The organism is Caproicibacterium argilliputei, assembly GCF_029211325.2.
Lineage (GTDB): Bacteria > Bacillota > Clostridia > Oscillospirales > Acutalibacteraceae > Caproicibacterium > Caproicibacterium argilliputei.
This window is the reverse complement of the sequence record NZ_CP135996.1, coordinates 2,756,634-2,813,222: the sequence shown is the minus strand read 5'-3', so window position 1 is coordinate 2,813,222 and position 56,589 is coordinate 2,756,634. Positions and strand designations below refer to the sequence as shown.

The 56,589-nt window shown below is 56.0% G+C and carries 60 protein-coding genes (2 of these 60 running past the window's edge); 41 read left to right on the top strand and 19 right to left on the bottom strand.

The genetic code is table 11. The features are described from left to right. Positions 1-59, bottom strand: the 5' end (the start) of a protein-coding gene (locus PXC00_RS13580; protein ID WP_275844259.1) for an NINE protein. 745 nt of this gene lie to the left of the window's left edge; the window shows 59 of its 804 coding nt (coding positions 1-59); its start codon is at positions 57-59; the stop codon falls past the left edge of the window. 105 nt (positions 60-164) lie between these two features. After that, complete coding sequence (locus PXC00_RS13575) at positions 165-890, bottom strand: HAD family hydrolase (RefSeq protein WP_275844258.1); 726 nt, start codon at positions 888-890, stop codon at positions 165-167. 116 nt (positions 891-1,006) lie between these two features. On the opposite strand from PXC00_RS13575, the gene PXC00_RS13570 reads away from it, so the two are divergent. Further along, positions 1,007-1,387 (top strand): thioesterase family protein, encoded by a 381-nt coding sequence (locus tag PXC00_RS13570; RefSeq protein WP_275844257.1) that lies wholly within the window; start codon positions 1,007-1,009, stop codon positions 1,385-1,387. 62 nt (positions 1,388-1,449) lie between these two features. Here the strand turns inward: PXC00_RS13570 and PXC00_RS13565 are convergent, their stop codons facing one another. From PXC00_RS13565 to PXC00_RS13535, 7 genes are all read right to left on the bottom strand, one after another. After that, positions 1,450-2,136, bottom strand: a complete 687-nt coding sequence (locus tag PXC00_RS13565; protein ID WP_275844256.1) for a DUF4230 domain-containing protein — start codon at positions 2,134-2,136, stop codon at positions 1,450-1,452. Positions 2,137-2,280: 144 nt separating this feature from the next. Next, positions 2,281-3,471: a glycosyltransferase gene (locus tag PXC00_RS13560; RefSeq protein WP_275844255.1), complete on the bottom strand. Its 1,191-nt coding sequence runs from the start codon at positions 3,469-3,471 to the stop codon at positions 2,281-2,283. A 45-nt stretch (positions 3,472-3,516) separates the two neighbouring features. Continuing rightward, the gene (locus PXC00_RS13555) at positions 3,517-4,545 is read right to left on the bottom strand and encodes a DUF975 family protein (protein ID WP_275844254.1); all 1,029 of its coding nucleotides are present in this window, start codon (positions 4,543-4,545) and stop codon (positions 3,517-3,519) included. Between the two features lie 149 nt (positions 4,546-4,694). Continuing rightward, a complete protein-coding gene (gene ilvC / locus PXC00_RS13550; RefSeq protein WP_275844253.1) occupies positions 4,695-5,702 on the bottom strand; it encodes a ketol-acid reductoisomerase in 1,008 nt (335 codons plus the stop codon). 214 nt (positions 5,703-5,916) lie between these two features. Further along, on the bottom strand, positions 5,917-6,441 hold the full coding sequence (ilvN, locus tag PXC00_RS13545; RefSeq protein WP_275844252.1) for an acetolactate synthase small subunit: 525 nt from the start codon (positions 6,439-6,441) through the stop codon (positions 5,917-5,919). A gap of 15 nt (positions 6,442-6,456) precedes the next feature. Continuing rightward, on the bottom strand, positions 6,457-8,079 hold the full coding sequence (gene ilvB, locus PXC00_RS13540) for a biosynthetic-type acetolactate synthase large subunit (protein WP_407654274.1): 1,623 nt from the start codon (positions 8,077-8,079) through the stop codon (positions 6,457-6,459). Between the two features lie 156 nt (positions 8,080-8,235). Further along, positions 8,236-9,513, bottom strand: coding sequence for a DUF1015 domain-containing protein (locus PXC00_RS13535; protein ID WP_275844251.1), 1,278 nt, complete (start codon positions 9,511-9,513; stop codon positions 8,236-8,238). A gap of 345 nt (positions 9,514-9,858) precedes the next feature. Here PXC00_RS13535 and PXC00_RS13530 point away from each other — a divergent pair, with 345 nt between their 5' ends. From PXC00_RS13530 to PXC00_RS13515, 4 genes are read left to right on the top strand one after another with little or no spacing between them, the layout of a single operon-like run. Then, positions 9,859-10,980, top strand: a complete 1,122-nt coding sequence (locus PXC00_RS13530; RefSeq protein ID WP_275844250.1) for an ATP-binding cassette domain-containing protein — start codon at positions 9,859-9,861, stop codon at positions 10,978-10,980. A 2-nt stretch (positions 10,981-10,982) separates the two neighbouring features. Next, positions 10,983-11,687: an ABC transporter permease subunit gene (locus PXC00_RS13525; RefSeq protein ID WP_275844249.1), complete on the top strand. Its 705-nt coding sequence runs from the start codon at positions 10,983-10,985 to the stop codon at positions 11,685-11,687. 13 nt (positions 11,688-11,700) lie between these two features. Continuing rightward, positions 11,701-13,314: a Gldg family protein gene (locus PXC00_RS13520; protein ID WP_275844248.1), complete on the top strand. Its 1,614-nt coding sequence runs from the start codon at positions 11,701-11,703 to the stop codon at positions 13,312-13,314. Then, positions 13,314-14,861, top strand: a complete 1,548-nt coding sequence (locus PXC00_RS13515; protein WP_275844247.1) for a DUF4340 domain-containing protein — start codon at positions 13,314-13,316, stop codon at positions 14,859-14,861. Before PXC00_RS13520 ends, PXC00_RS13515 begins: the two co-directional genes overlap by 1 nt. 71 nt (positions 14,862-14,932) lie before the next feature. Here PXC00_RS13515 and PXC00_RS13510 read toward each other — a convergent pair whose 3' ends face one another. Next, a complete protein-coding gene (locus PXC00_RS13510; protein WP_275844246.1) occupies positions 14,933-16,903 on the bottom strand; it encodes a PTS fructose transporter subunit IIABC in 1,971 nt (656 codons plus the stop codon). A 219-nt stretch (positions 16,904-17,122) separates the two neighbouring features. Here PXC00_RS13510 and argH point away from each other — a divergent pair, with 219 nt between their 5' ends. After that, entirely contained in the window at positions 17,123-18,493 is a 1,371-nt protein-coding gene (argH, locus tag PXC00_RS13505; protein WP_275844245.1) for an argininosuccinate lyase, read from the top strand. 64 nt (positions 18,494-18,557) lie between these two features. Here the strand turns inward: argH and PXC00_RS13500 are convergent, their stop codons facing one another. After that, a complete protein-coding gene (locus PXC00_RS13500; protein ID WP_275844244.1) occupies positions 18,558-19,898 on the bottom strand; it encodes an MATE family efflux transporter in 1,341 nt (446 codons plus the stop codon). A 226-nt stretch (positions 19,899-20,124) separates the two neighbouring features. Between PXC00_RS13500 and nagA the strand changes: the two genes are divergently transcribed. Both nagA and spoVAE read left to right on the top strand, forming a co-directional pair. Next, positions 20,125-21,255: an N-acetylglucosamine-6-phosphate deacetylase gene (nagA, locus tag PXC00_RS13495; protein WP_275844243.1), complete on the top strand. Its 1,131-nt coding sequence runs from the start codon at positions 20,125-20,127 to the stop codon at positions 21,253-21,255. A 168-nt stretch (positions 21,256-21,423) separates the two neighbouring features. Beyond that, positions 21,424-21,780: a stage V sporulation protein AE gene (gene spoVAE / locus PXC00_RS13490; RefSeq protein WP_275844242.1), complete on the top strand. Its 357-nt coding sequence runs from the start codon at positions 21,424-21,426 to the stop codon at positions 21,778-21,780. 70 nt (positions 21,781-21,850) lie between these two features. Here spoVAE and PXC00_RS13485 read toward each other — a convergent pair whose 3' ends face one another. Both PXC00_RS13485 and rpsT read right to left on the bottom strand, forming a co-directional pair. Then, entirely contained in the window at positions 21,851-22,003 is a 153-nt protein-coding gene (locus PXC00_RS13485; protein WP_275844299.1) for a hypothetical protein, read from the bottom strand. 137 nt (positions 22,004-22,140) lie between these two features. Further along, a complete protein-coding gene (rpsT, locus tag PXC00_RS13480) occupies positions 22,141-22,401 on the bottom strand; it encodes a 30S ribosomal protein S20 (protein ID WP_275844241.1) in 261 nt (86 codons plus the stop codon). A 160-nt stretch (positions 22,402-22,561) separates the two neighbouring features. Here rpsT and gpr point away from each other — a divergent pair, with 160 nt between their 5' ends. After that, positions 22,562-23,359, top strand: coding sequence for a GPR endopeptidase (gene gpr / locus PXC00_RS13475; RefSeq protein WP_275844240.1), 798 nt, complete (start codon positions 22,562-22,564; stop codon positions 23,357-23,359). 4 nt (positions 23,360-23,363) lie between these two features. Here gpr and spoIIP read toward each other — a convergent pair whose 3' ends face one another. Beyond that, the gene (spoIIP, locus tag PXC00_RS13470) at positions 23,364-24,464 is read right to left on the bottom strand and encodes a stage II sporulation protein P (protein ID WP_275844239.1); all 1,101 of its coding nucleotides are present in this window, start codon (positions 24,462-24,464) and stop codon (positions 23,364-23,366) included. Between the two features lie 119 nt (positions 24,465-24,583). On the opposite strand from spoIIP, the gene PXC00_RS13465 reads away from it, so the two are divergent. After that, positions 24,584-24,829 carry a hypothetical protein gene (locus PXC00_RS13465; protein ID WP_275844238.1) on the top strand — a complete coding sequence of 82 codons (246 nt, stop codon included), beginning with the start codon at positions 24,584-24,586 and terminating at the stop codon, positions 24,827-24,829. Positions 24,830-24,977: 148 nt separating this feature from the next. Here PXC00_RS13465 and PXC00_RS13460 read toward each other — a convergent pair whose 3' ends face one another. Beyond that, positions 24,978-25,241: a hypothetical protein gene (locus PXC00_RS13460; RefSeq protein WP_316935011.1), complete on the bottom strand. Its 264-nt coding sequence runs from the start codon at positions 25,239-25,241 to the stop codon at positions 24,978-24,980. Between the two features lie 40 nt (positions 25,242-25,281). Between PXC00_RS13460 and PXC00_RS13455 the strand changes: the two genes are divergently transcribed. Continuing rightward, entirely contained in the window at positions 25,282-25,557 is a 276-nt protein-coding gene (locus PXC00_RS13455) for a hypothetical protein (protein WP_275844236.1), read from the top strand. A 49-nt stretch (positions 25,558-25,606) separates the two neighbouring features. On the opposite strand, the gene lepA is transcribed toward PXC00_RS13455, so the two are convergent. Further along, the gene (gene lepA, locus PXC00_RS13450; protein ID WP_275844235.1) at positions 25,607-27,415 is read right to left on the bottom strand and encodes a translation elongation factor 4; all 1,809 of its coding nucleotides are present in this window, start codon (positions 27,413-27,415) and stop codon (positions 25,607-25,609) included. Positions 27,416-27,564: 149 nt separating this feature from the next. Between lepA and hemW the strand changes: the two genes are divergently transcribed. From hemW to PXC00_RS13410, 8 genes are all read left to right on the top strand, one after another. Next, on the top strand, positions 27,565-28,707 hold the full coding sequence (hemW, locus tag PXC00_RS13445; protein WP_275844234.1) for a radical SAM family heme chaperone HemW: 1,143 nt from the start codon (positions 27,565-27,567) through the stop codon (positions 28,705-28,707). A gap of 137 nt (positions 28,708-28,844) precedes the next feature. Then, the gene (gene hrcA, locus PXC00_RS13440; RefSeq protein WP_275844233.1) at positions 28,845-29,870 is read left to right on the top strand and encodes a heat-inducible transcriptional repressor HrcA; all 1,026 of its coding nucleotides are present in this window, start codon (positions 28,845-28,847) and stop codon (positions 29,868-29,870) included. 69 nt (positions 29,871-29,939) lie between these two features. Further along, positions 29,940-30,548, top strand: coding sequence for a nucleotide exchange factor GrpE (grpE, locus tag PXC00_RS13435; protein ID WP_316935010.1), 609 nt, complete (start codon positions 29,940-29,942; stop codon positions 30,546-30,548). Between the two features lie 95 nt (positions 30,549-30,643). Next, positions 30,644-32,509: a molecular chaperone DnaK gene (gene dnaK, locus PXC00_RS13430; RefSeq protein ID WP_275844231.1), complete on the top strand. Its 1,866-nt coding sequence runs from the start codon at positions 30,644-30,646 to the stop codon at positions 32,507-32,509. A gap of 221 nt (positions 32,510-32,730) precedes the next feature. Further along, positions 32,731-33,873: a molecular chaperone DnaJ gene (gene dnaJ / locus PXC00_RS13425; protein WP_275844230.1), complete on the top strand. Its 1,143-nt coding sequence runs from the start codon at positions 32,731-32,733 to the stop codon at positions 33,871-33,873. A 175-nt stretch (positions 33,874-34,048) separates the two neighbouring features. Then, positions 34,049-34,516 (top strand): transcription elongation factor GreA, encoded by a 468-nt coding sequence (gene greA, locus PXC00_RS13420; RefSeq protein WP_275844229.1) that lies wholly within the window; start codon positions 34,049-34,051, stop codon positions 34,514-34,516. A 142-nt stretch (positions 34,517-34,658) separates the two neighbouring features. After that, positions 34,659-36,158: a lysine--tRNA ligase gene (gene lysS, locus PXC00_RS13415; protein ID WP_275844228.1), complete on the top strand. Its 1,500-nt coding sequence runs from the start codon at positions 34,659-34,661 to the stop codon at positions 36,156-36,158. A gap of 4 nt (positions 36,159-36,162) precedes the next feature. Beyond that, positions 36,163-36,819 (top strand): hypothetical protein, encoded by a 657-nt coding sequence (locus tag PXC00_RS13410; RefSeq protein ID WP_275844227.1) that lies wholly within the window; start codon positions 36,163-36,165, stop codon positions 36,817-36,819. A gap of 47 nt (positions 36,820-36,866) precedes the next feature. Here the strand turns inward: PXC00_RS13410 and PXC00_RS13405 are convergent, their stop codons facing one another. Further along, complete coding sequence (locus tag PXC00_RS13405; RefSeq protein WP_275844226.1) at positions 36,867-37,502, bottom strand: Crp/Fnr family transcriptional regulator; 636 nt, start codon at positions 37,500-37,502, stop codon at positions 36,867-36,869. Between the two features lie 129 nt (positions 37,503-37,631). On the opposite strand from PXC00_RS13405, the gene leuC reads away from it, so the two are divergent. The 6 genes from leuC (at position 37,632) to PXC00_RS13375 (ending at position 43,966) form a co-directional block, all read left to right on the top strand. Beyond that, on the top strand, positions 37,632-38,891 hold the full coding sequence (leuC, locus tag PXC00_RS13400; RefSeq protein ID WP_275844225.1) for a 3-isopropylmalate dehydratase large subunit: 1,260 nt from the start codon (positions 37,632-37,634) through the stop codon (positions 38,889-38,891). Positions 38,892-38,904: 13 nt separating this feature from the next. After that, a complete protein-coding gene (leuD, locus tag PXC00_RS13395; RefSeq protein ID WP_275844224.1) occupies positions 38,905-39,387 on the top strand; it encodes a 3-isopropylmalate dehydratase small subunit in 483 nt (160 codons plus the stop codon). A 244-nt stretch (positions 39,388-39,631) separates the two neighbouring features. Then, the gene (locus tag PXC00_RS13390) at positions 39,632-40,111 is read left to right on the top strand and encodes a GNAT family N-acetyltransferase (RefSeq protein WP_275844223.1); all 480 of its coding nucleotides are present in this window, start codon (positions 39,632-39,634) and stop codon (positions 40,109-40,111) included. Between the two features lie 130 nt (positions 40,112-40,241). After that, positions 40,242-40,931, top strand: a complete 690-nt coding sequence (locus tag PXC00_RS13385) for a response regulator transcription factor (protein ID WP_275844222.1) — start codon at positions 40,242-40,244, stop codon at positions 40,929-40,931. 8 nt (positions 40,932-40,939) lie between these two features. Next, entirely contained in the window at positions 40,940-42,532 is a 1,593-nt protein-coding gene (locus PXC00_RS13380; protein WP_275844221.1) for a sensor histidine kinase, read from the top strand. A gap of 30 nt (positions 42,533-42,562) precedes the next feature. After that, positions 42,563-43,966 carry a S1C family serine protease gene (locus PXC00_RS13375; protein WP_275844220.1) on the top strand — a complete coding sequence of 468 codons (1,404 nt, stop codon included), beginning with the start codon at positions 42,563-42,565 and terminating at the stop codon, positions 43,964-43,966. 39 nt (positions 43,967-44,005) lie between these two features. Here the strand turns inward: PXC00_RS13375 and PXC00_RS13370 are convergent, their stop codons facing one another. Together PXC00_RS13370 and PXC00_RS13365 are read right to left on the bottom strand one after the other, a co-directional pair. Further along, positions 44,006-44,800, bottom strand: coding sequence for an aminoglycoside adenylyltransferase domain-containing protein (locus PXC00_RS13370; RefSeq protein ID WP_275844219.1), 795 nt, complete (start codon positions 44,798-44,800; stop codon positions 44,006-44,008). A gap of 79 nt (positions 44,801-44,879) precedes the next feature. Continuing rightward, positions 44,880-45,752 carry a DegV family protein gene (locus PXC00_RS13365; protein ID WP_275844218.1) on the bottom strand — a complete coding sequence of 291 codons (873 nt, stop codon included), beginning with the start codon at positions 45,750-45,752 and terminating at the stop codon, positions 44,880-44,882. Positions 45,753-45,979: 227 nt separating this feature from the next. On the opposite strand from PXC00_RS13365, the gene PXC00_RS13360 reads away from it, so the two are divergent. The 16 genes from PXC00_RS13360 to hflX all read left to right on the top strand — a co-directional run. Continuing rightward, the gene (locus PXC00_RS13360; protein WP_275844217.1) at positions 45,980-46,285 is read left to right on the top strand and encodes a terminase small subunit; all 306 of its coding nucleotides are present in this window, start codon (positions 45,980-45,982) and stop codon (positions 46,283-46,285) included. Beyond that, on the top strand, positions 46,275-47,504 hold the full coding sequence (locus PXC00_RS13355; RefSeq protein WP_275844216.1) for a PBSX family phage terminase large subunit: 1,230 nt from the start codon (positions 46,275-46,277) through the stop codon (positions 47,502-47,504). Before PXC00_RS13360 ends, PXC00_RS13355 begins: the two co-directional genes overlap by 11 nt. A gap of 15 nt (positions 47,505-47,519) precedes the next feature. After that, entirely contained in the window at positions 47,520-48,656 is a 1,137-nt protein-coding gene (locus PXC00_RS13350) for a phage portal protein (RefSeq protein WP_275844215.1), read from the top strand. A 13-nt stretch (positions 48,657-48,669) separates the two neighbouring features. Then, positions 48,670-49,542 (top strand): hypothetical protein, encoded by an 873-nt coding sequence (locus PXC00_RS13345; protein ID WP_275844214.1) that lies wholly within the window; start codon positions 48,670-48,672, stop codon positions 49,540-49,542. Positions 49,543-49,872: 330 nt separating this feature from the next. Continuing rightward, positions 49,873-50,211 (top strand): hypothetical protein, encoded by a 339-nt coding sequence (locus PXC00_RS13340; protein ID WP_275844213.1) that lies wholly within the window; start codon positions 49,873-49,875, stop codon positions 50,209-50,211. A 14-nt stretch (positions 50,212-50,225) separates the two neighbouring features. Next, positions 50,226-51,233, top strand: a complete 1,008-nt coding sequence (locus tag PXC00_RS13335) for a phage major capsid protein (protein ID WP_275844212.1) — start codon at positions 50,226-50,228, stop codon at positions 51,231-51,233. Between the two features lie 61 nt (positions 51,234-51,294). Continuing rightward, positions 51,295-51,630 carry a hypothetical protein gene (locus PXC00_RS13330; protein WP_275844211.1) on the top strand — a complete coding sequence of 112 codons (336 nt, stop codon included), beginning with the start codon at positions 51,295-51,297 and terminating at the stop codon, positions 51,628-51,630. Beyond that, positions 51,627-51,911, top strand: a complete 285-nt coding sequence (locus PXC00_RS13325) for a hypothetical protein (protein ID WP_275844210.1) — start codon at positions 51,627-51,629, stop codon at positions 51,909-51,911. Before PXC00_RS13330 ends, PXC00_RS13325 begins: the two co-directional genes overlap by 4 nt. A 94-nt stretch (positions 51,912-52,005) precedes the next feature. Further along, on the top strand, positions 52,006-52,518 hold the full coding sequence (locus PXC00_RS13320; RefSeq protein ID WP_275844209.1) for a LysM peptidoglycan-binding domain-containing protein: 513 nt from the start codon (positions 52,006-52,008) through the stop codon (positions 52,516-52,518). Then, positions 52,515-53,423 (top strand): hypothetical protein, encoded by a 909-nt coding sequence (locus PXC00_RS13315; RefSeq protein ID WP_275844208.1) that lies wholly within the window; start codon positions 52,515-52,517, stop codon positions 53,421-53,423. Before PXC00_RS13320 ends, PXC00_RS13315 begins: the two co-directional genes overlap by 4 nt. Beyond that, positions 53,417-53,770: a hypothetical protein gene (locus tag PXC00_RS13310; RefSeq protein WP_275844207.1), complete on the top strand. Its 354-nt coding sequence runs from the start codon at positions 53,417-53,419 to the stop codon at positions 53,768-53,770. Before PXC00_RS13315 ends, PXC00_RS13310 begins: the two co-directional genes overlap by 7 nt. Continuing rightward, positions 53,754-54,104: a hypothetical protein gene (locus PXC00_RS13305; RefSeq protein WP_275844206.1), complete on the top strand. Its 351-nt coding sequence runs from the start codon at positions 53,754-53,756 to the stop codon at positions 54,102-54,104. The genes PXC00_RS13310 and PXC00_RS13305 overlap by 17 nt, the downstream gene beginning before the upstream one ends. Next, positions 54,101-55,159, top strand: coding sequence for a baseplate J/gp47 family protein (locus PXC00_RS13300; RefSeq protein ID WP_275844205.1), 1,059 nt, complete (start codon positions 54,101-54,103; stop codon positions 55,157-55,159). The genes PXC00_RS13305 and PXC00_RS13300 overlap by 4 nt, the downstream gene beginning before the upstream one ends. Continuing rightward, positions 55,156-55,722, top strand: coding sequence for a hypothetical protein (locus PXC00_RS13295; RefSeq protein WP_275844204.1), 567 nt, complete (start codon positions 55,156-55,158; stop codon positions 55,720-55,722). Before PXC00_RS13300 ends, PXC00_RS13295 begins: the two co-directional genes overlap by 4 nt. A gap of 112 nt (positions 55,723-55,834) precedes the next feature. Then, positions 55,835-56,284 carry a hypothetical protein gene (locus PXC00_RS13290; protein ID WP_275844203.1) on the top strand — a complete coding sequence of 150 codons (450 nt, stop codon included), beginning with the start codon at positions 55,835-55,837 and terminating at the stop codon, positions 56,282-56,284. A gap of 74 nt (positions 56,285-56,358) precedes the next feature. After that, positions 56,359-56,589: the start of a GTPase HflX gene (gene hflX / locus PXC00_RS13285; protein ID WP_275844294.1), read on the top strand. The gene runs 1,035 nt beyond the window's last position; the window shows 231 of its 1,266 coding nt (coding positions 1-231); its start codon is at positions 56,359-56,361; the stop codon falls past the right edge of the window.

The following is a 56,589-nucleotide window of genomic DNA, read 5'->3' as shown; positions in this document are numbered from 1 at the left end:
TAAGCGGCGTCGGCGGGATTGGAAGCGCCGCAGCTGGGGCAGGTTTTTCGTTTTTCCATGTTTGTAAAGGCTCCTTTCAACCGAAATAGCATGATGGATACTGTCATTTTACCATATTATTTTGAAAAAGGAATGGACAAAGCACTGTATTTTTGCATAAATTTTCAGTGGCTCTGCGCAAGCAGGTCTAAAAAGCCGCGCCAGTCAGACAGCTTGGTGCAGGGAGCCTCCGGCTGCCGGCACTGCGCAAAGTCATTTTGGCAGCGGTACCAGAGCGGATGCATCCCTGCAGCAGCAGCCCCCTCAATGTCACAGACAGGATTGTCGCCGCAGAACCACGTGTCTGCAGGGGCTATGCCCATTTTATGCAGGGCGAGAGCGAAAAAGCGGGTATTCGGCTTGCGGAAGCAGTATTCGCTGCTGGCAAGGATGAACCGAAAGGGGTCATCCGGAAAGCAGGCGTGCAGGCGGCGCTCCAGGGTTGCGCCGGTAAAGCAGAGGTTGCTGACCACGCCGAAAGGAATGTGCTGCGCCTGCAGCGCGGTGAGCACATCCTTTATGTAGGGAGCAGGCGTGGCGGGGGAGCAGGCGTCCCAGTAAATCTGCTCTGCCCGCAGGGTGCTGACGCGCAGGGTGATGTCGAACTGTTCAAGCAGATAGTGCAGAAACGAAAGGTAATAGGTTTCCAGAACTTCGTTTTGCTCGGGCCCGAACCAACCGAGGTCGCGCTTTGCCTGCTCTGCGGTTTCGGTCAGCTGTGCGGCGGTAACGTGGTGTGGGTTGTAGGCTGCGTTTTGCAGAAGTGCGGCATAGCCTTTTTCAATGTCGGCGGGCGGTTCGGTGCATAATGTCATGCCATAATCGAATAAAACGGCTTTTGGGTACTGCATCAGGAAGACTCCTTCATAAGGCGGCACAGTGCCGCCTTGGCTTTCACATGAAATTTTGGTACAATAAAAGCAAATTGCTTTTACAAATAGCATAGCATTTTATGGGGGAATCGCAAATGGCAGAGACAGTGGTTCTGACACAGGAAGTAACAGAGGAAATGCTGGCGGTAAACGTCGGCAGCGGAAGCTTGCGGGTGCTTGCCACGCCGGTGGTGTGCGCATGGTTTGAAAAGGCGGCCGCGCAGCTGGCACAGCGGCTTTTGCCGGAGGGGCAGACCACGGTTGGCTGTGCCATCAGTGTGGAGCACACCGCCCCTACGCCGCTGGGGATGGATGTGACCGTAACCGCACAGCTGACAGCGCATGAGGGGCGCGGTTTTACATTTACACTGCGAGCTGAGGATGAGGCTGGCGTGTGCGCAACCGGCACGCATAGGCGTGTTGCGGTGGGCAGTGAGCGCTTTCAGCAGAAAGCGGACGCAAAAAAAGCAAAATAGACCGGGAAGCGGCCGCCTGCGTTTTGAAAACGCGGCGGCTGCCTTTTTTGCCTTTTTGAGGCTCAAGAGCCGCTGCTGTCTGCCTGCGCGGAAGATTCCCCTGCGGAGGAAGTGCCTGCCGCAGAGGATACTGCCTGCTCGCGGAGAACCACCTTCCGACTGCCCACCACAGAAGTCAACAGTTCGGAAAGGTTTGTTTCTGCTTTCTCGGCAGCCTCTTTGAGCAGCCCGTGGCTGATCGCTTTCTGCTCCATTTTTGTTTTTTCTTTGGCGGCGAAGTCGGTGTAGTCCTTGACACTGATGGGGTTAAAGATATTTTTGGTTTCATCGTAGACCTGGATAGAGCTTTCGTCAATCTCGTGTGAAAGCACCTTTGCGGGCGGCAGGGTCAGTGTGACGGTGCTGTCGGTGACAGAAACGTCGGCATTCTGCAGATCCACGCCGGCCTTGATGGTACCGTCATAGGTAATCAAAAAACTTTTGGTGGTAAACGGAATCTCGTAGCCGTAAAAATCATTGGACTGCGAAAATTTTCCGACATTGGTGTACATATATTTGACCGTGGAAAGCTCATTGATGTGCAGGATGCGTTCCTTGACAATGGTGCTGGTGACCTGCGCCTCTCCGCCGGTGCGTTTGGCGCGGCCGACCGTCATAAAAATGACAGACACAGCCACCGCCGTTGCCGCGACTGTAAGCAGCAGCAGTTCTGCGGTGCGTCCCAGCCGCAGGGGTCTGTTTCTTCTCATAGCGAACCTCCGAGTCCCGGTGCCGGCTTTTTGCGGCGCCGTGTGTCATTCTGTGTTCTATTATAGCGGATTTGGACGCAGAAAGCCAGAAAAAAGACGACTGCCTGTGCGGCGGTCGTCTTTTGTGTCTATTTTCAGGAGGATTTAAACCTGACTGGAAAGCGGCGGAAATTCAAACCCCGAAAATTCCAGGAAGCGGTGCAGAATGGCGACCCAGTCGTAGGTTTCCTCTGCGAAATTCCGTTCCTCGATGACGGTGCGCGGATCATCACGGCAGGCCTGCACGAACCGCGCAAGCTGCTCCATGCTGACCGGCGTGTTATCATTGGGCACACGGAGCGCCCAGGCGGCGTCGCCGGGCAGAGAGTCGTCGTCATATGCGTACAGGAAAGGCAGACCAACTGCGGCGTACTCACGCGCTTTCAGCGAGGAACAGCGCGTAATGCCGCGGCGGTAACAGCCGAGTGTGGAAATGCCGACATCTGCGCGGTCATAGGAAGCTTGCAGCGCTTTTCCGGTTTGGAAGCCGGGGGTTTCCACGCGGTCGGACAGCCCGAGGGTTTTGACGGTTTGGTGAAACTCCGGCATTTCTTTGGCATCTCCACCCACCAGCGTAAAGCGGAAGTCAAATACCGGTTGGGCGTTTTGTGCGTAGTAGTTGTGCATTCCCTGCAGAACGCGGTCGTAAGCCTGCCACCACAGCGTACCGGCAACACCGATCATCCGGATGGTGCGGTCGCTTTTTGGCCACGGAACCGCCGACAGGGCATCGCAGTCAATCCCGTTGGTGGCGTTCATCGCTTTGACACCGTAAAAGGTTTCGGCACTGTCCCCAAACAGAATGACGGCGTCGCACAGGGATTTCAGCTGCGGACCGGCAAGCTGGTCTTGCAGTGCGCCGAGGTTGACCTTTACCGCCGAAACCGCCCGCTGTATTTTATTCTCTACAAAACGGTAGGAGTTTCGGTAGGTGTCTAGATACGGGTAGTTGGGGATTTCCAGAATGATTTTCTGCACGCCAACGGCCCGTGCGGTGCGCAGCAGCTTGAGAACGCCGAAGTCAATCCGATCCAGCCGAACATAGAGAATATGGTAGGGATTTTGCAGCAGGTGCTCTGCGGCAATCTCATAAAAGCGAGCCATCAGCCCGTGCTCGGCGCTGATGGGAATCGTTTTTTCTGCATGACCGTAAAAGCGGAAGTTGTTTTTCTGCCACAAAGAGTAAGTGACGCTGAAGCCGAGCTTGGAAAACGCGGCAGCCTGCCCCTTGATTTTTTTAACAACACCGGCGTATAAAACGTCGTCTTCCTGAAAAGTCAGATACAGCAGTTTCAAGTTTCTGCCTCCTAGATTGCGTTCATCCTGGTCTTTAGCCGCTTTTCAGCAGACAGGCGGCTGCTGCGGCGGTGCCTGCGGCGCGGGCACCGGCAGGTTCAACTCGGCGGGGTTCAGCAGCCCCGCGTTCAGTGCGCGGTCGCGCACAAAGATATAAAGCTCCGCGCGGGCACTCTGCACATAAGGCAAAATCAGGCTGAACAGCACCCACTCCAAAAGCACGCAGAACAGCAGCGCCGGAAGCACACTTGCTAAGGAGGAAAGAATCTGCAGATAAGGCATATAGGAAGTGTAAGGGTCCATCATCCCCGACAGACTGCCATACAGCGCGTGCATTATTGTGCAGGTAAGAATGATTACGCTTGCGAGAGCCGCCAGAAGGTACCAGCCGATGAAGGAGAGGTAAAACAGGAACACGCGGCCTTTTTCTCCCTGTGTCAGCAGATTGCTGATTGTGCGGGCGCGGCCGTTGCCGAGATTCGGGTTATCTGCCAAGAGAAAATCAACATAGGAATAGCGGATTTCAAAGTAAATGGTTGCCACAAGACCCGCAATCGCAATGATGGAGGCGACGATATCAAGCGCAGGCACCTGCTGCCTTTGCAGGCTGCGGGAAATGGCGTTGCCAAGCACTTCCCAGATGCCGGCAATCAAGCCGGTTACAAAGAGCACGCCGACGGTGTGTACCCAGCGCTGCTGAAAGCCGGTAAAGAGCGTCGAAACGTGGGTGTCGCCGAAGCGCTTGTGCAGGAAAAACCGGGCAGAGCCAACCGTAACGGCGCTTTTTAAGAAAAGCGTGCAGACTGCCGCGGCGACTGTCAGCAGAAGCAGGCGGCTGAGCGGGACAAGCAGGGATTGCGTCAGAAGCGTGCTGCGGTCTTGTGCGGCGTAAAACAAGGCCTGCAGGCATTCATTCAGAGCGGACGGTGCAAGCAGCATCAGAATCAGCAGAAGCAGAAACGATGCCGCGCCGGAAATGAGGGAGCGCAGGATGCTGACGCCGAAACTGACGCCGTACTGCCCCCGCAGGGAAACTTTTGCATTGCTTTTTAAAATGGAACGCTGCCAAACCATAAAATCTCTCCTTCGTTGTGCGGACAAACCTGTCTATTCTCTTTATTTTATATGAAGTTAGAAAAAGTTTCAAGAAAAAAATAGGCCGCCATGCGAATTACCAAAAAAAGACCTGCGCGCAAAGCGGCAGGTCTTTTTTGTTGAAAAGCTTAGTCAGCGTATTTATCTTCGTTCCAGGCGTACATTTTGCGCAGCTCCGCACCGACTTTTTCAAGCTGATGCTCTGCGTTCATGCGGCGGCAGGCATTGAAGTGGCTGCGACCGTTTTTGTTTTCGGCGATCCACTTGGAGGCAAAGGTGCCATCCTGGATTTCGTCCAGAATTTTTTTCATTTCCGCCTTGGTTTCGGGGGTTACCAGACGCTTGCCGGTTTCGTAGTCGCCGTACTCTGCGGTGTCGGAAATGGAGTACCGCATGAAGCTGAAGCCGCCGGTGTAAATCAGGTCAACAATCAGTTTCATTTCATGAATGCACTCAAAGTAAGCATTCTCCGGCGGATAGCCCGCCTCTACCAGCGTTTCAAAGCCGGCCTTCATCAGGGCGGTAACACCGCCGCAAAGGACAGCCTGCTCGCCAAACAGGTCGGTTTCGGTTTCAATCTGGAAGGTTGTCTCCATCAAAGCTGCACGGGCGGCGCCGAGGCCTGCGCCGTAAGCAAGGGCAATCTCCAGGCAGTGGCCGGAAGCATCCTGCTGCACGGCAACCAGTGCCGGTGTGCCTTTGCCTTCGACAAATTCGCTGCGGACGGTGTGACCCGGCGCTTTCGGGGCAATCATGAACACATCAACGTCTTTCGGGGGCTTAATCTGACCGAAGTGGATGTTGAAGCCGTGTGCAAAAGCAAGTGCTTTGCCGGCGGAAAGGTTTGGCTCAATATCGTTTTTGTAGATATCCGCCTGCTTTTCGTCAGGGGTCAGGACCATGATGATATCTGCTGCCTTGGTGGCCTCCGCAGTTGTCATGACCTTAAAGCCCATATCTTTTTCGACATGCTCCCAGCGCTTGCTGCCCTTATAAAGACCAACAATGACGTTGACACCGCTGTCGCGCAGGTTCAGCGCGTGGGCATGGCCCTGGCTGCCGAAGCCAATGACGGCTACGGTCTTTCCTTTCAGTACATTGATGTCACAGTCTGCATCGTAATAGATTTTTGGCATGGTTCTGTTCCTCCTTGTCTTACTTTCCAGCAAGAGAATAGTTAATCTATAACGGAACTCTTGGAGCAATCCAACCAAGACTCGCCCCCCGCCGGTGCCGGGCGCTCCTCTTCGTAAAAGAAGCTCTGGAAAAGAGTTAGGTTGATTAAGGCTTATTATAAGAGCAATTTCAAAAAGAAACTGTAAAGCAGTTTACAGTTTCAAATTTAATTCTTTAATCTGCTGCAGACTTGCTTTTTGTACGTTTGGAAAGGGCGGTGGTGCGCACACCCCGCTCGATGGCAATGGTGCCGGCGCGCACGATTTCCTTAAAGCCAAACGGCCGCAGCAGGTCAATCAGCGTCTGGGTGCGCTCGTCTGTGTCGCAGAATTCCAGTGTCAGGCTGACCGTGGTCACATCGACAATGCGCGCCTGCATCAGCTCAGCAATTTTCATCACATCGCCGCGCTCCTGCGTGCGGCAGTTGACCTTGATAAGCGACAGCTCGCGGGAGATGAAAGCGTCAGGTTCCAGCACCTTGACTTTAATGACCTGAATCAGCTTGTTGAGCTGTTTTTCCACCTGCTCGACCATGTGCTCGTCGCCGTTGACCACAATGGTAATGCGCGAAACGGAGGCGTCGTCTGTGACACCGACAGCGAGAGAGTCAATATTGAACCCGCGGCGGGAAAAAAGCCCCGCAACTTTGGAAAGAATACCGGGCTGGTTTTCAACCAGAACGGAAAGCGTATATTTCATAAACGGCCGCCTCCCTTAAATGGTGGGTGTGCTGGGGTCTACCCTGCACACGAGAATATAAGGGCCGTCATACGAAAGCATTTCCTTTGCCTGCCGCTTTGCCTGTGCGTTGCTGCAGGCAAAGGAGGCGCGAATGCCGTAGCTGCCGGCCAACTTGACAAAGTCAGGGGCGCCGCCTTGCAGCGAGGTGCCAATATAGCGCCCACCGTAAAGCCTGTCCTGAAACTCTTTGACCATGCCGAGCGTTTGGTTTTGCATGATGATGATTTTCACATCGGCTTGGTTTTGAATCAGTGTGCCAAGTTCGCACATGGACATTTGAAACGAGCCGTCGCCGCAGACTGCCACTACCTGGCGCTTTGGCTTTGCCAGCTTGGCGCCGATGGCGGCGGGAACTGCGTACCCCATGGTACCCAGTCCGCCGCTGGTCAGGAAGCGGCCCTCCTTGACGTTGAAGTTGCGTGCCGCCCAAATCTGGTTCTGTCCCACGTCAGCGGCAAGAATCGCTTTTTCTTCCATCATGGTGGACAGGTCGCGCATGAAGACACGCGGCTCTACAAAGTCCTCGCGGGGTTCACCGCGCGGCGGAAATTGATTTTTGTAGTCCAACACTTTCTGTTTCCACGCCTCCGGGACGGTGTCGGTCACCTGCTCGGTCAGGCTGCGCAGCACCTGCCGGATGTCGCCGACAATGGGGATGTCGACCGGCATATTTTTGCCGATTTCCGCGGGGTCAATGTCGATGTGGATGATTTTTGCCTTTTCCGCAATCTGCTGCGGCGCGGAAACCGCGCGGTCACCCACGCGCGCGCCGCAGAGAATGACAAGGTCTGCCTGCTGCATGGTCAGATTCGCGCTGGAGCGACCGTGCATACCGATCATGCCCATATAATAATCGCTGTCCATCGGCATGACGCCGATGCCCATCATTGTTGCGCAGACCGGAATGCCGCTTTTCTTTGCGAAAGCAATCATTTCCTCACGGGCATTAGACAGCACCACGCCGCCGCCACAGCAGAGGATGGGGCGCTCTGCCTCGCTGATGGCTTTGAGTGCCTTTTTCACCTGCAGCGCATGCCCCTGCGTGCGGGGCTTGTAGCCGCGGATGGAGGCGGACTCCGGGTACTTCCAAGTCTTTACTTCCTGGTTCTGCACATCGGTGGGCACATCAATCAGCACAGGGCCGGGTCTGCCGGTGGAGGCAATGTGAAACGCCTCCTTAAAAATACGCGGCAGGTCGGCAGCATCCTTAACCAGATAGCTGTGCTTGGTAAAGCTTTCACACGCGCCGGTGATGTCGGCCTCCTGAAACACATCGCGTCCCAGCAGCCAGGAGTTGACCTGGCCGGAGATAATCACCAGCGGAATTGAGTCCATATATGCCGTGGCAATGCCGGTGATCAGGTTGGTTGCGCCGGGACCGGAGGTCACCACGCACACACCCACCTTGCCGCAGGAACGGGCATAGCCACTGGCCATATGGGCCGCGTTTTGCTCCTCACGCACCAAAACGTGCCGGACGGAGGAGGGAAGAAGACAGTCGTAAAACGGACAGATGGCAGCGCCCGGATACCCAAAAATGAGGTGTACATCCTCGTTTTCCAGACACTTGACCATGATTTCAGCGCCGCTTGCCAAAATGGACGCCCCCTCTTTTCAAAAATATCGCAGCACAAATATGCGGAACGGCTGCTTTCCGGCAGAAAATCCGCGAAAAGAAGCCCTGCCTTCATTATAGGCAAAAAGGCGGCAAGCGTCAATCTGCGTATGCTTCCCGCCTTTATGTTTTTGTGTTCAGCGAAGAATGTTCATCTGGTTCATGGCAAGGCCAGTAATCAGCTTGGGATAAAAGTAGGTGGACTTCTGCGGCATTTTTTCACCGGCAGCCGCCACATCCCGAATTTCCTGCACGCGGGTTGGGTTCATCAGGAACGCACACTGGTTCTTTCCAGATTGCACGCTGGCGATGGCTTCGTCAAAATCGCGGGTGTAAGACAGATTTTTCTGCTGCGCCATGTTTTCCTTGTCAATGCCCAGTACTTTTTCCAGTACCAGTGTGTGCAGAACGGAAACGTCCAATCCACGGCTTGCCGCAGACTTTTCGGGAAGAACGTCCTGCATCACAGAAAGGTCCTTCAGTACCAGCAAGTCCCAGCTGTCACCGCCGCAGTAGCACGCGAAGGCTTTTTGACCGGCAGCATAGCAGGCGCTGAGCTTCTGCGGAACGGAGGCGGTTCCCTCCTCGTGCGTAACGGTAAAGGTTTCGCGGCAGCGATTCAGCAGTGCCTCACGGTCAAAGTTGTCAAGACCGTGTATCAGCCGGTGGGTCGGGAAGACAACCAGACCGGGATCTTCCATGTCCACCAGCATCATCATGCAGTAGTCCGGCTCCGGAGAGATGATGCCCTCGTCGCGGCAGTGGTTGCGGAAGTTCAGGGCGGTTTCGTAGCGGTGGTGTCCGTCTGCGATGTACAGCCTGCGCGCGGCGAAGTCATCGCAGACCGCCGAAATGGCGACGGGGTCGTTGACAATCCACAGGCGATGGGTGACCGCGCCGTCCGAAAATTCGTAGCGGGGCGTGTCCTGACTCAGCGCGTCAATACGGGCGCGCGTCACGTGCTTGGGGTCCATGTACAGCGAATAAATCTGACTGAAGTTGCAGAATGTGGACTGCATCAGCTGAAAGCGATCCTGCTTGGCTTTACTCAGGGTTTCCTCATGCGGCAGAATGACGCCGTTTTCAAACGGCTCCAGTTTGACGCGGCAGATAAAGCCCTTGACACGCTTGGTTTGGCCGTAAGCGGTAAATTCCTCCTCGTAAATGTACAGGCCGGGCTGGGTATCCTGCTGCAGGATGCCGCTTTTTTCCCATTCATGCAGGGTGCGGCCTGCTTCGGCGTAGGGTTTTTCGCCGCGGGGCAGCTCCAGACGAATGACATTGTATGGATTTTCGGCAAGATACGCGCTGCGTTCGTCCTCACTTATGATATCATAAGGCGGGCAGACCAGCTTTGCAATGCTGCCTGCTTTGTCGGCATAGCGCAGTGCACGGAACGGTTTTATGACAGCCATGAAATTCCCCTCCTGACAGGTTGTAGAAAGGCTCCGCGCCGCCCACAGGCGCCGGCGGAACCGGAAAAATGCGTCGACCGGATAATGATTCTTATTGTATACGCAAGAAAAGGTTCCGTCAAGTAAAGTACAGAAATTTAAAGCACGAAACCGGGCCTTCCACGGGATATCCACGGGAACTTCACACAACGTTCAGATAGGAAAGGTATACTGACAACGCTATTTTAGAAAGGCTGCCCACATCCCGCCGAGTGGGAAGCCTACAAAAAAGCGGGAAAAAACCTGTTTTTCGAAAGTCCTGCTTTTGCGAACAGGTGGGGAGAAAATCAAAGGAGTTGGAAACGGATGATTGAAGTCAGCCACCTCACAAAACGATATGGGCCGAACATCGCCCTGCAGGATGTGAGCTTTGCTGTGGAGGGCAACGGTGTCGTGGGCTTTTTGGGGCCGAACGGTGCGGGCAAATCCACAACGATGAATATTATTACAGGCTACCTTTCCGCGACAAGCGGTACAGTGGTGGTCGAGGGGCACGATGTGCTGGAGGAACCGGATGACGCCAAAAGCTGCCTCGGCTATCTGCCGGAAATGCCGCCGCTGTATCTGGACATGACTGTGGAAGAGTACCTGAGCTTTCTGTATGATCTGAAGAAAGTGAAAAAATCCAAGCAGGAGCATATCGGGCAGGTCTGCCGCCGCACCGGCATCGACCATGTGTACACCCGCCTGATCGGCAACCTTTCCAAGGGCTACCGGCAGCGTGTTGGGCTGGCGCAGGCCCTGCTGGGCGACCCGCCGGTGCTGATTCTGGACGAGCCGACCGTTGGTCTGGACCCAAAGCAGATTATTGAAATTCGTAACCTGATTAAAACGCTGGGCAAAAACCACACGGTGATTCTGTCTTCGCATATTCTGCAGGAAATCGAGGCGACCTGCGACCGCATCCTGATTGTCAACAATGGCCGCCTTGTGGCGGACGGCACCCAGGAGGAACTGGCAAAGACCGTGGAGCCGCAGCGGCTGATGGTGGAAATCGAAGCACCGAAAGATACTGCGGAAAAGGCGCTGCGCGCCCTGCCGCACGTGGAGGGCATTGAGCCGGCGGGTGAAAGCGAGCCGGGCATCTGGCGCTTTGCGCTCAAGGAGCACGACGACGCCCGCCGCGAGGTGTTTCACCTGTGCTGTGACAAAAATTGGACGCTGATTTCTATGTCTGCACGGCGCAATACGCTGGAGGACATCTTCCTGCGGTTGACCAGCAATACCGTTGACGACCGGGGCGACTTCAGCAAAAAGCCCAAAAATAAAAAGGTGCGCAAAATCCTTGCAAACGCAGTGGATTACACGGTGCCCACGACCGATGCGGAGCTTTCCCGCAAAGAAAAAACCAGCGCCGCGCACGCAGATGCAAAACCGAAGGATGAACCGCAGACGGCGGAGCAATCCGGACAGAAGGAGGAGAACTGAAAATGGGCGCAGTTGCAAAAAAAGAGCTGAGGCAGTACTTTCATTCGCCGGTGGCGTATGTCTGCATTGGCGTGATGCTGGCGCTGTTCGGATATTTTTACACGCAGGTGTTTATCTCCGGCAGCTCCTCTAATGTTTCTTACGTTTACAGCAATATGTTTATGTGGTGTATGCTTATCATTCCGGTGCTGACCATGCGCACACTCAGTGAGGAGCGTCGCAGCAAGACCGACCAGGCGCTGCTGACCGCACCGGTGAGCACGATTTCCATTGTGGTGGGCAAGTACATCGGGGCGTTTGCCGTTTATGCGATTGCCATGACACTTTCCCTGATTCCGGCGGTGGTGCTGCTGTTTGTGGGTCAGCCGAACATGGGCTTGATTTTTGGTTACTATCTGGGCGCGCTGTTCTTCGGTTCTGCCATGACAGCCATCGGTATTTTTATTTCTTCCCTGACGGAAAACCCCATCGTTGCGGCCATCGGCAGCCTGGGCATCGCCATTGCGCTGATGGTTATCGACTCGATCGCATCGGCGGTGAACAATTCGGTGCTTTCTAAAATTGTAACATGGATTTCTTTTTCCAGCAGGTACCAGCAGTTTACTTCCGGTATCTTTGACATTTCCGCAGTGGTGTTTTTTGTTTCCATTACAGCGGCACTGCTGTTTTTAACCGGACGGCGGCTGGAGAGCCGCCGCTGGCACTGAGGAGGGGAAAAGCATGAACAGACGCGACAAATCCACCGAGCTGAAAAAATCCGAATACGTCAAGGATAAAGAGGAAAAAGCGGCGCAGGAGGCGGAACTTGCCCGCAAAAAAGCCCGCAAGGAAGATAAAAAGAAAAGCAAGAAGCCCTTGCGGGAAGTTTTGCGCTCTCAGCACTTCCGCCACGGCAGTACGGCAACCGCTATCACCGCACTGGGGCTGGTGATTCTGGTTTTGGTCAATGTGGTGATTTCCATGCTGGGCAGCAAGTTTCCGAGCATGAACATCGACCTGACTACCGGCGGGCTCAACTCCTTGAGCGACAACGTTAAAAAAGTGGTGGACAGCGTGAAGCAGAATACAACGCTGACCATTATCGGCACGGAAGAGGAAGTCAAAAACAATCAGATTCTTTCTTCCTATAACATTAAGTATAGCCAGGTGGGTGTGATTGCCGGCAAAATGGCAGAGCGCAACAGCAAGATTTCTGTTGCTTACAAAGACCTGGACAAAGACCCGAGTTTCGCTACAAAATATGCGGATGACAGCCTGACCTCCGGCGATGTGGTGGTCACCACCCCCAAAAACAGCTATGTGGTGAAGTACACCGACCTGTTTGATGTGCAGAGCGACAGCCAGTCTGGCACCCGGCAGGTTTACGCGCAGGTGGGCGATGCGCTGGCCTCCGGCATCAGCAACGCGAATTCCGAAAACCGCCCGATTATCGCGTTTGAAACCGGGCATAAGGAGCAGCTTTCCTCCACAGCAGCCACAGCCATTAAAAAGTTGTACTCCAGCAACCAGTTCCAGAATAAGGACTTTAGCTTGCTGACGGATGCAATCCCCGAGAACGCCCAGATGATTTTCATCGGCGCGCCGCAGACGGATTACACGGAAGCGGAAATTAAGAAGCTGGACGCGTTCCTTTCCTCCACAACCAACAAAAAAGACCGCGGGCTGATTGTAACCACCTACGCTTTGGATCCCACCAAAATGCCCAACTTGACCGCATTCCTGAAAGAATGGGGCATTACGATTGAAAACAAATTCGTGATGGAGTCAGATGCCAGCAAATATGTTATGCAGGAGCCGTCCTATATCCTGGCACAGGCGGGCACGGATGTGACGCTGAACAAAGACTCCTCTTACAGCAATCTGCTCACACCGGTGTCGCAGGCCATGACGGTTTCCAGTTCGGTCAGCGGTGTGACGACCAGTGCGCTGCTCAAATCGAACGACTCCAGTTACACAGTGACACAGGAAACCACGGATTCCTCCGCGGCAAGCAAGAACAAGGGCGCATCGGTTGTCGCGGCCATGGGGCAGAAAACCGTGGGTAGTGCAAAGGCCAGCGTGGCAGTCTGCGGCAGTACGTACTTCTTTGTAGATGGGATTATCAACACCAACACGTACAGCAACGGCCTTTGGAGCACCGACCTTGCCAAGTACATCACCGGTTCTGACAGCACCAATGCGATTACCATCACGCCGGTACAGACCAACTCGGCGGATATTTCCCTTTCCAGTGCTGCCAGCAGCATGGTGGGTCTGCTCGTCTTTACAATCATACTGCCGCTGTGCTGCTTTGCGGCAGGCATTCTGGTTTACAGAAAAAGGAGGAAGCTCTGATGAGGCACCCAAAACGGACGCTCATTGCCCTGCTGGTTTGTGTGGTTGGTCTGGTGGCCGTCCTGCTGGGGCTGCACTTTGCGCCGTCTGGGGACAGCAGTTCATCGAGCAGCAGTCTGGAAACCACGCAGCTCTACAGCCATAAGGACAGCGACTTGGTCAGCATGACCGTGAAAAACGCACAAGGCACATACACCATTGTGCCGGATAAAGAGGCAACCGCAAAGGCTGCTTCGGAAGCGGCAGCATCCGCCAGCGCTGCGGCCGCCTCCGCTTCTTCCTCGGGTTCTTCCGCTTCGTCTTCCGCCTCTTCGTCGGCAGCGGTGCAGACCGTGTTTAAGATCAGCGAGCTTTCCGGTGTCAGCGCTTCCAGCGACACCATCGAAACCACCGCACAGGACGGCTACAGCCTTTCTGCCTTGAAGACCATTGGTTCTGCCGCATCGCTTTCGGATTACGGCTTGGATAATCCGATTGCGTCCTTTACCAGTACCTTTTCAGACGGCAGCAGCGTGACAGTGCTGATTGGCAACGAAACACCGCTGGACACGACGGCACGTTATATTAAACTGAAAGATAAGGACACGATTTATGCCGCAACACTGGCAGACAACCTGCTGAAGGGCAAAAATGCCTATCTTTCCACGCAGGTCACCAGTATTCCTACGGTGTCGTCTGCTTCCACAACGGCTTCCGGCAGTGCGGCAACGGCGCCTTCCTTCAGTAAGATCGATGTGAAAAACCAAAGCGGCAGCTTCGGGCTGGCTCGCTCCGGCGACGATTGGACTGTGAACGGTCGCCCAGCAGACAGCAGCAAGGTGGAAACGCTGACCAGCGCGCTTTCTTCCATCAGCGCATCCAGTGTGGAGGCACTGGATCCGACGGCGGAGCAGCTGAAGAAATTCGGCTTTAACAGTCCGGTGTCTGAGCTGACTTATACCTCGGCCAGCGGAACCGGCACCCTTCTGGTCGGCGGGCAGAAGCCGAGTGACACCAGCAGCGCAGACAGCGACAGCACAGACTCCGGTACGTATGAGTATGTGATGCTCAAGGGCGGCAGAATTGTTTACGCGATCAGTGTAAACGGCCTGCCGTGGCTGACGCAGAAAGCCTTTGACCTGCAGCGCCTGACGCTGGTTTCCAACACATCAGCGGATATTGCCGGTGTGAAGCTGGAGGGCAGCGGCGTTGACTATCAAATGGTGGTCACTCGCACCAAGGACGAAAGCTCCTCGACAGAAGACCAGCCGGTGTACACCTACAAAACGCAGTGCAACGGCAAGAAGCTTTCGGATGAAACAAGCTACACCAAGTTCTTCGACAAGATTACCGGTTTGCAGGTGCTGGAGGACAGCACCGCCGCGCCGTCCGGCAGCCCGGCATATACGCTGACACTTAACGGCTACGATGCAAAAGTTCGCCACACATATCAGTTCTATAAGGTGAACGACCGGCGCTATCTGGTTACGGCAGACGGTCAGACCTTCGGGCTGTTTAACAGCACCGATGTGAACGCATTGCTTGCGGCGGCAAAGGCAGTGAAGTAAGCCGAACGGGCAGCAGAAAATGTAAAGGCGCTTTCAGAGCGGAAAACCTCTGAAAGCGCCTTTGTTCTATCTTATTTTTCGGGCAGAGAGCCGATGTGCGGGCTGCGCCGCTTTTTCAGAAATGCCAGCAGGAACATTCCGCAAATGCTGCCTGCCAGTACGGCAAGCAGGAACGCGGCGCCGTTTTCCATCAGCGGCACCACAAAAATTCCGCCGTGCGGGGCAGGCACCTTACAGTGAAACAGCATACTCAGCGCACCGGCGCACGCCGAGCCGAAAATGGAAGCGGGCAGAATGCGCAAGGCGTCGGTTATGGCAAACGGAAGTGCGCCTTCCGTCAAAAAGCAGCAGCCCATAACATAACAGGACAGGCGAAGTTTCTGCTCCTGCTCCGTAAAAAGATGCGGAAAAAAGGTCAGGCACAGTGCGATGAGCAGCGGCGGCACCATGCCGCCCGCCATGACGGTGGCCATTATGCTGCTGGAAACTGCGGTGCCGCTTACCACCAGAGAAGCGGTTGCAAACAAATAGGCGGCTTTGTTGACCGGCCCGCCGAGGTCGACGGACATAAGCCCTGCCAGCAGCGCGCCGATGCCGCAATCCAACAGTTGGTTTTTTCCGGTATCCAGAAAGCCAAGCTGGCGGCTCGTCCAGGCGTTGATGTCCGCGAAAATGGGGTTGAGCACGAAAACCATCAGCAGGGAAACCAGCAGGGTGCCCACAATGGGATACAGCAGAATGGAGCGCATACTGTTGAGCAGGGAAATCCCCCGGCTGGTGCTCTTTTCTAAGGCTAAAATGATGAATCCGCTTAAAAAGCCGGAAACAATCGCGCCGAAAAACCCGCAGCCGGACACGTCGGTGCCGAAGCTCTGCGTGCTGACCAGCAAACCGTATTTGTAGCAGTAGCCGAATGCGGTCAGCCAGCCTGAAACCAGGCCGGGCAGCAGGCCGGGGCGGTTGGCAATCGCGGTGGCAATGTAGCCGGAAAGGATGGGCAGAATCAGCGAAAGGCAGATGTTTCCAACGGCGCGGCAGAAGCTGCCGGGAATCGTATTGGTGCCAAAGCTCTGGCTGGCAGAGCCGGGCGCCAGCAGGCTGTCAAACAAAAATGCCAGCGCCGTGAAGATTCCACTGCAAATGACAAACGGCAGCATATGGGAAACACCGTTCATTAGGCTGTTGTAAGCGCGATGCCAGAAGTTTTGCGGGGCGGCTGCCGTACAAGTCGTTTCGGGTGCGGCACTGCAGACAGGGGCGTTTCCCCCGGCGGCGGCAGTGAGAAGCTTTTCGGGGGCACGAATGGCCTCGGAAACCGGTACCTGCAGCAGCGGCTTTCCCGCAAAGCGGGAAAGATCCACCGCACGGTCCGCCGCTGCGATTACGCCGCTGCAGCCGGCAATTTCCGCTTTGGTCAGCGGGTCGCGGATGCCGTCAGCGCCGTGTGTTTCCACTTTGACTGCAATGCCCAGCTTTTCGGCGGCATCCCGCAGCGCCTGTGCGGCCATGTAGGTGTGCGCAACGCCCAGCGGGCAGGCGGTGACCGCAGCAACCTGAACGCCGCGCGCCTTTTGCAGCGGCTGTGCATTGGCGGCTGCGTCTGCCTGTATCAGCAGGGTGCAGAAAGTGCGCGTGTCCGGCGCCTGCAGCAGGGCGGCGACAAGGGCTTTGTTCATCAGCAGAGCGGCAAGACTGCTTAGCACCTGCATATGGACGGCGCCGTCCGGTACCGCAATCAGAAAAAACAGGCGCACCGGCTGACAATCCAATGCGTCAAACGGGCAGCCGCCCGGTACCCGCATGACTGCGAGCGCCGGACGACGCACCGTGGCGCACCTGCCGTGCGGAATTGCCAGACCGCCGCCAACGCCTGTGGTGGTGGCAGCTTCACGCTCCAGAACATTTTTGCGGAAAGCGTCCGCATCGGCAATGCAGCCGGTTTTGCAAATCAGCTGCAAGAGGCGCGTCAGCGCTTCATCTTTGGTGGATACGTGTGCATCCAAATCAAAGGCGCGCGGGTCCAGCAGATCCTGCAGATGCATGGCGGTACAGCCTCCTTCTGCCGGTTATGGCGGGAAAATATATGAACTCTGCACCCAAAGAATACCATCAAATTCGACAAAGGTCAACCGGATTTCAAATTGCATTTTGCAGAAAAATATGATACACTAAAAGCATAAAAATACAGGAAAATTCGGGTGTAATGCAAAAACATACATCCGGTGGTGAAACAGACACAGAGAAAGGCAGGGCGGAAAAAGATGGCGCAACTATGGGGCGGAAGATTTACCAAGGAAACCGATAAACTGGCGTATGCATTTAACGCTTCCATTTCCTTTGACCGGCGCTTGCTGCCGCAGGATATTGCGGGCAGCTGTGCGCACGTGAAAATGCTTGCGAAGCAGGGGATTCTCACCGAGCAGGAGCGGGATGCGATTTTGCAGGGGCTGGAAAGCATTCTTGTGGATGTGCAGGCCGGCAAGCTGCAGATTACGGAGCAGTATGAGGATGTGCACAGCTTTGTAGAGGCAAACCTGATTGCCCGCATCGGTGACGCGGGCAAAAAGCTGCACACTGGGCGCAGCCGCAACGACCAGGTTGCGCTGGATATGAAGCTGTATGTGCGCGATGAAATTGCCAATATCGACGAAGAACTCAAGGAACTGCTGCAGACGCTTCTGGAGCAGATGAAAGCAAACCGGGATACCTTTATGCCGGGATTTACCCACTTGCAGAAAGCGCAGCCGACCACGCTGGCGCACCACTTCGGCGCGTACTTTGAGATGTTCCGGCGTGACCGCGGCAGGCTGGCGGATGTCAAAAAACGGCTGAATTTGTGTCCGCTGGGCAGCGGCGCGCTGGCGGGAACCACCTATCCGCTGGATCGCGCTTACACAGCGGAACTACTTGGCTTTGACGGGCCGACGCGCAACAGTATGGACTCTGTTTCCGACCGCGATTATGTGCTTGAACTTCTTTCTGCGCTTTCTATGGTGATGATGCACCTGAGCCGCTTCTCTGAAGAAGTGATTCTCTGGAATTCCAATGAATATCAGTTTGTGGAAATTGACGATGGGTACAGCACCGGCAGCAGCATTATGCCGCAAAAGAAAAATCCCGATATTGCCGAGTTGGTGCGCGGCAAGACTGGGCGGGTGTACGGTGCGCTGACTGCAATGCTCACAACGATGAAGGGGATTCCGCTTGCATACGACAAGGATATGCAGGAAGACAAGGAGGGTACCTTTGACGCAATCGATACCGTCAAAGGCTGTGTGCGGCTCTTCAGCGGTATGCTGCGCACCATGCGTTTTCATAAACCGCGCATGGAAGAAAGCGCCAAGCACGGCTTTACCAACGCCACCGATGCGGCGGATTATCTGGTGAACCACGGCGTGCCGTTCCGCGACGCCCATGGAATCGTCGGGCAGCTCGTGCTGTATGGCATTCAACACCACAAGGCACTGGATGACTTTACACTGGAGGAATTCCAGGCGGTCAGCGCGGTGTTTGCGCAGGACATTTACGATGCCATCAGCCTGGAAACTTGTGTGGAGAAGCGCAACACCACCGGTGCGCCGGGCAGCGCCGCCATGGATGCCGAAATTGCCGAAGCCGAAGCCTATTTATAAGCCTTTGCATAAATCAAAAGGACTGCTGCAGCCATTTGCTTCGCAGCAGTCCTTTTTTGTTTGGTCAGGCGGTGTCTTTTCCGGTGGGCAAACGGCGCATGGTGACAAAGTAGGCAATGCACAGCGGAACGGCGCTGCCCAGCCACGCCAGCGGATTGGATGCGGACGCGCCCGCAAAACCGAACGGCCCGACCAGCGCCAGCGCCGCCACGGTACGCATGACCAGTTCCATAATGCCCGCAAAAGTCGGCACAAAGCTTTTGCCGAGTCCCTGCAGGGTGTAGCGGATGACAAACAGCACCGCTAGAATAAAATAAAAGCTGCTGTTAATCACTAAGTACACCTGCGCAAGGTCAATTACCCCGGCGGCGTTGTCCACAAACAGGCGCACCAGATACTTGCCAAGGAAGATGTTGATGCAGGTCATGACCAGACTGAGCAGGATGGAAACTGTCAGGCACTGGCGCACGCCCTTGCGGATTCGGTCCATTTTGCCTGCACCGTAGTTTTGCGCCGCAAAGGTTGCCATAGTCATGCCGAAGGACATCATAACCTGAATCGCGAGCTGGTCCACTTTGCTTGCCGCTGTGTAAGAGGCTACGGCGGTTGCACCCAGACCGTTCAATGCCGCCTGCAGAATCAGCGTGCCCATGGCGATAATGCTGCTTTGAAATCCCATGGGCAGTGCCAGACGCGCGTGCGCGTAAAAATCCTGTCGGGTCACGTGCCAGTCCTGCCGGTGCAGGTGCAGAATCGGCAGCTTTTTTGCAATAAAAATGACGCAGCAAGCACAGGAAACCAACTGGGCGATGACCGTTGCGTAACCCGCGCCCGCCACGCCCATGTGAAAGTTCAAGATAAACAGAAAGTCCAGTGCAATATTGAGTACCGAAGCGATTACCAGAAAAACAAGCGGCGTGCGGCTGTCGCCCAGAGCGCGGATGATATTGGAAAGCAGGTTAAACAGCATGGAGGCGACAATGCCGGCGAGAATTACGACGATAAATTCGTAAGCCTGCTCTTCAATTTCCGCGGGGGTGTTCAGCAGGCGCAGAATGGTGCGCGCCAGCGGTACGCTGACGGCTGTCAGCAGTACCGTGACACCGGCGGAAAACAGAATTCCGGTGGCAAAGCTTTTGCGCACGCCGGCTGCATCCTGCGCGCCGAAGCGCTGTGCGGTGAGGATGGAAAGTCCGGCGGTCACTCCCTGGGCGAAACCGAGGATTAAAAAGGTGATGCCGCCGGTACAGCCGACCGCCGCAAGGGCATCCACGCCAAGCGTGCGTCCGACGATGAGGGTGTCTGCCATGCTGTAAAGCTGCTGAAACAGGTTGCCAATCAGAAGCGGAATGGTGAAGAAAAAGATAAGTTTGATGGGGCTGCCATGCGTCAGATCCTTGGTCAAGTGGAAACCTCCTGTGTGCAAATGGATTTTGCTTGGTTCATAACCTTATTAGTAACGCATAAAAGGCGCAAGTTGTCAAGTCCCTTTTACGTCCACCACGCAGAAAGACAAAAAGCATCTTTATTATTAGCGTTTTGAATTATTTGTTCTTGATTTTTATTGTTTTGCGATGTACACTGAGGTGAGAAGGAAAGACAACTGTTGGAAACGGAATGAGGCGATTGCAATGCTGTATCAAAATGCGGAACTACTAAATGGAGATTTTCAGCTGGTACGCGCGGATTTGCGCACAGAGGGCGAGCGCATCTGCGAAGTTGGACAAGCTCTGCAGGGCGAGCAGGTGACAGACCTTTCCGGCTGCCTGCTGCTGCCCGGACTGGTGGATATTCACATCCACGGCTGCGTGGGGGCGGACACCTGCGATGCCGACCCGGATTTGCTTCGAAAGATGGCGGTGCATCTGGCGCAGGGCGGCGTCACATCGTTCTGCCCCACGACCATGACCGTCAGTGAGGAAACCATCCGCGCGTCCCTGCGCGCTGTGCGTGAAGTCATGCAGGCGGAGCAGCAGGGGGCGGCTGTGCTGGGTGTGAACATGGAGGGGCCGTACATCAATGCGCACAAGCGTGGTGCGCAGAAGGAGTCCTTCGTAGAAAAGCCGGATTTGGCGCAGTTTTATTCTTATTTGGAAGAAAGCGGGAAAAGCATTAAGCTGGTGGACATTGCCCCGGAAAGTCCCGACGCCAGTGCGTTTATCCGCGGCGCGCGGGAACTCTGCACAGTGAGCATTGCACACACAACGGCGGATTATGACACGGCGGTACAGGCATTTCACACAGGTGTTTCGCACGTGACGCACCTGTTCAATGCCATGCCGGGACTGAACCACCGCGCGCCGGGCGTGGTGGGGGCAGTATTTGACAGCAGCGGGGTTACTGCGGAGCTCATCTGCGACGGGTTCCACATTCATCCGGCGGTGCTGCGCATTGCGTTCCGGCAGCTGGGCGCAGCGCGCATCTGCGTCATCAGCGACAGTATGCGTGCGGCAGGTCTGCCGGATGGCGTATCGGAGCTGGGCGGTCAGACCGTTTATGTGAAAAACGGAGAGGCGCGGCTGGCGGACGGCACGATTGCCGGTTCCACGACTAATTTACTCAAAGAAGTGCAGAACCTCGTTTCGTTCGGGATTCCACTGCCGGATGCCGTGCAGGCTGCGAGCCTGACGCCTGCGCGCGAAATCCGTGAAGACCACACACGCGGGTCGCTGGTGCCGGGCAAGTTGGCGGATTTGCTGGTTTTGGACAGGGAAACACTGGCACTGCGGCAGGTCATCTGCAGGGGCAGACGGGTAGTATAAATTTTTTCAAACAAACAAAAAACCATTCGGACGGCGCGGTGAGCGGTTCGAATGGTTTTTTGCTGCAAAAACGGGCGGTTCTGCGCCGCTTTGCGTTTTTTCTGCGGTATAAGCAGACAGAATCCGCGCACACTAGCCCTAACGGAAACGAATACCGAGGTGAGAAAGATGGATCTTTTACGGGCCTTTCTGGTTGGCGGTGCCATCTGTGTGGTGGGTCAGCTGCTGATGGATTTGACCAAGCTGACACCGGCACGTATTTTAGTGTCGTTTGTAACAGCAGGGGTTGTGCTGGGGGCGCTGGGCATTTACGAACCGCTGGTCAACTGGGCGGGCGCGGGCGCAACCGTGCCGCTGACCGGGTTTGGCTATCTTTTGGCAAAGGGAACGAAAGAAGCGGTGCAGCAGCAGGGCGCGGTTGGAATTTTCACCGGCGGGCTGACCGCCTGCGCGGCCGGCGTGGCGGCGGCGGTGGCGTTTGGTTATGCGGCGGCGCTGCTTTCACGGCCGGGAGATAAAAGCTGAACAGCTGTCAAATAAAAATGGGGCGGACCGAAAAGGCCCGCCCAAATTGTTTCTGTTTACATACAAAGGTTTACTGAATGGAACAATCCAGATAGTGCTCCAGTTCTTCCTCATCCTTGCGCTTCTTTTCAAAGTACAGGGTAGCCGCAACAACCGCTGCAGCTACGGCCGCCAGAGCAGAGACAACGGACAACAACACAGTGAACTTACTGCTTTCTTTCAATGCGAGCACCTCCGTTCTAAAGAGCCTTTTTCTTATCATACCCAACTTTGCGCAGAAAGTCAAGCGCGCGGCGGCGGGTAAAGAAAAAGCAGGGCGCTTCGCCCTGCTTTGCACTTTTCGACAAAGAAGTAAAAAACTCAGCCTGCGGCGTTGAGCTTCCGAGCCAGAGAGCTCTTTCTTCTGGCAGCGGCGTTCTTTTTCAGGATACCCTTTGCGGCAGCCTGATCAATCGCCTTAACGGCAACGCGGACAGCTTCTGCCTTATTTGCATCACCGGATTCAATGGCAGTATTCGCCTTTTTGATATCGGTTTTCAGTCCGGAGTTGATGGCTTTGTTCCGTGCGGCTTTGGTAGCAATGACCTTCACGCGCTTCTTAGCGGATTTAATGTTCGGCATGGTCACACCTCCTTTTCAATAGTCGTCACGTACTAATAATACTAGCATTTTCGCAGAATAAATGCAAGGGGTTTGAAAAATTATTTTGGATATACTGTATCTGTACGGGAAAAGGCAGAAAACGCCGGACAAAATCTTTTGTGAAAAGGGGAGATTCCTTGTGGGGTACCGCACAGACTTGGCAATGGAACGCGCGAGCGTAAAAGCGCAGAAAGAAGAAATTCACGGGCTGCAGGTCAGCCGGATGGAGGAAAAGGGCGTACACTATATTACCGTGGAGGCGCCGCAGATTACGGGCACCATTGACGGTGACGGCAAGCTGCGGGCGCTGCTGACACAGGAACTGCAGGAGCTGCTGCCCGCAGAGGGAGAGGTACTGGTGGCGGGGTTGGGCAATCCGCAGGTCACACCGGACGCGCTTGGCCCACTTTGCGCGGACAGGATGCTTGCCACCCGCCACGTGCGCGGCAAACTGGCGGCAGACGTGGGTTTGGGCGGTCTGCGCAGCGTGTCGGTCACCAAGCCGGGGGTTTTGGGCACCACCGGCGTGGAAACGGCGGAACTTCTGCAGGCGCTCATCCGCCAGCTGCACCCGGCGGCGGTGGTGGCGGTGGATGCCATGGCGGCGGGGCGGCTGCACCGGCTGGGAAAAACCGTACAGATTAGCGACGGCGGCATTTCTCCAGGCGCGGGCGTGGGGAATGACCGACCTTCGCTGTGCGAAGAAACGCTGGGCATACCGGTCATCGGTCTGGGGGTGCCGACGGTGGTGGACGCGGCGACGCTGTGCAGTGATTTGTGTTCACAGGAGGTAGAGGGCGCTTCCCGTATGATGGTTACGCCGCGCGAGGTGGACACGCTGGTGGTGCGTGCGGCACATCTGCTGGCACTGGCACTGAATTGTGCGCTGAACCCCAGTCTGGAGCCAGAGGTGTACGAACAGCTGGTGGCGGTATAAAAAACTACTGCCCCTGTGCGAGAACCTTTAACTGCTGCGCCAGTACCTGACCAAACAGGGCGCCGGAGTAGGTGGCTTCGTCTAGGGTGTTGACCTCGGTGCCAAATTCGCACAGAAGCGAGCCGGGCGTGACCTGTTCGTTGTAGCGGGTGGAGCCGAAGTTCAGCGGGCGCATCAGGTGCGGAAACATCTGGGAAGCTCCCTTCTGCAGGCGTACCGCCAGACGCAGGTTTTGCTCCCAGTTCGGAAAGCCGAGGGAGCCGTCGTCGTCGCAACCGGAAATAATCATAATCTGGCAGGCACGCTTGCCGTTTACCAGCACGGTTGGTTTGTAGCGTGTGCCGCTTTTGGAGGTCATGGTGTCACGGTGGATGTCCAAAGTTACCTGAATCGAGGGGTACTTCGCCAGGTTTTTCGCCATGGTTTTGGCACTGCGGGTGTAACTGCCGTTAAAGGCGGGGTAGTCGTGCACGGTGGTGTCGTGCACCACGCCGATACCGGCAGCCTGCAGGCTTTTGGCAATGGCGTTGCCGACGGCGACAACGCTTTTGGTGAGGTCACGCGAGCGGGTGACGCCAGCAAAGGCTTCTGTGGTATGGGTGTGGTAAATCAAAACCATAGGGGTGCCGTCCAGCTTGATGTTGAGCGGCGGCTTTTCCTTTAAAACCGAGGCAACGTCCAGGGTGTGGTTTTTGTTGGCATTCTTTACCCGAATGCCGTCCTGCTCCTCGCCTGTGTCGGAAATATCGGTTTCCAAGATTTGATTGCCGAGGCTTTTGTCCGGCAATTGCTGGGTTGCACCGCTTCCGGTCGGCAGGGAGGAAGTGGCAGCGCTTGCTGCGGGAGAGGAAACTACGGAGGAGGAATCCGATGCGGAGGAGGAACGGGAGACAGGCGCAGCGGAAGACACTGCCGGTTGTTTGGAAGATACAGCGGTGTCTGCTATGCCGTGCTGCAGAGCCTGTACCGCTCCGGTGGGCAGGATAAACCCAGCGGCGGCCAGCGCGCTTTCCTGCGCGGTGATGGATGGAAAGCGCGCAACCACGCAGGCACAGGCGGCAACCGCCATCAGCACAGTGCCCACGGCTTTTATTTTTACGTTCATGACAAAATCCCCCGCTTATTCGGCATTCCTTTTTCGGGAAAGGTACAACGAATACTATGGAAAAATTCTGCCAAATATGAACTGGGGACAAAGTTTTCGCCCCGCGGGGAGGTGCAGCATTGAAAAACAGACGGAAAAGGACGTTTGCCTGCGCGTTTGCGGGTACGCTGCTGGTACTGCTGCTGCTGGCGGGGCTGGGGGGCGCGGATGTCATTTGCAGGCATATGACGTATGCGGATGGCCGCACCCTGTACGAGAGCCGGATTCGGCCGCTGCTTTCGTGGCAAGGTTCCCTTTGTAAATTCACGGATTTATGGTATAATCAATTCGTAGATTTTGTATGCCCAGAAGCACTGGAGGATTGATTGTGACCTGTCAAAAGCAGAGGTGGAAACGCTTATCCCGTTTTGCCGCGGGGCTGTGCTGCGCCGTGGCGGTGTTCTGCGGGGCTGTGCTGCCCGGATTCGCCACTTCGGGCGAAGGCGCTTCTGAGCCCATAAAGGCGCCGATATCTCAGCCGGTGCCCTCCCATGCGCCGGCTTCTAAAGTGGAAGCTTCCAAGCCGGCGGTTTCAAAAGCACCGGTATCCAAACCGGTTTCGTCAAAACCGGTATCATCGCACAGCACGATGTCGCGGGCAGCATCTTCTGCCAGAACCTCCTCACGTGCGGCTTCCTCCCGCAGGGCATCTTCCCGCAGGGCTTCCTCCCGCGCAGCGGTCTCTTCTGGCGCATCGTCGGTTTCGGCGTCCTCTGCAGCTTCCAAGGTTTCTTCCACAAAAGCTTCCTCAGCGGCGAGCACGGCTGCCGGGGGAATCGTGCTGCCGAGTGTTGGCAGTGTATCTGAAGAAAACCTGTTTGCCAATCCGGTGGATTTGACCGGACGGAACACAACCATCAACGGGGTTGGCATTGCGCTGTGGACGGTTGCGGTCAGTGCGGGCGTGGTGGTGTTTTTGGTGGTGTACCGCAACCGCGGCAAGGCCCGCAAAGAAACGGTCGGCCACCAGCGGTACCGCTCAGTGCGACGGGACAAGAAAAAGCGGCTGCTGGGCAATAAATACTATAACGACAGCAAATATAAGGGTGAATAAAAGGCTGCTGCAGAAAATCATCTGCAGCAGCCTTTTTGCAGGGCAAAAATTACTCGTCGAGTTTGAGCACCGCCATGAAGGCGTCCTGCGGCAGTTCGACGGAACCGACCTGGCGCATACGCTTTTTGCCTTCCTTCTGCTTTTCCAGCAGCTTTTTCTTGCGGGAGATGTCGCCGCCATAGCATTTAGCAAGTACGTCCTTGCGAAGCGCCTTAACGGTTTCGCGCGCGATAATGCGGCCGCCGATGCACGCTTGAATCGGCACCTCAAACAGCTGGCGCGGAATTTTGTCTTTCAGTTTTTCTGCCATTTTCCGTGCGCGGGTGTAAGCTTTGTCCGCATGGATGATGAAGCTCAGGGCGTCCACGACTTCGCTGTTGATCATAATGTCCAGTTTTACCAGATTGCTCTTTTCATAGCCTGCAAGTTCATAGTCAAAGCTGGCGTAGCCGCGGGTGCGGCTTTTCAGCGCGTCAAAGAAGTCGTATACGATTTCGTTGAGCGGCAGACGGTAATGAATGTCAACACGGTCGGTGTCGATGTACTGCATATCTTCAAAAACGCCGCGGCGCTCTTGGCACAGTTCCATGATGTTGCCCACGTACTCGCTGGGGGTGTAAATATGCGCGTTGGCGATGGGCTCTTTCGCCTCTGCAATGGTGGAGGGATCCGGATAGTTGGTGGGATTGTCGATTTTCAGCTCGGTGCCGTCCGTCAGGGTAATCTCATACACCACGCTCGGCGCGGTGGTGACCAAGTCCAGGTTATACTCCCGTTCCAGCCGTTCCTGTACGATTTCCATGTGCAGAAGGCCCAGAAATCCGCATCGAAAGCCGAAGCCGAGCGCGGCGCTGGTTTCCGGTTCATAGGAAAGCGCGGCATCGTTGAGCTGCAGCTTTTCGAGGGCATCGCGCAGGTCGGGGTATTTCGCGCCGTCCGCAGGATAAATGCCGCAGAAAACCATCGGCTGTGCGGCGCGGTAGCCGGGCAGCGCTTCGGCCGCAGGGCGGTCTGCCAGCGTGATGGTGTCGCCAACGCGGGCTTCCTTAACCGCTTTGATGGAGGCGGTGATGTAACCGACCTCGCCAGCCTCCAGCGTTCCGGATGGCTCAAACGAGGTGGCGCGCATATAGCCGCACTCCACAACGGTGAAGTTGCAACCGGTGGACATCATGTGGATGGTGTCGCCGGTGTGCACCATGCCCTGCACAATGCGCACGTGCGCGATGACGCCCTTGTAAGCATCGTAATAGGAGTCAAAGATCAGCGCTTGCAGCGGTGCGGTGCTGTCGCCCTGCGGTGGCGGAATCAGGTGGACAATCTGTTCCATCACAGCGGGAATGTTTAAGCCGGTTTTGGCGCTGATGCAAGGGGCATCCTGCGCGGGAATGCCGATGACGTCTTCAATTTCCTTTTTGACGCGGTCGGGGTCGGCGCTGGGCAGGTCAATTTTATTGATGACCGGCACAACTTCCAGCCCGGCATCCGCCGCCAGATAGGTGTTTGCCAGCGTCTGTGCCTCGATGCCCTGACTGGCGTCCACCACCAGCACAGCGCCTTCGCAGGCGGCCAGCGAGCGGCTGACCTCGTAATTAAAGTCAACGTGACCGGGCGTGTCAATTAAATTAAAAACATAGTCCAAGCCGTCCTTTGCGGTATAGACGAGCGTGACCGCGTGTGCTTTAATGGTAATGCCGCGTTCACGCTCCAAATCCATGTCGTCCAGAATCTGATTTTCCATCTCGCGCAGGGGCACGGACTTTGTCTGCTCCAGAATGCGGTCCGCCAGCGTGGACTTGCCGTGGTCAATATGTGCGATGATGCTGAAGTTCCGGATCCGTTCACGTGGAATCTGCAAATTTTGTTTCCCCTTTCTTGTGCGGGTTTCCAGAGAAGAACCGTTTCGATTGCCTTTAGTATACCATAAAGAAAGAAAATGCAAAAGAGAGAAAACGCACAGGCGCGGCGGGTGGGCGCGAATTTTTTTGAAAGCAGGTGTTTATTAGGATGGAACCGGTGGGACTCTATATCCATGTGCCGTTTTGTGACGGAAAATGTCCGTACTGCGACTTTTTCTCGCTGCGCGGCAGCGAGAAAACCATGGATGAATATACAGAATGTATTGTTAGAGAACTAAAAAAATACAAAAAGGAATATCCGGCTTTGCAGGCAGATACCCTGTACTTCGGCGGCGGCACGCCGAGCCTGCTGGGTGCGCGGCGGCTTTGCCGGATTTTGACGGTGGCAAAGGAAGCTTTTGGTTTGGAAAATGCGGAGATTACGCTCGAAGCGAATCCGGACAAATCCTTAAAGGAACTGTTCGGGCAGGTTCGGCAGGCGGGTGTCAACCGCATTTCCCTGGGGCTGCAGAGTGCCGATGAGCGAGAGCTGCACACATTGGGCAGGCAGCATACGGCGCAGCAGGCAGCGCAGGCGGTTGCCGACGCACGCGATGCGGGCATTGCAAAGGTTTCGCTGGACTTAATGCTGGCGGTGCCGGGGCAGACCCGGCAGAGCCTGCGCAACAGCATTCGCTTTTGTCTGGAGGCGGGGGTTACCCATCTGTCCGCATATTTGCTGCGGGTGGAGGAGCGCACGGCATTCTGGCAGCAGCGGCAGACTTTGTGCCTGCCCGACGAGGAAGAGTCCGCCCGGCTGTACGAATCTGCCTGTGCACAGCTGGAGGCCGGTGGTCTGCGGCAGTATGAAATCAGCAATTTTGCAGTTCCGGGGTGCGAAAGCAGGCACAACCTGAAGTACTGGAACCTGCAGCCGTACCTGGGATTCGGTCCGGCTGCACATTCCTATTTTTTGGGACGGCGCTTTTACCGGACGCGCTCCCTGCGCGCGTTTCTGAACGGAGAGGAGCCGCTGCCGGAAACGGACGAGGAGATTCCCGCGGGTTCCTTTACGGAGTATGCCATGCTGCGCCTGCGGCTGACAGAAGGGCTGACGGAAGCAGGCTGCCGTGCTTGCTTTGGCAGCGGGATTCCTGAAGAAGTTCGGCGCGCCGCCCGGCGGTATGAAGCGGCAGGGCTGACACGGACGGGGCCGGCAGGCATTCAGCTTACAACGCAGGGATTTTTGGTCAGCAGCGCGCTGCTGGCGGAACTGCTGTTTAGCGATGGAAACGGGCAGGAACTGGCGTGAAACGTGCCGGAGAAGGCGCAAATTCATAATGTATTTACAATTATCCTATTGACAGCAGGGCAAAGTAATGGTACATTAGTAACTGTAGTTAGCACTCAACTTGATAGAGTGCTAACCGCAAAAGGGAGGCGAGGATATTGGAGCTGACGCCACGCAAGCAGAAGATTCTGCAGGCTGTTATTGAGCTTTACACCGTTTCCGGTGAGCCGGTGGGCAGCAAGGCATTATGCGACTGCCTGGACTTCTCCGTATCCAGTGCCACCGTCCGAAACGAAATGAGCGACCTGGCTGCCATGGGGCTGCTGGACCAGCCGCACACCTCTGCCGGGCGGGTGCCCAGCGAACGCGGCTACCGGCTGTATCTGGATGAGCTGATGATACCGGCGCCGGTTACGCCGGAAGAACGGCACTTTATCGATGCGCTGCTGCTGCCCAGTGCGTATGACCCCGAAAAGCTGCTGGACGGTGTGGCGCGCACACTGGCGGGGCTGACACACATGGCGGCGGTGACCACCACACCGAGTGGCAGCGGCGCCTCTGTGGCGGGCATTCAGTTTGTGCAGACCAGCCGGCGCACCGCGATGGTTATTCTGATGACCAGCTCCGGCACCATGCACAGCCGTGTGTTCCACTGCGACTTTGAGCTGACGCCGGAAATCCTGCGAGTGTTTTTCCGCGTGTTTAACGAAAGTCTGGCAGGGCGTCCGGTGCGCAGCATCACCCCTGCCTGTATTCAGACCATGGGCGCGGGCATGGGGGAAGCGGCGCTGCTGATGAGCAGTGCGCTGATGGCACTGCAGGATGTCGCCCGTGAGGCAATGGGCAGCGATGTGCGCATGGACGGGCAGACCAACCTGCTTTTTTTCCCGGAGTTCAATGCCGAAAACCTGCGCCGCATTATGCGGTACCTTTCCCGCCCGCAGGAGGTTTACCGCCTGCTGGAGCGCGCGGGTACACGGGTTTACATTGGGCAGGAAAGCGGCGTGCCCGCCCTGCGCGATGCGGGGCTGCTTGTTGCGCACTACGCGGTGCGCGGGCAGGACGCCGGTGCCATTGCCGTGCTGGGGCCGATACGGATGGATTACCCGAAGCTCACCGGCAGCCTGGAGTACCTGGCGCGCAGCGTGGGTCGCATGCTGACAGAGTTGATTGACCTGCAGTAGCGGGCGGCGCGAAATGACTTGGTTTATAAGCGATTTTGCTTACGATAGATGACTAGGAAAGGGGTAAACGTGAATTTGAATACCGAAGAAAAGAAAGAAACAGAAAGCACGCAGCAGACGCCCGCAGAAGAAAAGCAGGAACAGGCCGTGCCGGAAACGAAAGAGCCCCAGAACCCGTCCAAAGCGGACAAAAAAGAAAAAAAGGCAAAGAAAAAGACACAGGAAGATGCCCTGAAGGCTGATTTGGAAACCGCCAAAGCTGAGGCAGCCAAACAGAAAGACCTGCTGCTGCGCACCGCGGCGGAGTATGACAACTTCCGCAAGCGGACGGAGCGCGAAAAAAGCGCACTGTATGCGGGTGCAACCGCAGACGCGGTGCAGGAGTTCCTGCCGGTGGCAGACAATCTGGAGCGGGCGCTCAGCCAGCCGGACTGCTCTGTGGAAGACCTGCGCAAGGGCATTGAAATGGTGCAGAAGCAGATGGACGACGCCCTCGAAAAACTCGGCGTCGAGCCAATGGGCAAGGAAGGTGAACCGTTTGACGCGCAGCTGCACAATGCCGTTTCGCACATAGAAAGTGAGGAACTTGGTGAAAATGTAATTGCGCAGGTGTACCAGAAGGGCTACCGGATGGGCAGCAAAGTGGTGCGCCACGCCATGGTGCAGGTCGCCAATTAGCGGCGCTGCCTGAAAATCATCTACAGCCTGCCGCAAGGCAGTTTTCCACATAAATTTTGAATAGTTTATCTGAAAATAAAACGGAGGTAAGAACTATGAGCAAAACTATTGGGATTGACCTTGGCACAACCAACTCCTGCGTGGCGGTCATTGAGGGCGGCGAGCCGGTCGTAATCGCCAATGCAGAGGGCGCACGCACAACACCGTCTGTTGTGGCTTTCAAGAAAGACGGCGAGCGCATTGTCGGTCAGGCCGCAAAACGCCAGGCTATCGCGAACCCGGAACGCACCGTGATTTCCATTAAGCGCGAGATGGGCTCCGACTTCAAAGTGAAGATTGACGACAAGCAGTACACGCCGCAGGAAATCAGCGCTATGATTCTGCAGAAGCTGAAGGCGGACGCAGAGGCATATCTGGGCGAGCCGGTCAGCAGCGCAGTCATTACGGTTCCGGCATACTTTACGGACTCACAGCGCCAGGCGACTAAGGACGCGGGCAAGATTGCGGGGCTTGATGTTAAGCGGATTATCAACGAGCCGACCGCCGCGGCACTTTCTTACGGGATTGACAAGGGCGAAGAGCAGAAGGTTATGGTTTATGACCTTGGCGGCGGCACCTTTGATGTTTCCATCATTGAGATGGGCGACGGCGTGCAGGAAGTTTTGGCAACCGCAGGCAACAACCGCCTGGGCGGCGACGACTTTGACAAGCGCGTTATGGACTGGATGGTCAGCGAGTTTAAAAAGGAAAACGGCATTGACCTTTCCGGCGACAAGATGGCAGTACAGCGCCTGAAGGAAGCGGCGGAAAAGGCGAAAATCGAGCTTTCCGGCATGACCAGCACGCAGATTAACTTGCCGTTTATCACTGCGGACGCGACCGGCCCGAAGCATTTGGACCTGACGCTGACCCGTGCGAAGTTTGACGAGCTGACCGCAGATTTGGTCGAAAAGACCATGGGCCCGGTACAGCAGGCCATGAAGGACGCAGGGCTTTCTTTCAATGAAATCAACAAGGTGCTGATGGTCGGCGGTTCTTCCCGTATTCCGGCTGTGCAGGACGCAGTAAAAAAGGCAACCGGCAAAGATCCGTTTAAGGGTATCAACCCGGACGAATGTGTGGCCATCGGCGCGGCGCTGCAGGCAGGCGTTCTGGGCGGCGAAGTCGAAGGACTGCTGCTGCTGGACGTGACGCCGCTTTCGCTGGGCGTTGAAACCATGGGCGGCGTTATGACCAAGGTTATCGAGCGCAACACGACCATCCCGACCAAGAAGAGCCAGGTGTTCTCCACTGCGGCAGACGGCCAGACTCAGGTGGAAATCAATGTCCTGCAGGGCGAGCGCGAATTTGCCCGCGACAACAAGCAACTCGGCATCTTTAAGCTGGACGGCATTGCCCCGGCACCGCGCGGAATCCCCCAGATTGAGGTTTCCTTTGATATCGACGCCAACGGCATTGTCAATGTTTCCGCAAAGGATATGGGCACCGGCAAGGAGCAGCACATCACGATTTCCTCTTCTTCCAACATGAGCAAGGATGATATCGACAAGGCTGTGAAGGAAGCTGAAAAATTTGCCGCAGAGGATAAACAGCGCCGCGAGGAAGTGGACGCGAAGAACAGCGCGGAGCAGATGGTTTACACAGCGGAGAAGTTGATTTCCGACAGCGGCGACAAGATTGACGCCGCCGACAAGAGCGAACTGGAAACCAAGATTAACGCAGTGAAGGAAGCCAATAAGGGCGAAAATCTGGAGGACATTAAGGCGAAGAGCGACGAACTGCAGAAGACGATGTTCTCTATCAGCGAGAAGCTTTACAAGGCAAACGCCCCGCAGGGGGCAGCGCCGGGAGCCGCACCGAACGGCGCGCCGACAGGCGGTCAAACCACGGATGCAAACGGCAACCCGGTTTATGATGCCGAGTACAAAGATGTGGACGATAAAAAAGACGATAAGAAATAAGACCTGATTCATGCAGGACGTACGGCAGGGGCTTCTTTTGAGGCCCCTGTTGTCCTATTAAAAAGGAAAAGCGGGTGCGGCCTCGTGCTGACTTGCGCGTGGCTTCCGCTTGACTTTCCCGAAAAACACTAGTATTCTTTAAAAATGTCCGGCAGCGCTGCCGTGTGTGGAAAATACAATGCAAATGAAAATAGAAATCGTGTCCTGCGAGGAGGAATTTTATGGCGGACAAAAGGGATTACTATGAAGTAATGGGCGTGCCGAAGAATGCCTCGGAGGATGAAATCAAGAAGGCATACCGAAAGCTTGCCAAAAAATATCACCCCGATCTGCATCCCGGTGACAAAGTCGCCGAGGAAAAGTTTAAGGAGCTGAACGAAGCGTACGAAGTGCTGTCTGACAAAGAGAAACGCACCCGGTACGACCAGTTCGGTCATGCGGGCGTCGACCCGAACTTCGGCGGCGGCGCCGCCGGTGGGAACCCCTTTGGCGTTGACATGGATTTTGGCGACATATTCGATTCCTTTTTCGGCGGAAATCCGTTTGGCGGGCGGCATTCCAGCCCGAATGCGCCACGCCGCGGTTCAGATGTGGAGGCGGCGCTGGTCATTGAATTTGAGGAAGCCGCCAAAGGCTGCCGCAAAACGGTTGCCTATGAAAAAGTGGAAGCTTGCCCGGACTGTCACGGTTCCGGTGCCAAAGCGGGCACCAGTGTGAAAACCTGCCCGGCCTGCGGCGGCTCCGGCCAGGTGCGGGTGACCCAGAATACCTTTATGGGTGTGGTGCAGACTACCCGTCCCTGCGACCGCTGCGGCGGCACCGGCAAAGTGATTGAAACACCGTGTCCCACCTGTCGAGGAAGCGGTCACCTGCGCAAAAAGCGCACCATCGAAATCAATGTGCCTGCCGGTATTGATGACAGGCAGATTCTGAATGTTTCTGGACAGGGCAATGCCGGAACCAACGGCGGCCCCGCCGGTGACCTGCACCTGTTGGTGAATGTACGCCCGCACCCGCTGTTTGAGCGTAAAGGAAACGATATTTGGTGTGATATGCCGATTACCTTTATGCAGGCGGCGCTGGGCGGCGAAGTGATTGTTCCGACGCTGGACGGCAAGGTGAGCTACGAAGTACGCGAGGGCACGCAGCCCGGCGATATCTTCAAACTGAAAGGTAAGGGCGTGACCAAGCTTTCCGGCCGCGGCCGCGGCGACCAGTATGTGCGCATGGTGCTTGAAGTGCCGAAAAATCTGACAGTGAAGCAAAAAGAGCTGCTCAAAAAATTTGAGGACAGCACCAGCGAGAAAAATTACCAAAAACGCAAAGGATTTTTTGAAAAGCTGAAAAAGAAGTTCGGGGACTGAGCACAGCCCGAACGGCGTAAAGCCGTACCAGAGGAAATTCCGGTGCGGCTTTTGTTTTGCCAAAAAACTGCCGGCAGGCGGTGTGGCGGTATATTGACATTGGCAGAGCAGTTTATTATAATAATAAAGTATATCTAAATGCGGGAGCTGTACTCCCTGAAAAGGTGGTAAAACCATGCAGAAGCAAACCGTTTTAACCAAAGAAGGCCTTGAAAAGCTCGAAAAAGAACTGGAAGAATTAAAAGGTGTTAAACGGAAAGAAGTAGCGGAAAAAATCAAAGTGGCTTTGGGCTATGGCGACCTTTCCGAGAACAGTGAATATGACGAAGCGAAAAACGAGCAGGCAATTCTGGAAGCGCGCATTGCGGATGTGGAGGCCATGCTCAAAGACGTAAAAATCATTGATGAAAATGAGCTGGGCAGCGCGCACGTCCACATCGGCTCGACCGTGCGGGTGAAAGCGGACGGTAAGGAACTGCAGCTGAAAATTGTGGGCAGCAGCGAGGCAGACCCGATGGTTGGCTGCATCAGTGACGAAAGTGCGGTCGGCGCGGCCTTGCTGGGGCACGCACCGGGCGACCAGGTTGAAATTACGGTTCCGGCGGGCACGAAGCTTTACGAAGTTGTTGAAATTGTGAAATAAACGGCAACCCTTTTTTGAAGACAGACTGCGCCGGACGGGGCGGTGTGCGGAAAGCCCGTGCCGGTGCGGCTGTTTTGCTGTTTTTGTACGGGGTATTTTCAGGAATAGACGGTCTGCGTTTTTTAGGAGGAAATCATTTTTTATGAACGAAAAGAAGGAAAATCAGGCACAGCCTGAACAGGACCTGGGCGAACAGCAGCGAATCCGCCGGGAAAAGCTTGCAGCTCTGCGCGAAGCGGGCAAGGATCCGTTTGTGGTAACCACTTGGCCGCAGGACAGCTTTGCACAGGGTGTCCGCGATAACTTTGAAGCCCTGGAGGGCAAGGATGTCTGCATTGCAGGGCGGATGATGAGCCGCCGCGTGATGGGCAAGGCGAGCTTTCTGGATGTGGCGGACAAAACCGGCCGGATTCAGGTCTACTTTCGGATTGACGAGGTGGGCGAGGAAGTTTACAAGGAATTTAAAGCTTACTGGGATGTCGGCGATATTATCGGCATAAAAGGGCACGTGTTCCGCACCAAGCGCGGGGAAATCAGCGTGAAGGCAACGGGCGCGCAGCTTCTGAGTAAAAGCCTGCTGCCGCTGCCGGAAAAGTTTCATGGACTTACCAACACAGACACGCGCTACCGCCAGCGGTACCTGGACTTGATTGTGAATCCCGAGGTGCGGGATACCTTTGTCAAGCGCAGCAAAATTATCACGGAAATTCGCCGCTTTCTGGATGGTGAGCAGTTCTTGGAAGTAGAAACACCAGTGTTGCACACCGTCGCGGGCGGCGCGGCGGCACGCCCGTTTGTGACCCACCACAATACGCTGGATATGGATCTGTACCTGCGCATTGCGCTGGAGCTGTACCTCAAGCGGCTGATTGTTGGCGGCTTTGAGCGTGTGTATGAGATTGGCCGGGTGTTCCGCAACGAAGGAATGGACACCCGCCACAATCCGGAGTTTACGATGCTGGAGTTGTACCAGGCCTACACCGACATTCACGGGATGATGGATTTGACGGAGAATCTGATTCGCACGGTTGCCACCAACGTACTGGGAACCACGAAGGTGACCGTGCATGGTGTGGATATCGACTTTGCGCAGCCCTTTGCACGCGTGAGCATGAAGGATGCGGTCAAGCAATATGCCGGTGTGGATTTTGACACATTCCAGTCTTTGGACGAAGCGCGCGCCTGTGCGAAGGAGCACCATCTGCAGGTGGAAGAACGGCACAAGATGGGCGACATCATGAATTTGTTCTTTGACGAGTACTGTGAGGACAAGCTGGTACAGCCGACGTTCCTGACCGGCCACCCGACGGATATTTCTCCGCTGGCAAAGAAAGACCCGCGCGACCCGCGTTACACGGAGCGGTTTGAACTGTTTATCTGCGGCGTGGAGCACGCGAACGCGTTTTCCGAGCTGAACGACCCGATTGACCAGCGCGAGCGGTTTGAAGCACAGGCGGCCGCCAAAGCCGCCGGCGATGACGAGGCCTGCGATGTGGATGAGGACTTTCTCACCGCGCTGGAGTACGGAATGCCGCCCACCGGCGGGCTTGGCATTGGAGTTGACCGCTTAGTTATGACGCTGACCGGCGCGGAAGCAATCCGCGATGTACTGCTGTTCCCAACCATGAAGCCGAAGGAGTGAGTCCATGGCACGCGAAGGATATCTGGTTCATGAGGGAGAGGAAACCATTCACAGCGACAAGCTGAAGCGCACACCGCTGACGCCGAAGGAAAAACGACAGAATTTTTGGTACTATCACAAGTGGCATGTGCTCATTGGAATTGTGGCAGCAATTCTTTTGGGATTTATCATCTATGATGCCATGTCCAAAGTGGAGCCGGATTACGAAATCGGCTTGATTACGGAATATGATGTGCCGGATAATGTGGTGCAGGATATGGAAAGCAAGCTTGCACTGGGCGCAAAAGACCGCAACGGCGACGGCAAGGTTGTGGTGCAGGTGAGCAACTATGCGTTGGGCGGCGACACGACAAATGCGCAGGTGACTGCGGCGAACGTAACGCGCCTGATGGGCGATTTTACCACTTACAGTGATATGCTGTTTATCTGCGACAGTAAGGGCTATGCGTATATCCAGAAGCAGGATGGGTGGGATACCTCTAATGTGAAATTACCGATGCCGAAGGTGATGACCTACGACGGGTACAGCTTTACCGTGAATCTGCGTGCACTGGATAAGGACAGCGATAAGAAATACACCCAACATAAAGAATACTGGGATGCAAGCAAAGAAATCTATGAGAATGCCATGAGCGCGAAAAGCAGTACCAAAACATCCTAAAAAGACCGGACAGTCCGCGGACTGTCCGGTCTTTGATATATAGAGGGTTACTCCTGCGCATAAGCGGCGAGGGCGGCGGGATTGGTTAAGGTGACACTGCGGTACTGCAGTGTCAGCCAGCCCCTTTGCGCAAATATATGCAGGACGCGGTTCACCGTGATTCGCGTGACACCGACCAGATTGCCCAGCTCTTCCTGAGAATTGTGCACGACGTGTTCCGTTCCGGCGAGGGCGACCAGAATGCCGGCAAGCCGGCGGTCTGCCGACAGAAAGGATATGGTGTCCAGCTGACCGGAAAGCATACGCACGGTTCGCGCCAGCACCTGCAGCATTTGCAGCGCCAGAGAAGGCTCTTTGCGGAACAGGGTAGTCAGCTCGGCGCGGCCGATGCTGACAATTTGGCACTCGGTGATGGTACGGGCGGAAGTGGTGCGCGGCTTGCCGTCAAAAAAAGCTGCTTCGCCAAAGATAGAGCCGCTTTCGCGGAACGTGACGGTTTTTTCATCGCCCTCGTCAGAAATCAGGAAAATGCAGACGCGGCCTTTTTTTAAGTAATAAAAGCTGTTGTCGGTTTCTCCCTGCAGGTAAACCAACTGACGCGGACTGTAATGGCGAAACGGCTGTCCCTCGCCGAGAATGGACCAACCGGACTCTGGTTCGGTAAAGTGAAAACTTTGCGCCACGATTCTCTGCTCCTTTCGCAATGCATTCGGACGGTGTAGGAAAGTTCCAATGAGATTGTATCATGGTTTACATTCTTTGTAAATCATCTGTGGGATAATCAATCTAAGAAACGACAGGAGGCATCTCATATGGGAATGACCATGACGCAGAAGATTCTGGCGGCGCACGCCGGGCTTCCCAGCGTAAAGGCCGGCCAGCTGATTGAAGCAAAGCTGGATCTGGTGCTTGGAAACGATATTACCAGTCCGGTGGCCATCAACGAATTTGAAAAATGCGGTGCCAATCGCGTGTTTGACAACACACGCATTGCGCTGGTGCTGGATCACTTTGTACCAAACAAGGACATCAAGGCGGCGGAGCAGTGCCGCCAGACTCGCGGCTTTGCCGGAAAATACAACATCAAAAACTTTTTTGATGTTGGCCGCATGGGCATTGAGCACGCGCTGCTGCCGGAGCAGGGATTGGTTGGCCCGGGCGACTGTGTCATCGGCGCGGACAGCCACACCTGCACCTATGGCGCGCTGGGGGCTTTTTCAACTGGCGTGGGCAGTACGGACATGGCGGCAGGCATGATTTCGGGCAAGGCATGGTTTAAGGTGCCGTCTGCCATCAAGGTAGTGCTGAAAGGAAAGCCGACCGGCTGGGTCAGCGGCAAGGATGTGATTCTGCATCTGATTGGGGAAATCGGTGTGGACGGCGCGCTGTACCAGTCACTGGAATTTACCGGTGACGGCGTGACGGCACTTTCGATGGACGACCGCCTGTGCATTGCCAACATGGCGATTGAAGCTGGCGCCAAAAACGGCATTTTTCCGGTGGATGAAAAGACGCTGGCTTACGAAAAAGGGCGGTTTCAGCGCGAAATAAAGGTTTACGAAGCCGATCCGGACGCGGAATATACGCGCACAGTGGAAATTGACCTTGCCGCGCTGCGCCCGACGGTGAGTTTTCCACATTTGCCGGAAAACACCAAGACGATTGACGAGGCGGCAGGCGTTAAAATGGACCAGGCGGTGATTGGCTCCTGCACCAACGGGCGCATTGAGGATATGCGCGTGGCGGCAAAGCTGCTGAAAGGCAGAAAAGTGGCGGATGGTGTGCGCTGTATCGTGATTCCCGCGACGCAGGCGGTTTATCTGCAGTGTATCCGCGAAGGACTGACAGAGATTTTTGTGGAAGCCGGTGCGGTGGTTAGCACGCCGACCTGCGGGCCATGTCTGGGCGGGTACATGGGTATTCTCGGCAAGGGCGAACGCGCAGTTTCAACCACGAACCGCAACTTTGTCGGGCGGATGGGTCATGTAGAAAGCGAAGTTTACCTGGCAAGTCCGGCCGTGGCGGCGGCCAGCGCGGTGACCGGCGTGCTGACCGACCCGGAAAAGCTGTAAAGGAGGCGCACACATGACTGCAAAAGGGACAGTGCACAAGTACGGCGACAATGTGGACACAGATGTGATTATTCCGGCGCGGTATCTGAACACCGCTTCACACGCGGAGCTGGCGCAGCACTGCATGGAGGACATTGACAAGAACTTCGTAAAAACCGTAAAGCCGGGTGACATCATTGTGGCGAACAAGAATTTCGGCTGCGGCTCCTCGCGGGAGCACGCGCCGATTGCCATACAGGCAAGCGGGGTTTCCTGCGTGATTGCGAGTACGTTTGCACGGATTTTTTACCGCAACTCCATCAACATCGGTCTGCCGATTCTGGAGTGTGCCGAAGCTGCACAGGAGATTGCAGAAGGAGACGAGGTGCAGGTGGACTTTGCCACCGGCGTGATTGCCGACCTGACAACCGGCAGGCAGTTTCAGGCGGAGCCGTTCCCGCCGTTCATCCAAAATATCATTGACAAGGGCGGGCTGCTGAACAGCCTGCAGAAATAAGCCTGTTACAAGATTCTGTTACACGCAAAAATGCCGTTGTTCCGCAAGTCGGAGCAACGGCATTTTTGCGCGCCTGTAGGGAAAGAGCATTGCATGGCGCATACAAACATGGTAAAATGCAGAAAAGAACCTCCTGCAGCAAGGTCCGGCACCATTTGCACTTTGGCAAACGCAGGCTGGCGGATGTGGAAGGCCGCCTATGCGGTGCATAGAACGGGAATACAGGTACGGAAGGAGAAAACAGTTGCTTACTTTAAAGAAAGTCGATGCGCAAAACATCCATGAAATTTTGGCGCTTTCGGTAAAAGAAGAACAAAAGCCCTTTGTGGCGGAAAACACTGAAAGTATTTTGGAAGCATACACCACCATCACAGCGGGAAAGGTTGCGCTGCCGTTTGGTATTTACGAGGAGGAGCAGCCGGTCGGGTTTGTGATGTTTGGCTATGACGGTACTGGCGAAGAAGGAGAACCGGCGGCACTTGCCGGCAACTATGCAATCTGGCGGTTTATGATTGACCGCCACTGGCAGGGGCGCGGGCTTGGCAGGAAAGCACTGGAAGCTGCGCTGGCATTTGTGCGCAGCAAGCCGTGCGGCGAGGCAGATTACTGCCTGCTTTCCTATGAACCGGAAAATACGGTGGCAAAGGCGCTGTACCATTCTTTTGGTTTTCGGGAAATTGGAGAGATGGACGGGGACGAGATTGTGGCGGCTTTGCGGCTGTGAAACGCGCTTTTCGGGGGAACCGCATTAAAGCACGCCGGATTTGTGGCAACTTCATAGAATATTCATCATTTGACAAGGGGAATCTTCTATAATAACTTTGTATCACTGTATTTTGAGGAGGCGTTTCAAAATGTCGCAGGGGAAAATTCTGGTGGTGGACGATGACCAGAACATTTGTGAACTGCTTCGTTTGTATATTGAAAAAGAAGGATTCGAGGTCGTGATTGCCAACGACGGGCGCAAGGCGCTGGAGCTGTTTGACGCGCAGAATCCGGATTTGATTATGTTGGACATTATGCTGCCGGAACTGGACGGGTGGCAGGTGTGCCGTGAAATCCGAAAGAAGAGCCAGTGCCCAATTATCATGCTGACGGCGAAGGGCGAGGTTTTCGACAAGGTGCTGGGTCTGGAACTGGGCGCAGACGACTATGTGGTCAAGCCGTTTGAAGCCAAGGAAGTGGTGGCGCGCATCAAGGCGGTGCTGCGGCGCATGGGGAAATCCGGCAGTGACGCGGTGAAGGAAGTGCACTACGATAAGCTTTCCATCAACCTGACAAACTATGAGCTGAAAGTAAACGGAAAAGTGGTGGACACGCCGCCAAAAGAAATGGAACTGATTTACCACCTGGCGAGCAACCCGAACCGCGTGTTTACGCGCGATCAGCTGCTGGACGAAGTGTGGGGCTTTGATTACTACGGCGACAGCCGCACGGTGGATGTGCACGTGAAGCGCCTGCGGGAAAAGCTGGAGGGCGTTTCTGACCAGTGGGCGCTCAAGACGGTGTGGGGTGTCGGTTACAAATTTGAAGTCAAAGAATGAGTGGTATTTTGGAAAGAGCAAAACGGAAAACCCTATTTAAAAAGTACCTGATGATGACGCTGCTCACGATTTTTGTGAGTTTCTGCATTCTGGGCTTGGTAATGCTGCTCTCTTTCAACAGCAACTGGAAGCAGGAAAAACGGGACGGGTTGACGAAAAACGCGCAAAGTGTTTCGGACATTGTCGCCCGCAGCCTGACGCTGAGCAGCGGGCAGGTGGCGATTGATACCGAGGGAATTGAGAAATTTCTGCCGGCACTGAGCCGCAACAATGAAATTGATATTTTTATCGTCAACGAAGCGGGACAGATTACGGTCAGCTCGCAGGGGGCGGCCGGCACCATTCATACGGAAAAAACAATCCCCAAAAGCATTATGCAGAAGGCGCTCAGCGGCATTTACAATGACCAGACACTGCTGGGCGGCGTTTATGACGCGCCCTGCTATGCGGTGGGAGTGCCGGTGACCGTACAGGTCTCCAAACAGACGCATACCATCGGGGCGGTTTTCACCAGCGTTTCGGTGAGCAGTCAGGCGGAGTACCGCAAGGATATTTTTCGGATGTTTCTGTTCGCGGCGCTGGCGGCATTTATGGTGAGCTTCTGCATGGTGTGGGTGTTTTCCTACAATATGGTGCGGCCGCTGCGCATTATGGCGGGCGCGGCGCGCAGCTTTGGCGACGGGAATTTCAGCACGCGGGTGCCGGTGACCAGCCGCGACGAAATCGGCGAGCTGGCGCTGGCGTTTAACAACATGGCGGATTCGCTGGCGAGCAGCGAGTATACGCGGCGGAATTTTATTGCCAACGTTTCGCATGAACTGAAAACGCCGATGACCACGATTGCAGGCTTCATTGACGGCATTTTGGATGGTACGATTCCGCAGGAGAAGCAGGCGCATTATCTGCAGATTGTGACGGAGGAGGTCAAACGCCTTTCTCGCCTGGTGAAAACCATGCTGGATCTTTCGCGCATTGACAACGGCGAGCTGAAGCTGCGGCCCGCGCGCTTTGACATTACCGAAACTGTGCTGACCACGATGCTGAGCTTTGAAAAACCGATTGAAGCAAAGAAAATTGAGGTGCGCGGCCTGGAGGACACCCACGCGGTTTATGTGGACGGCGACACGGATATGATTCATCAGGTTGTCTATAATCTGGTGGAAAACGCTGTGAAATTCACCAATGAGAACGGGTACATTCAGGTGACGATTGCGGAACAGCCCACAAAGACCACGGTGACCATCCGCAACAGCGGCGAAGGAATTGCACCGGAGGAAATTACGCAGATTTTCGGGCGTTTCTACAAAACCGACAAATCCCGCAGCAAGGACAAAACCGGCATGGGGCTGGGGCTGTACATCGTGAAAACCATTATCCAGCAGCATGGTGGAGAAATTTCGGCAAATTCGGTGGTCGGGCAATACTGTGAGTTTTCTTTCTGGCTGCCGCGCGAAATTCCGCAGTCCGCCGCATCGCAGCGGCCGACGACCACGGTTTGTGCGGAAGTGGTAGAGCCACCTGCTTCCAAACGGCAGGATGCGGCGCAGCCGGACGGTACCCCGAAACAGACCGCCCCCAAAAACAAAAAGGACGGTATGTGACAGAGAAATTTCGGCAAGGAGGAATCCCGGATGGACGAACAGAATCCGCGGCAGGCGAACCCGACGGAGCAGCCCGCGGCAGGCGAACCGCCGCAGTACCAGCCGGAGCAGTGGTATCCGCAGGAAAAACCGGCTTTTGTGCCGGAAACGGACAGTCGACCGGTACCACGGGAAGACGGTGCAGACGGGGAAGCCCACTACCGAAACCCCGCCGAACCGCGAGTGCGCAAAAAGATGAGCCGGGGCATAAAGACGCTGGTCGGCGTGCTGCTGGCGCTGCTGGTTGTTTTTACAGCGATGCTGATTGGCATTAGCATTTCTGACGTGCAGGGGAACAGTGCCGGCGGACATCTGGGCACAGCGGATGAACCCTCTTCCGGTTCCTCAAAGGCGACAGTTTCCCGCTCGAAAGACGTGATTCCAAATCAGGGGGAAAAAACGGGCAGTGTCCTGACACTGCAGAAAAAATCCGGAAAAGCGCTTTCGCCCGAAACGGTGTTTACAAAAGTCAGCCCGAGCGTGGTGGGCGTGCTGGCTTCCGTACCGACAACGGGCGGCGGCAGCGGGGAAAGTCAGGGCACCGGCATTGTTGCGAGCAGCGATGGTGTGGTGCTTACAAATTCGCACGTAATTGGGAATACAAGCGCCGCAACGGTGACAGTGGTGCTTTCGGACAAGAAACAGTATGATGCGCGGATTTTGGGTTACGACAAAACCAGTGACCTGGCAGTGCTGAAAATCAGCGCAACAGGGTTGACACCGGCGGCTTTCGGCAGAGCAGAAGAGCTGAAAGTCGGGGAGCAGGTGCTTGCCATCGGCAACCCGGACGGCATGAACTACAGCGACAGCCTGACGGGCGGCTATGTTTCCGCACTGAACCGCACCATTGCAGGATACAGTGACAACGGCATGACGTATATTCAGACGGATGCTGCCATTAACCCCGGCAATTCCGGCGGGCCGCTTTGCAACCTGTACGGGCAGGTGGTGGGAATCAATTCCGTAAAAATCATTACGAACGGCTACGAGGGCATGGGCTTTGCGATTCCGATGAGTCAGGCAGTGGGGATTATCAATCAGTTGATTCACAACGGCTATGTACAGGGGCGCACACGGCTGGGCGTTACGTGCCGCTTGCTGTCAACGTATGAAGAAGCGGTGCTGCCGGTGGACGGCGGGGTCGAAATCCTTTCGATTGATAACGAAAGCTCCCTCAAAAACAGCGGCGTGGAAAAAGGCGATGTCCTGTATCAGATTGACGGGAAAGAAATTTCCGCGCTGAATGATATTACCGGGGTGCTTTCCAAGCACAAACCGGGGGATCAGGTTTCAGCGAAAATTTACAGCGTGAAAAAGAGAAAAACCCTGCGCGTGAAAATAAAGCTTTTGGAAGACAAAGGGGAAACCCAGCGTGTGGTTTCTCAGGAACCCTAAAAAAAGACTGACTGCATATGGAATGCAGCCAGTCTTTTTTTAGGGACTTTGCAGGGCAGCAGCGCGGCGGGCAAAGCGGATTTTTGCGAGCATTTCTTTTGCAAAAACAGGGAGCAGCGGCCGTGCCTGCTCCAGAGGAAACGGCGCAGTGCCGCTGTATCCTTTTTCTGCCGCAGAAAGCAGCGGATGAAAGGAAACCGGCAGGTTTTGCAGCCCCCATTGCGCACCCTGCTGTTTGGACAGGACGGCACCGCTCTGTGCATAAGCGAGAACGCGGCATAAATTTAAGACAACATAAACCGGGTCCTGAAAAATTTGCGCAGGTGCATCCGCGATGTCACTTTCGATACTGCTCCAGTATGCTTCTTCCGGCACAGGACCGAACACGCTTTTAACCGGCGGACCGTAAAGAGGGATGCCGCAGTGCCGGAGGACGGTAAAATGAGCGGCTAAATCACCGTCTGTGCCGTGCATCCGTTTGCAGTATGTGCGCGGGTTTTCCCGGCAGGCTGCTTTGTGGAGGTTTGAAAAATGCAGTTCGAACGGAGTGGGATAAACGAAATGGCGGCAGTCCTTTTCAAGAACCAAACTCATCTCGAAGCCCTTGGGCGGGCTGTGGCGGTCGAGCTCCAGCAGGACGTTTACAAAGGTTTCCTTTTGCGGCAGGGTGGGCGATTTTTTTGTGACCACCAGAAAATCGAGGTCGCCTGTTTCCCAGTTGAAACAGCCGAACGCGAGGGAGCCGTGCAGGTAAACGCCGACCAGATTGTGTGAGAAAATTTGGCAGCAGGCGGTCTTTAGCGGTTCCAGAATCTGTACTGCCCGAATATCCATGCTTGGTTTCCTTTCTGATGTGCGGAATAGAAAACGCGCAGGCGAATCGCTCCACTCGCCTGCGCGTTTTGTGCTTGTTTCAGCGTTCGGTGCCGAGGAAAAAGAGTGCAATGGTGCCGGGACCCGCGTGCGCGCCGATGACCGGCCCAACGTAATTGATGAGAACTTCCTTAACGCCGATGCGTTCTTTGATTTGCTGGGCAACATATTCAGCATCCGCGCGGGAATCCGCGTGGCTGATAAAAACCACCTGCTGCTGCGGCTGCAGGGCGGTTTGCTCCATGTGGTCAACCAAAGCATCCAGAGCGGCGCGGCGGCCGCGCGCTTTGCTGACATTGACCAGATGGCCGTCGTTATCCATATGCATGACCGGCTTAATGCCAAGCATGGTGCCAAAGAGGGCGGTGGCGGAGCTGATGCGCCCACCGCGCTTGAGGTGCTGCAGGTCATCCACGGTGAACCAATGACACAAGTGCAGCTTGTTTTCTTCCAGCCAGTCTGCGACAGCCTGCAGGGACTCGCCCTTTTTCTGCTTTTGCGCGGCGTAGTAAACCAGCAGCCCCTGCCCGAGGGATGCTGCCAACGTATCTACCGCCCGCAGCTGGCGCTGCGGATACTGGGGCGCCAGCTCTTCGCAGGCAATTTTGGCGGCGTTATAGGTGGCGGAAAGGCCGGAGGAAAAGCAAACGCACAGCACATCTTTGCCGCTTTGCAGAATCAGCTCGATGGCGGCTTTGAAATCTTCCACATTGACTGCATTGGTGGTGCAGGGAACACCGCTGCGGATGTGCAGGTAAAATTCCTCGAACGACAGGTTGCTGCCGTCCAGCAAATTTTTATACTCTTTTCCATTCAGCCGGAAAGTCAGCGGCAAAACCGTAACGTGCAGCGCCTGTGCCAGCTCTGCCGGAAGGTCACAGCTGGAGTCGGTGAGAATGACGAAATCGCTCATAGTGTGCTCCTCCAAAATCTATGGTTTCTGTTTCTCTTATGGTACCATTTGCTTTCCTAAAATGCAAGCATTAAAAGTAATAAAAATGAATTTATATAGTATTGAAAATTACATAAGCACAAAAAATTTGAATACTTTTTTAAAATTCGCCTCTTGAAGCAAATTTATGCGGCTGACATACGGAGGACTGCAGGCCGACAAAACCGCCTGCAGAAATGGGGGAGCAGATGGATACACGCAAGGAAGCGCTGCAGGTTTGCAGAAGGCTGGCGCGCGGCCGGATTAACGATGCGGTGCGGCTGCTGTTTGAACCGCAGGAGCCGGAGTGTCTGCGGAAGCTGGACCTGTACTGTGTAGCGGAGGTGAAGCGGAGCGACAAGGGTGTGGAAATCAAATTTGCAGACCGGCTGAAAGCCGCGCAGATGCTGGCGCAGCTCGGCGGAGAGGAAAGCGTGCAGCCGCTGTTTGCGGCACTGAACCAATCGGCGCAGGCGGTAAAAGAAGTCGGACGGGGCGGCGGCGATGCGGTTTAGCGAAAAGCAGCTGCGTGCGATGACCTGGTGGTGCCCGGGAAGTGCGGATGCGGGATTTGACGCGCTGATCTGTGACGGCGCGGTGCGCAGCGGCAAAACGCTGTGCATGGGGTTGGGCTTTGTCTGCTGGGCGATGGCGTGCTTTCGGGAACGCAGCTTTGCAATTTGCGGCAAAACCGTGCGTTCGCTGCGGCGCAACCTGATTACAACACTGCTGCCGGCGCTGACTGCGGCAGGATTCCACTGGGAACTGAAAGCCGGAGAAAGCCTGCTGCGGGTGACAGCCGGACGGTACTGCAACCGCTTTTACTTATTTGGCGGGCGGGATGCGGGAAGCGCCGCGCTGATTCAGGGCATTACGCTGGCAGGCGTGCTGTTTGACGAGGCGGCGCTGATGCCGCAGGAGTTTGTGGAGCAGGCACTGGCGCGCTGCAGCGTGGAGGGCAGCCGCTTCTGGTTTAACTGCAATCCAGAAAATCCCGAACACTGGTTTTACCGGGAATGGATTCTGGGCGCGGCGCGGAAAAATGCACGGTACCTGCACTTTACCATGGAGGACAATCCGGGTCTTTCTGAAAAAGTGAAGGCGCGCTACCGGAATTTGTACACCGGTACATTTTATGAGCGGTATGTGCTGGGGAAATGGGTGGCGGCAGAGGGGCTTATCTATCCGTTTATGAACAGCGGAATGGCGGCGGATGTGCCGACGAGCTGCGAAGAATATGCGGTCAGCTGCGATTACGGCACGCAGAATCCGAGTTCGTTCGGTCTGTGGGGACGGTGCGGAGCCGTTTGGTATCGGGTGGACGAATACTACTATGACGGCAGGAAAAACGGACCACGCACGGACGAAGAGCATTACCGCGGACTGGAGGATCTGTGCCGCGGTAAGCGCATTTCCCGTGTCGTGGCAGACCCGTCGGCGGCAAGCTTCATGGAAACGATACGGCGGCACGGCCGGTTCCCAGTGACGCCGGCACGCAACGATGTGCTGCAGGGCATCCGCCGTACAGGATTGGCGCTGAAGGAAGGCCGGGTGCGCATTTGTCGGAACTGCGGGGATACCTGGCGGGAGTTTTCTCTGTACCGCTGGCAGGATGGAAAGGAAGCGCCGGTGAAGGAAAATGACCACGCAATGGACGACCTGCGGTACTTTGTTTCTACGGTGCTGACCGGAAGCGGTGGCTTTGCGGCGGCGTTGGCGGTGCGCGAATCGTAAAAGCGGGAGGAATTTATGCGAAAGTGGAAGAAAAAGCAAACGGCGGTAAGCGCCCTGGCTGTACAGACCAGGGCGGCGGAACTGCCTTTTTCAGCGGTACAGCAGTATGTACCGCTGAATGCGGGGGAACTGCGGCTGTACCGGCAGCTGCGCGAAGCGGTGCCAATGATTGACGCGGCGCTGGACAAGCTGGTACGGCTGATTGGAAAGTTTCATGTGGAGTGCGGTGACCGCGCCGTGCAGGACAGACTGAACACTTTCTTGCACACGGTGCCGGTCGGCGCGGGCAGTTCGGGAATCTTTTCCTTTATTACGGCGTATTTGGATCAACTGCTGACCTACGGCAATGCGGTGGGGGAGGCTGTGGTACAGAACGGAGAATTAAAAGCGCTGTACAATGCTGCGCTGTCAGATGTGGAACTGCGGGTGAAGTCACCGCTGGAAATTGAAGTGCGGCGGCGCTGTGCGGGCGGCAGCGAAGCGGTGCGCTATCCGGAACTGGTGTTTCACACGGCGCTGAATCCGGCGCCGGGCAGCGCAAAGGGGACAAGCGTTCTGCAGGGGCTTTCCTTTGTCAGTGACATTCTGGTTCAGATTTTTCATACCATCGGTGTGAACTGGGAGCGTGTGGGGAACGTCCGCTTTGCGGTGACCTGCCGACCCGGCGAGGAAGACCGTGCCTTTGCCGCCGAGCACGCGCAGCAGATGGCGCAGGAGTGGAGCCGCGCGATGCGTCCGAACAGCAGAAGCGACTTTGTGGCGGTTGGGGATGTGGAAATCAAAGCGATTGGTGCGGACAACCAGATTTTAAACAGCGAAGTGCCGGTGCGGCAGATGCTGGAGCAGATTGTGGCGAAACTGGGTGTGCCACCGTTTTTGTTGGGGATTTCCTGGTCCAGCACCGAGCGCATGAGCAGCCAGCAGTCGGATATTTTGACCAGTGAACTGGAGGCGTACCGCAGGCTGCTGAATCCGGTGATTGACAAAATCTGCGCGCTGTGGATGCGGCTGGACGGGAACAGTATGCCATTTGACATTGTGTGGAATGACGTTACCCTGCAGGACAAAACGGAAATGGCGAACGCAAGCCTGACCAATGCGCAGGCGGAGTTGGTACAGGTGCAGACAGAGAAGCTGCGCCGGGAACTGTGAGAGGAGAGAGAAAATGCAGAGCGGATATGTACTGAAAAGTGCGGTGCGGCCAGAACAGGAGGATTTGGAAAAGATCAACCACCTGACCCGCAGACCGTTTACGGCAGAGGAAGTGTACACGTTCAAGGTTGCGCTGTGCGACAATGAGATTGACCGGGACGGCGAACGCTTTTCTACGCAGGCACTGTACGGTTTGGCAGATTTATTTTTGGGAAAAAGCGGAATTTTTAACCACAGCATGGACGCAAAAACGCAGAGTGCGCGAATCTATGACACAGCGGTGGAAACCGACCAGAGCCGCCGAACTTCCTGCGGGGAGCCATATACGCGGTTGGTGGCCAAGGCGTATATGCCGCGGACGCAGGGCAACGAGGACTTGATTCTGGAGATTGACAGCGGCATTAAGAAGGAAGTCAGCGTGGGGTGCAGTATGGGCAGTGCGGTGTGCTCTGTCTGCGGAACAGACCGGCGGGAAAAAGACTGCGGGCACCGCAGCGGAGAAATCTACGGCGGGCAACCTTGCTGCACGATACTGGGAGACCCACAGGATGCGTATGAGTGGAGCTTTGTTGCGGTTCCGGCGCAGCGGGAGGCAGGCGTAACCAAGAGCTGCCACACGCAGGAATCGTCTGTAAAAGCAGAGGATGCAGAATGGGGCAGGCGGTGGAAAGCGCGAATGCTGCAGGAAACGGCGAAATATTTTTCAATTACCTGTCCGGGCGTGACGGCGCAGACGGCACAGAGAATGGCGGAAGGACTTTCACCGGAAGAACTGGAGCAAGTGGTGAAAGGACTGCGGCGGGCTGCCGGGAGTGTGGTGCCGCTGCAGCCGCAGCTGGCGGTGGAAAAGCAGCGCACAGGGGCGGATGAAAGTTTTCGCATCTAAGCCCCCCACAGTCGGTGCACTGAAGCGCGGGGAGCCCCCGCGGGCGGTGTGCTGAAGCTCACGGGGCGCACTCCTGCTTCTTTAGCAATCTGCGTCAGGGCGAAGTTAGCGCTTCGAAAACATCGCTTTTCGTTGCTTTTTGCGAATGCCCGGGAAAGCGCGGGGAGCCCCCGCGGCGGTGTGCTGAAGCTCACGGGGAGTGTGCCCGCTTCTTTAGCAATCTGCGTCAGGGCGAAGTTGGCGCTTCGAGTGTAACTGCCTTGTGGTACAGAATAGGCACGGATATAAACGTATGGTAATATTTTTTATATTTATACAGGAGGGAATTTTATGGACACAGCTATGAACGGATTCGCGGAAAATGCGGCGACTTTTCGCTGCGAAAAACAAATTGCCGCCGGAACACCGGTGATGGTAACGGAAAGCGGTGTGGTTGCGGCGGCGGACGGTGCATTCTGCGGTGTTGCGCTTTCGTGGCGGGACGGCTATGCTGCTGTTCAGCTGAGTGGCTATGTTTCGCTGCCGTACAGCGGCAATCAGCCGGCAGTGGGGTATCAGGTTTTCACCGCGGGAACAGACGGCAGCGTACAGGCCGCTGCAGCCGGTACAGACGGCGTGAAGCGTCTGGTGGTGGATGCTGACAGCACACACGTTGGATTTATTCTGTAAGGAGGAGTAAAAATATGGCATTTTATGAGAACCTGCATTTGGAAAAGGGTATGTACGGTACGGGAAAAAGTTTTTCTGCGGTTCTGGAGAGCCTGGACCGTTCAGAGAATTACCGTGGAACACCGTTGGAGGAACTGGATGCCTACCAGCGCCAGCTCAAGCGCTTTGATATTCATGTGAATGGGCGCGGCAGTGACCGTGTGGAAAAATTCTTTCAAACCGGAGAAAGTGCCGCGCTGTTTCCGGAATATGTTTGCCGCGCGGTGCGGCAGGGAATGGAGCAGGAAAACCTGCTGCCGAGTCTGGTTGCAACGACAACGCAGGTGGAGGGGATGGATTACCGGACCATCACCAGCACGCCGCTGGAGGCAGAAAAGGAACTGAAACTGGTGGCGGAAGGAACTGCAGTACCGCAGACAGTGGTGCGCACGCAGGATCATCTGGTGCATTTGCACAAGCGCGGGCGGATGTTGGTGGCAAGCTACGAGGCACTGCGCTTTCAGCGGCTGGATCTGTTTACCGTAACTCTGCGGCAGATTGGCGCGTACATTGCGCGGATGCAGATGGGCGATGCGGTGCAGGTGCTGCTGCACGGAGATGACGGCAAGGATCAGGCAGAGGAACTGACTGCTGAAAAAGGGGTGACCTATGCGGGTCTGCTGCAGCTTTGGGGCAAGCTGACGCCTTACCGTATGAACGGTCTGTTGGGCGGCACTGCGGCAGTGCAGCAGGTACTGGGGCTTGCGGAAATGCGTGACGCACAGGCAGGACTGAACTTTCAAGGCACCGGCCGGCTGGTGGCCCCGATGGGGGCGCAGCTTCTGCACGTGCCGGATGTGCCGGACGGCAAGCTGATTGGCATTGACCGTACCTGCGCGCTGGAAATGGTGCAGGCAGGCGATGTGCAGACCGAATATGACAAACTGATTGACCGGCAGCTGGAACGTGCAACCATCAGCACGATTGCGGGCTTCACAAAAATCTTCAACGGCGCAGTGAAAGTGTTGAACTGCGCTGCTTAAAGCCGAAGCAGAGAAAGAGGCAGCTTGGCTGCGGGGCAGGGGCGGGCGTTTGGAGGATACTATGAAAACAGAAAATGTATGGACCAGGCTGCGGCTGCTCAGAGCCGTGACGGCGCAGCAGGAAACGGATTATCTGCCGTTGGTGCAGGATGCGATGGAACGGCTGGAGGCACAGCGCAGACAGTTGGGAGGCGACAGTCTGCTGGAGGCGGCTGCGGCGGCATTGGTAAATTGGCAGCTGACGCTGACCGAGGTAGACGGCGATTTTACAGCGGGGGAAGTCCGGTTTGCCGGGGGAAACACACGAGAGGGCGCCCATCAGATCTGGCGGGACGCACTGGCTGCAGCGGCGCCGTATCTGCACGATGAAGCATTTGTCTTCCGGAGGATTTCATGACGCGGGCGGCACTGGTTGCAGACCTGCTTGTCCGCTACGGCAGCGAGGCGTCCTGCGGCGAACAGCAGGCACACATTCTGCTGCGGCCGCTGCGGGACGAAGAACAGGAGGACAACCGCTACCGAATGACGGCACCGCACACGTTTTGCCCGCAGGTGGGGGAAACAATTGCGTGCGAAGGGCACTTTTATACAGTCCTGCGCTGTGACGGAGTGTTTGCCGGCGGCGAACGGCTGTATACCTGGGCGGTGCTGGAACAGCAGGACGGCTGGGGGAGGTGAGGCGGATGGATGAAACATTACAGACACCGCAGGAACGGTTGAGCAGTGCTTTGGAGCAGGAAAGCCTGCGGTACCCGCATCCGTTGGTGGAAATATGATGCAGCTGTTTATGGGCTATAAAACGTTTTCGTGGCCGCGGCTGCCTGATACGTTGTGTATGGAACAGGAAAAGTATACGCAGGTGCTGCAGCAGCCTGAAAGTGGGGAAGTGCTGCAGGAACTGGGGGAGCGTGGACAAAACGTGACCGGCAGCGGCGTATTTCTGGGAAAGGAAGCCGCCGAACAGTGGCAGGCGCTCTGTGCGTGCTATGAGAAAGAGGGCGCCGGTGCGCTGTACCTGCCGGGCAGGAAGCCGGTCACAGCGGTTTTTACCGCGCTGACACTGGACGGCACACCCAGGGAAGACCGGATTGCGTACCGGTTTGCGTTTCATGTAACGGGAGTGCCGGAGGGGCAGCCGCAGACTTACCGGGTACAGGCAGGGGAGTGCCTGTGGAGTGCGGCACAGAAAGCCGGTGTTTCTGCCGAAGCGCTTTTAGCGGCAAATCCGGGGAAAATCCGCTGGGTGAATGAACTGCCGGAAGGATTGGAGTTGAGTTTGCCTTGAACTATTTTCTGCAGAATGCAGACGGGCAGAAATGGAAGCTGCCCGCGCCGGTTTCCGTTTCCCTGCAGAAAGACGAAGATGCGCCGGCGGCCGGGCTGCAGGCGGTGTTTCCGGCGTGGGAAGATGTGCCGTGCGCCGCGTTCTTTCGTGTGGAGGAGATAGACGGCACGGTATGGTTTGACGGCGTTGTGGATACCCTGATGCAGACGGACGGCGCTGCGCGGCTGTTGAAGTTAACGGCGCGCAGCCGTGCCGCCCTGCTGCTGGACAGCGAGGCGCTGCCGTGCCTGTATGCAAGGCCGAGCCTGCCGCAGCTTATCCGCGACCATGCGGTTCCCTATGGCTTTGCGGGCGCGGCGGGCTGTACGGATATTTTTGAAGTGCCATACACCGTAGAAAAGGGAATCAGCGAATGGCAGGTGTTGGCGGAATTTTGCCAGAACTATCTGGGTCAGACGCTGCGGGAAATGGACGGCGTTTTAACAGCCGAGGCGCAGAACGGCGGGGAAGCGCTCCTTTTGGGCGGAAAGGGAATTCCATATATGCAGGTTTGCGAGCAGCGGAACTTTTACCGCGGGCTGTCGGAAATCTGGGAATACAACAATGGAATCTGGAAAAAACGGGCGCAGGACAGCTTTGTGCAGCAACTGGGCCTTTTGCGGTGCAGGCGGACGACGGATGCGGCGGCACTGCTGCAGACGGCACAAAAAGCAATGCTTTCGGTGACGGTGCTGTGCGCCGGCTGGGTGCGCGCGCAGACCGGACAGAAGGCCGTGCTGAACCACCGCGGAAAAACGCGGGAACTGCGGATTGGACAGGTTTTGTACAGCCTTTCCGCAAGCGGAAAGACCACGCGCTTTCTGCTGTACGCACAGGAAAAGGGGGAATTGCAGTGTGGATGCTGAATCAGCTGCTGCAGGCGGCGCCGGTACAGGAGCCGGCACAGATGGGAAAGATCACCGGAGCGGCAAACGTACAGACGCTGACCGATTATGCGGGCGTGCAGATGTGCGCGCCGTGGGGGGTGCGGTGGCGCGCCCCGGACGGCACACGCGCGGTGCTGCTGAAAACAGAAGACGGCGTTGTCTGCACGGGGGTGCCGTTTGATGGCACGACCCTGCAGCCGGGGGAACTGCTGCTCTGCGCAGAAGGCGGTGCACAGATATATTTGAAAGCCAACGGAGAAGTGGTCATCAACGGGCAGACATTTCCCGCAGTGAAGCAGGAGCGTGCAAATGGAAACAGCAATTAAAAACGGAGATTATGTGCAGGCAGGCGGCACACTGCAGCAGGTTTCGGGTACAGCGGAACGCCTGCAGGAAGCAGCCATGCGGCTGTGCACGCGGCGCGGCGCATTTGTGTACGCACCGGCGTTTGGGAGCAGATTGGCGCAGGTTCGTGTCGGTGCGGCGGATGCCAATCTGCAGGCGCTGCAGTTTGCACAGGAGGCGCTGGCACCGATGCTTCCGCAGGTGCGCGTGACAGCAGTGCGGGTGCGAACAAGCGGTATTTGTGTGGAACTGCAGGTACAGGGTACACAGCAGGAAGTGCTGGTGCCGTATGCGGAAAGCGGGGGAGAATCATGATTTCCTATGAAGAATTGGTGCAGCGGATGAACACCGCCTACGCGAAGGAAACCGGCTTTGCGCCGGATGCGGCATCGGATACCGCCATCCGCTTTCGCGTGCTGGCAGGAGAGGTTTATAATTTGCTGACGGATCTGGCGTGGCTGAAGCAGTCTTTGCTGCCGCAGACGGCGGTGGGCGGGCAACTGGACAAACTGGCGCAGGAACACGGCCTGCAGCGGGCGCAGGCGGCGCAGGCGCAGGGCAGCCTGCAGTTTACCACGGCGCAGGATGTGCCCTTTGCCGTGGTTTTGTCGGCGGGAACCCAATGCACGACCGGCGGGGAGAATCCGGTGCTGGTGGAAACACTGGAAGAACTGCGGCTGCCGGTACGCGGCGGGCAGACTGCCGTGGTGCAGGCTCGTGCGGTGAAATCCGGCCCGGCGGGAAACCTTGCCGCCGGTGCGGTGAATGCACTGGTTACCGCCAACACCTATGTGGCTTCGGTGACGAACCCACAGGGATTTTCCGGAGGCAGGGATGCCCAGACAGACAGCCAACTGCGCAAACAGCTGCTGGAGCTGGGGCAGCAGCAGAGCAACGGCACAAATCTTGCCTTTTACCGGCGGCTTGCACAGCAGGCGGCGGGTGTTTCCTCGGTATCGGTGCAGGCGGTAACGCCGGCTGCCGGTGAAGTGACAGTGTGGCTTGCCGCTGCCGGTGTGGCTGCCCCGGAGGAAGTTGTGCAGCGTGTGCAGAAAAGCATGGAGAAAGCCAGAGAACTGAATGTGCAGGTACACGTTTATCCGGCAAAGACCGCGCCGGTTACGGTGGCGGTTACCATGCGGGCAAAGGACGGGCAGGAAGCGATTGCCGCCGCAGAAACGGTGCGCAGCGCTGTGCGAACGGGCTTTTCTGGCTTGCAGATTGGCGAAACCCCCAGTGCGGCACAGGTCTGCACATGGATTTACAGCACCGGCGTGGTGCAGGAGGCAGTTTTGCAGGCGGATACCGTGTTTCCGGCAGCGGCTGCCGACACGCTGGTGACGCTGAAAAGCGTGGAGGTATTCACATGAAGCCATTGGAAAGTATGCTGCTGCAGATGAAGCCGCTGGGGCTGTATGACTTGGGAAAGGACGGAAGCCTGGTGCGGGCAGAACTTTCAGCTTGCGCAGATGCCTTGCAGCTTGCATATGATGGGTTGCTGGAACTGGAACGCGAAGCGTACTTTGCAAGTGCGCAGGACTGGGGCTTTTCCGGCAAGTGCGCGTGGCTGGGCATTGCAGATGGCGGGGAGCACCGCCGCACCGCTGGTCTTGCGCTGCTGCGCATTCGGCCGGACAGCTTTACAAGGGCGGACTTTCTGCAGGCGGCAGAAGCGCTCGGACTGGGTGGTCCGCTTTATGAGTGCTTTGCGCAACGGCAGGTACTGCTGTGTCCATCCGTCCCACCGGACGACCGCGAATTTGCGGCACGGATGCTTCGGCGACTGCTGCCGGCGCATTTGACCGTGCGGGCCGACCTGCGCGGAAAGGACGCGTCGTGGGCAGCGCTGGACGCGCAGGCGCAGAACTGGACGCAGTACGACGCACAGGCGGAAACTTGGGGGGAAAGGGAGAAGGACGTCGTGTTTTTTTAGCTTTGCGTGAATTTTGCACAGGTTAATTTTGGAGTAAAATTCCAATTTTTTGATTCGTTCCATTTGACCGATAGTTTATCGAGAAACAGACAAAATACAGGAGGATGAAACGATGCCGTCAAGCAAACAGACCGCACATGGTTTGAATTTATGGGAGGCGCAAGACCATCCGCTGCGCGAGGATTTTGTACGGGATAACCAAACGGTGGATGACTGGCTGAGCAAACATATTGCAGATACATCCCTGCACAAGACGCCGACAGACCCCGCACAGCTGGTGTGCGGGACTTACACCGGAGACGGCGGCAAGCTGCAGACGGTCAGTCTGGGGTTTGATCCGCAGGCAGTTCTGGTATTTCCTTTTCAGAAAGGTCTGCTGCAGAAGGACAGCAGCGGCAATTTGGTACTGTACGGCGGCATTGCAGCAGTGGGCTTGTACTGCGGGCCGTTGTATGTGCTGAAAAACAAAGGCTTTTCTGTAAAGAATGACACAGCGGGCACAGCGGTTTATGCACTGCTGAACGAAAAAGACAGCAAGTACTGCTACGTTGCGTTTCGCTGATTGCAAATCGGGCACATTTGCAGTAGAATAAAACCCTGTTGGAAAATGATGAATTCGGGCGGAGGGAATCAATGATGTACGAAAATACAGAGCAGCTGCCGCGCGCGCTGCTGGTGGAGTGCGACACCGGCGAATATGATGCCGAAGCTTCGCTTGCGGAGCTTTATGAGTTGGTGCGCAGCGCAGGCGCGGAGCCTTTCGGTGCACTGACACAGAAACGCCCGGCACCGGACACCGCAACCTGTGTGGGCAGCGGCATGGTGGAGGAGATTGCCGCATTCTGTGTGGAGTATGCCATCGAACTG

Bases quoted from the DNA above. Each gene is read 5' to 3' on its own strand.
- PXC00_RS13575 (WP_275844258.1), bottom strand. From the start codon at position 890: ATGCAGTACCCAAAAGCCGTTTTATTCGATTATGGCATGACATTATGC.
- PXC00_RS13570 (WP_275844257.1), top strand. From the start codon at position 1,007: ATGGCAGAGACAGTGGTTCTGACACAGGAAGTAACAGAGGAAATGCTG.
- PXC00_RS13565 (WP_275844256.1), bottom strand. From the start codon at position 2,136: ATGAGAAGAAACAGACCCCTGCGGCTGGGACGCACCGCAGAACTGCTG.
- PXC00_RS13555 (WP_275844254.1), bottom strand. From the start codon at position 4,545: ATGGTTTGGCAGCGTTCCATTTTAAAAAGCAATGCAAAAGTTTCCCTG.
- ilvC (WP_275844253.1), bottom strand. From the start codon at position 5,702: ATGCCAAAAATCTATTACGATGCAGACTGTGACATCAATGTACTGAAA.
- ilvN (WP_275844252.1), bottom strand. From the start codon at position 6,441: ATGAAATATACGCTTTCCGTTCTGGTTGAAAACCAGCCCGGTATTCTT.
- PXC00_RS13535 (WP_275844251.1), bottom strand. From the start codon at position 9,513: ATGGCTGTCATAAAACCGTTCCGTGCACTGCGCTATGCCGACAAAGCA.
- PXC00_RS13530 (WP_275844250.1), top strand. From the start codon at position 9,859: ATGATTGAAGTCAGCCACCTCACAAAACGATATGGGCCGAACATCGCC.
- PXC00_RS13525 (WP_275844249.1), top strand. From the start codon at position 10,983: ATGGGCGCAGTTGCAAAAAAAGAGCTGAGGCAGTACTTTCATTCGCCG.
- PXC00_RS13520 (WP_275844248.1), top strand. From the start codon at position 11,701: ATGAACAGACGCGACAAATCCACCGAGCTGAAAAAATCCGAATACGTC.
- PXC00_RS13515 (WP_275844247.1), top strand. From the start codon at position 13,314: ATGAGGCACCCAAAACGGACGCTCATTGCCCTGCTGGTTTGTGTGGTT.
- PXC00_RS13510 (WP_275844246.1), bottom strand. From the start codon at position 16,903: ATGCATCTGCAGGATCTGCTGGACCCGCGCGCCTTTGATTTGGATGCA.
- argH (WP_275844245.1), top strand. From the start codon at position 17,123: ATGGCGCAACTATGGGGCGGAAGATTTACCAAGGAAACCGATAAACTG.
- nagA (WP_275844243.1), top strand. From the start codon at position 20,125: ATGCTGTATCAAAATGCGGAACTACTAAATGGAGATTTTCAGCTGGTA.
- spoVAE (WP_275844242.1), top strand. From the start codon at position 21,424: ATGGATCTTTTACGGGCCTTTCTGGTTGGCGGTGCCATCTGTGTGGTG.
- rpsT (WP_275844241.1), bottom strand. From the start codon at position 22,401: ATGCCGAACATTAAATCCGCTAAGAAGCGCGTGAAGGTCATTGCTACC.
- spoIIP (WP_275844239.1), bottom strand. From the start codon at position 24,464: ATGAACGTAAAAATAAAAGCCGTGGGCACTGTGCTGATGGCGGTTGCC.
- hemW (WP_275844234.1), top strand. From the start codon at position 27,565: ATGGAACCGGTGGGACTCTATATCCATGTGCCGTTTTGTGACGGAAAA.
- dnaK (WP_275844231.1), top strand. From the start codon at position 30,644: ATGAGCAAAACTATTGGGATTGACCTTGGCACAACCAACTCCTGCGTG.
- dnaJ (WP_275844230.1), top strand. From the start codon at position 32,731: ATGGCGGACAAAAGGGATTACTATGAAGTAATGGGCGTGCCGAAGAAT.
- greA (WP_275844229.1), top strand. From the start codon at position 34,049: ATGCAGAAGCAAACCGTTTTAACCAAAGAAGGCCTTGAAAAGCTCGAA.
- lysS (WP_275844228.1), top strand. From the start codon at position 34,659: ATGAACGAAAAGAAGGAAAATCAGGCACAGCCTGAACAGGACCTGGGC.
- PXC00_RS13410 (WP_275844227.1), top strand. From the start codon at position 36,163: ATGGCACGCGAAGGATATCTGGTTCATGAGGGAGAGGAAACCATTCAC.
- leuC (WP_275844225.1), top strand. From the start codon at position 37,632: ATGGGAATGACCATGACGCAGAAGATTCTGGCGGCGCACGCCGGGCTT.
- leuD (WP_275844224.1), top strand. From the start codon at position 38,905: ATGACTGCAAAAGGGACAGTGCACAAGTACGGCGACAATGTGGACACA.
- PXC00_RS13385 (WP_275844222.1), top strand. From the start codon at position 40,242: ATGTCGCAGGGGAAAATTCTGGTGGTGGACGATGACCAGAACATTTGT.
- PXC00_RS13375 (WP_275844220.1), top strand. From the start codon at position 42,563: ATGGACGAACAGAATCCGCGGCAGGCGAACCCGACGGAGCAGCCCGCG.
- PXC00_RS13370 (WP_275844219.1), bottom strand. From the start codon at position 44,800: ATGGATATTCGGGCAGTACAGATTCTGGAACCGCTAAAGACCGCCTGC.
- PXC00_RS13365 (WP_275844218.1), bottom strand. From the start codon at position 45,752: ATGAGCGATTTCGTCATTCTCACCGACTCCAGCTGTGACCTTCCGGCA.
- PXC00_RS13360 (WP_275844217.1), top strand. From the start codon at position 45,980: ATGGATACACGCAAGGAAGCGCTGCAGGTTTGCAGAAGGCTGGCGCGC.
- PXC00_RS13355 (WP_275844216.1), top strand. From the start codon at position 46,275: ATGCGGTTTAGCGAAAAGCAGCTGCGTGCGATGACCTGGTGGTGCCCG.
- PXC00_RS13350 (WP_275844215.1), top strand. From the start codon at position 47,520: ATGCGAAAGTGGAAGAAAAAGCAAACGGCGGTAAGCGCCCTGGCTGTA.
- PXC00_RS13345 (WP_275844214.1), top strand. From the start codon at position 48,670: ATGCAGAGCGGATATGTACTGAAAAGTGCGGTGCGGCCAGAACAGGAG.
- PXC00_RS13340 (WP_275844213.1), top strand. From the start codon at position 49,873: ATGGACACAGCTATGAACGGATTCGCGGAAAATGCGGCGACTTTTCGC.
- PXC00_RS13335 (WP_275844212.1), top strand. From the start codon at position 50,226: ATGGCATTTTATGAGAACCTGCATTTGGAAAAGGGTATGTACGGTACG.
- PXC00_RS13330 (WP_275844211.1), top strand. From the start codon at position 51,295: ATGAAAACAGAAAATGTATGGACCAGGCTGCGGCTGCTCAGAGCCGTG.
- PXC00_RS13325 (WP_275844210.1), top strand. From the start codon at position 51,627: ATGACGCGGGCGGCACTGGTTGCAGACCTGCTTGTCCGCTACGGCAGC.
- PXC00_RS13320 (WP_275844209.1), top strand. From the start codon at position 52,006: ATGATGCAGCTGTTTATGGGCTATAAAACGTTTTCGTGGCCGCGGCTG.
- PXC00_RS13310 (WP_275844207.1), top strand. From the start codon at position 53,417: ATGCTGAATCAGCTGCTGCAGGCGGCGCCGGTACAGGAGCCGGCACAG.
- PXC00_RS13305 (WP_275844206.1), top strand. From the start codon at position 53,754: ATGGAAACAGCAATTAAAAACGGAGATTATGTGCAGGCAGGCGGCACA.
- PXC00_RS13300 (WP_275844205.1), top strand. From the start codon at position 54,101: ATGATTTCCTATGAAGAATTGGTGCAGCGGATGAACACCGCCTACGCG.
- PXC00_RS13295 (WP_275844204.1), top strand. From the start codon at position 55,156: ATGAAGCCATTGGAAAGTATGCTGCTGCAGATGAAGCCGCTGGGGCTG.
- PXC00_RS13290 (WP_275844203.1), top strand. From the start codon at position 55,835: ATGCCGTCAAGCAAACAGACCGCACATGGTTTGAATTTATGGGAGGCG.